Source organism: Olsenella profusa (genome assembly GCF_016900315.1).
Lineage (GTDB): Bacteria > Actinomycetota > Coriobacteriia > Coriobacteriales > Atopobiaceae > Thermophilibacter > Thermophilibacter profusus_A.
In genome coordinates, this window is record NZ_JACSNQ010000006.1 from 1 (window position 1) to 57671 (window position 57671).

A 57671-nucleotide genomic window follows, 5' to 3' on the forward strand; every position below is an offset into this window, starting at 1 on the left:
GGGGCGGGGGCGGACGCCGCGTGGCGCGAGCCGCGCGGGGCGTCGGAGCCGCCGCGGCGCTGCGAGCGGCCCTGCCCGGCAGCCTTCTTCTTGGCGGACTCCTCCGCCTGCTTCTTCAGGACCTCCTCCTGCTGGGCGATCTGGTCCAGCAGCGAGGTGAACGTCGGGAGGCTCTTCGGCGCGTTGTCGCGCACGCGGTTCTTCTCGGCCTCCTCCTTGGCCTTGCGCTCGGCCTCGGCCTTCTCGGCCTCCGCCTTCTTGCGGGCCTCCTCGGCGGCGGCGCGGCGGCGCTCCTCCTCGGCGCGCTCGGCCTCGCGGCGCTGCTCGGCGGCGATGCGCTCCGCCTCGGCCTTCTCGGCGGCGATGCGGGCCTCCTCGGCCTTGGCCTCCTCCTCGGCGCGCTTGGCGGCCTCGATCTCGGCGGCGCGGGCCTCGAGGATCGGCTTGAGCTTCTTGCGAACCATGGAGACGTAGGCGTCCTCGAGCGTCGAGGACGCGGACTTGGCCGGGATCTTCATGTCACGGAGGTGCTCGAGCATCTCCTTGCTCGACATTCCGTACTCCTTAGCAAGGTCGTGAACGCGCGTCTTTGCCATGTGACCTACCTTCCAAGAGAACGGGCGGGCGCCCGCGGGACAGTGCGTGTTGCCTTTCGAGGCGCGGGGCTCACCCGCTAGATGAGCGAGTCGGGGTCGGAGCTCACCTCTGCGGAGGCCATCTGCTCGTGGACGCCGCAGAAGCGCGAGCCCGGGCGCGCCATGTTGCGGCACTGGATGCCATTGGCGCCCACGTACTCGCAGCGGTGCTCACCCTCGTCGAGGTCGTCCTCGTCCTCGGCGGCGTGCGGCAGGTCGCGCAGGACGCCGGCCGCGAGCGACTCGTTCTTGATGTCGATGTGCAGCCCGGTGAGGCGGGCGGCGAGGCGGGCGTTCTGGCCCTCCTTGCCGATGGCCAGGGAGAGCTGGTCATCGGGCACGATCACCGTGGCGTAGTTGGTCTCGGGATCGATAATGACGCGGGACACCTTGGCCGGGGAGAGCGCGGAGGCCACGCAGCGGGCCGGGTCGTCGCTCCAGAGCACCACGTCGACGCGCTCGCCGCGCAGCTCGGAGACGACGGTGCGCACGCGGCTGCCCTTGGGGCCCACGCAGGCGCCCACCGGGTCGAGGCGGTCGTCGTTGGAGGAGACGGCCACCTTGGAGCGGATGCCGGGCTCGCGGGCGATGCTCCTGACCTCGACGACGCCGTCGTAGACCTCCGGCACCTCCAGCTCGAAGAGACGGCGCAGCAGGTCCGGGTGGGTGCGGGAGACCACGATGGGCGGGCGCTGGCGCTCGCCGCGGACCACCGGCTGGGTGGAGTTGGGGTCGCGCACGTCGATGATGATGGCCTTGATGCGCTGGTTGTGGCCGTAGCGCTCTCCGGCGGGGCGCTCGTTGCGCTCCTCGGGGTGGCGGCGCTGGTCGAAGTGGGGCAGCTCGGCCTCCACGCCCTCGCGGATCTTGATGATCGTGAAGTCGGGCGTGGTCTGCAGCACGGTGCCGGTGATGATGTCGCCGATGCGCTGCGAGAACTCCTCGTAGATCTGCTGGCGGGCGGCGTTGCGCACGATGGCCTTGATCTCGGCCTTGGCGTGCTGGGCGGCGATGCGGCTCGTGTCCGGCGGGGTGACGTCCACCTCGTCGAACTCGGAGTACTCGCCGGTCTCCGGGTCCTCCTCGCCCTTGGGGACGAGCTCGTAGACGTAGACCTTGCCGGTGGCGCGGTCGATCGTGACGCGCGCGCCGAAGGGCAGGTGCAGGACGTCGGCGTAGCTCTTGGCGAGGCTCTGCTCAAGGCGGTCGAGCAGGTAGAGCTGGTCGATGTGCTTCTCCTGGCAGAGGAGCTCGAGGGCTTCCATCATCTCAGAGGCCATGGTCTTTCCTTCCTGGTTCTTCTCGCCTACCTCTTGCCGCCCGCGGCGGAGAAGTCCGGCTTGATCTTGCACGTACGGATGTCGGCGAGGGCGAGCCCCACGTGCTCGCCGTCGCAGTCGAGCTCCACGGTCTCTGCGCCGGGCTCGCCCTCGATGCCGAGGAGCGTGCCGGTGAAGCGCCGACGGCCCTCGCCGGCGACAAGGCTCACCTGGACCGTCTGGCCCGCGAAGCGGGAGAAGTCGCGCGGCTTGCGCAGCGGGCGCGCCATGCCGGGGCTGGAGACCTCGAGCGTGAAGCTCGACGGAATGGGGTCGAGCTCGTCGAGAGCGGCCGAGATCCACTCGGTCTCCGCCGTGACCTCGTCGAGCGTGATCGTGGGCGCCGACTCGTCCGCGTGGTCGATCCGCACGCGCACGCACGGCGCCTTGCTCGCGCCGACCACCTCAACGTCCACGACGTCGATACCGCGGGGCGCGGCGAGCGGCTCGAGGGCGTCGATGATCTGCTGCTCGAGACCCTGCTTCGGCATGTACCCTCCTCCTGCATACAGAAAGGAAGCGGGGCGAGAAAATCCACCCCACTTCCTACGATTACAACTGCGTTACGCAGCTAGTTTATGGTGTTTCACGCCCCGCGTCAAGCGCCCCTCCACGAGAGCACCACAAGTGGCATCGGCGGGCGGCGGGGACGGCCCCGGGGCCGGGGCGCGGGGCCGGTCTCCCGCACAGGGTCGGGCCCCCGCGCGGGCGCCTGCCTAGATGGCCACGATGTTCACCAGGCGGCCCTTGATGACGATGACCTTCTTAATCTCTTTGCCGGCGAGCTGCTCGGCCACGGCGGCCTGCGCTGCGGCGGCGACCTCGTCGTCGGTGGCGTCGGCGGCGATCGTCACGTGGCCGCGCACCTTGCCCTTGATCTGAACGGCGATCTCCACCTCGTCGGAGGCGGCGGCGGACTCGTCGAACTCCGGCCACGCGGCGTTGTAGACCGAGCCCTCCTGGTGGAGCGCCGCGGTCCAGAGCTCGTCGGCCCAGTGCGGGCAGATCGGTGAGAGCGTGCGCACGATGGCGCTTGCCACGGCAAAGCTCAGCGTCGGGTCGCGCTGCTCCACGGGAACGTCGTTCACGTACTTGGACGCGGCGTTGGTGATCTCCATCACGGCGGAGATGGCGGTGTTGAACTGGCAGCGGTCGAAGTCGACGGTGCACTTGAGGCCCATCGCGTTGGTCACGCGCCAGAGCTCCTTGCCCGCGGCGTCGAGCGTGCCGGCGTCCACCGCGCCCGCGGCCGCGCCCTGGGAGAGCAGCCACACCACGCGCCAGGCGCGCTTGATGAAGCGGTTGGCGCCGGCGACGGCCTCCTCGTCCCAGTTGAAGTCCTTCTCGGGCGGGGCGATGAAGAGGATGGCCAGGCGCATGGTGTCCGCGCCGTAGGGCTCGATCACCGAGGACGGCGGCACGACGTTGCCCTTGGACTTAGACATGGTGTCGCCGTTGGCGTCCTTGACCATGCCCTGGCAGAGCAGGTTCTCGAAGGGCTCGTCGCAGTCGATCATGCCGAGGTCGCGCAGGACCTTGGTGAAGAAGCGGCTGTAGAGCAGGTGCAGGATGGCGTGCTCGATGCCGCCGATGTAGTTGTCCACCGGCATCCAGCGGTCCACGGCCTCCTTGGAGAAGGGCAGCTCGGTGTTGTGGGGGTCGCAGTAGCGCAGGTAGTACCAGCTGGAGCACGTAAAGGTATCCATGGTGTCGGTGATGCGCTTGGCGGGACGCCCGCACTTGGGGCAGGTGGTCTCGTAGAACGGCGCGTACTCGGCGAGGGTGTCGCCGGCGCCGAGGTCGAGGTTGTCCGGCAGCGTGACGGGCAGGTCCTCGTAGGGCACCGGCACGTCGCCGCAGCAGTCGCAGTGGATCATCGGGATCGGGTTGCCCCAGTAGCGCTGGCGGGAGATCAGCCAGTCGCGCAGGCGGAACTGCACGGTCTTGCGGCCGAGGCCCTTCTCGCCGAGCCACTTGATGATGGCGTCGACGGCCTCGGAGTGCTTGCCGCCCTTCATGCCGGTGAAGGGGCCGGACTGCACGAGGTAGCCCTCGGCCACCATCGCGTGGTCCCAGTCCACCGACGTCACGCGGAGCTCGCGCTCGTCCTTGAGCTCCTCGTAGAGCGGGTCGTCCTTCTCGCAGATGATTGGGGCGATCTCAAGGCCGTACTTCTTGGCGAAGTCGAAGTCGCGCTGGTCGCCGCAGGGCACGCCCATGACGGCGCCGGTGCCGTAGTCCATGAGGACGTAGTCGGCGACCCAGATGGGCGCGGGACGGCCGTTCACCGGGTTGATCACGTAGCGGCCGGTGAAGACGCCGTGCTTCTCGCGCTCCGAGCCCTGGCGGTCCACCGAGGAGACCTTCTCCGCGGCGGCCTTGAGCTCCAGGAAGGCGGGCTCGTACTCGGTGCCGGCCACGAGCTCGGCGGCAAGCGGGCTCTCGGGCGGCAGCAGGAAGAAGCTCACGCCGAAGAGCGTGTCCGGGCGCGTGGTGAAGACGGTGATCTTGGTGTCGGTGGGGGTCACGCCGTCGACGTCGGCGAGCGTGAAGTCGATCTCGGCGCCCTCGGAGCGGCCGATCCAGTTGGACTGCATCGCACGGACGCGCTCGGGCCACTTGCCCTCGAGCAGCTTGAGGTCGTCGAGGAGCTCCTGGGCGTAGTCGGTGATCTTGAAGTACCACTGGGAGAGCGGGCGCTTCTCGGGGATCGAGCCGCAGCGCCAGCACTTGCCGTCCACGACCTGCTCGTTGGCGAGGACGGTCTGGCAGCCGGGGCACCAGTTGACCGGCGAGGTGTCGCGGTAGACGAGGCCCTTCTCCCACATCTTGAGGAAGATCCACTGGCCCCACTTGTAGTACTCGGGGTCGCAGGTGTTGAACATGCGGTCGTAGTCGTAGGAGAAGCCCATGCGGTGCATGGTCTTGACGGCCTGCTCGATGTTCTTGTGCGTCCAGACGCTCGCCTGCGTGTTGTGCTTGATGGCGGCGTTCTCCGCGGGCAGGCCGAAGGCGTCGAAGCCGATGGGGTGCAGCACGTCGAAGCCGCGCATGCGGGCCTGGCGGGCCATCGCGTCACCGATGGTGTAGTTGCGCGCGTGGCCCATGTGCAGGTCGCCCGAGGGGTACGGGAACATCTCGAGCACGTACTTCTTGGGCTTGCTCGGGTCCTCGTCGGTCTTGTAGAGCTCCTCGGCCTCCCAGCGGGCCTGCCACTTGGTCTCGATGGCCTCGGCGTCGTAGGCCGGGACCTCGAAGGCATCAGTCTTCTTTGCGTCGTCGCACATCTGCGCTGCTCCTTCGTCGTGCGATTGTGAACCGAGCTATTGTAGCAGGACGCGCGGCCGCCGGGCGGACCGAGGCGCGGCCTGGCGTCCCCGGACGCGCCGTGCGCGCCGGGGCGGGGTTCTACGACGCGGGCTCTTCTCGGTGCGGGCCTTCCGGGCGCGGGTCCTTCCTGGCAGCCACCCTTCTCGGCGACCGCCCCTCTCGACGACCGTCCCTCTCGACGCTTAGAAAACCGCGGACGATGCACCGTTTGGCTTCGCAGGCGCTTTCAAAATGGGGACTGTTGCGTCGCCCGAACTGAGCGCGCTTTAGAAATCGAGGTCGTTTCGCCGCCTGCAGCCGGAAGCGCTTTGAAACTCGCGGCCATCCCGCCTGGCGAGAAGAACCAGGCGCAACGGTCGGCAGTTTCAAAGCAGCTTTTGGTGCGTCGGCCGCAACAACTCGGATTTCGTAAGCAGGGACCGCACCGCAGGCCGCATCAGGCCGCATTTCGTAAGCACACGCCGCGCCCAAGGGCGCAAAACAGGGCCGTCCGGCGAGAAGAACCTGCGGCGGCGCCAGGCTGCCCCGGGTACGGGGCGCTTCGTCAGGAGCTGCGCCGCCCGCTGCGCCAGGTGCACTCCCGAGCGTCTCCGTGTCAGGTGCACTCCTCAGGTGCACTCCCAGACGGGTGCACTTGATGCGAAAAGGGCGTTTCTCGGTGCACCTGAGCCTGTTTTTCGGGAGTGGAGAGTGCACCTGAGGGGTACACCTACGAACAGCGTGCACCTGAGGGGGCACACGTCTGCCGAAGCGTCACCTGAGTACACCTGAGGGGGGCACACGTCTGCCGAAGCGTCACCCGAGGGGTGCACCTGACGTGCCCACCCACCCAACGTACCCGCAGGACGCGCGCGGACCGCACCGCAAGCGGCAGCCCGCACCGCAAACGCCGCGACCCCGGCACCACGGGGCGTCGGGGTCGCGGAAACAGGTTCTTCTCGCCGGACGGGTTGGCGGGGCCGCGCGTGGCGGCCACCTCCCCTAGCGGTAGCTCACCGAGTGCTGGGAGTCCTTCACCACGACGTCGTGCGCGCCGCCCTCGACGATCGAGGTGGAAGAGACGAGCGTGAGGCGGGCCTTCTGCTGCAGCTCCTTGATCGTGAGCGCGCCGCAGTTGCACATCGTGGACTTGATCTTGTAGACGGTCTGGCGCACGCCCTCCTTGAGCGAGCCCGCGTAGGGCACGTAGGAGTCGACGCCCTCGACGAAGCCGAGCTTCTGGGCGCCGCCCTGGTCGTAGCGCTGCCAGTTGCGGGCGCGCGCGGAGCCCTCGCCCCAGTACTCCTTCATGTACTGGCCGTTCACGTTGACGCGCTCGGTGGGGCTCTCGTCGAAGCGGGCGAAGTAGCGGCCGAGCATCATGAAGTCGGCGCCCATGGCCAGCGCGAGCGTCATGTGGTAGTCGTAGACGATGCCGCCGTCGGAGCACACCGGCACGTAGACGCCCGTCTCCTCGAAGTACTCGTCGCGCGCACGGCACACGTCGATGACCGCGGAGGCCTGGCCGCGGCCGATGCCCTTGGTCTCGCGCGTGATGCAGATCGAGCCGCCGCCGATGCCCACCTTGACGAAGTCAGCGCCGCAGTCGGCGAGGAAGCGGAAGCCGTCGGCGTCCACCACGTTGCCGGCGCCCACCTTGACCGAGTCGCCGTAGTTGGCGCGAATCCAGTCCAGGGTGCGCTTCTGCCACTCGGAGAAGCCCTCGGAGGAGTCGATGCAGAGCACGTCGGCGCCGGCCTCCACCAGCAGCGGCACGCGCTCGGCGTAGTCGCGCGTGTTGATGCCCGCGCCCACCATGTAGCGCTTGTTGGCGTCAAGCAGCTCGTCGGGGTTGGACTTGTGCTGGTCGTAGTCCTTGCGGAAGACGATGCCCACCAGGTGGTCGTTCTCGTCCACGACGGGCAGGGCGTTGAGCTTGTTGTCCCAGATGACGTCGTTGGCGCGCTTGAGGGTGATGTCCTTGTCGCCCACGATGAGCCGCTCGCGCGGGGTCATGAAGTCGCGGACCTTCTTCTGGTGGTCGTCACGGGTGGGGCGGTAGTCACGGGAGGTCACGATGCCCAGCAGCCTGCCGTGGGGGGAGCCGTCCTCAGTCACGGGCATGGTCGAGTGGCCGGTGCGGGCCTTGAGCTCCATGACCTCCTCCATCGTCATGTCCGGCGTGAGGGTGGAGTCGGACTCCACGAAGCCCGCCTTGTGGTCCTTGACGGCCTTGACCATGGCCGCCTCCTGGGCCGGCGTCTGGTTGCCGTAGATGAAGGCCAGGCCGCCCTCGATGGCAAGGGCCACGCCCATGTCGACGCCGGAGACGGACTGCATGATGGCCGAGACCATGGGGATGTTGAGGCTGAGCGAGGGCTCCTCGCCACGGCGGAACTTCACGAGCGGGGTCTTGAGCGACACGTTGGCGGGGATGTTCTCCGCCGAGGAGTATCCAGGTACGAGTAGATACTCAGAAAAGGTGTGGGACTCCCCCTCGAAGAACGTTGCCATTCAGTGGCTCCTCTCCCCGCCCGCGGCGGTCCTGGCACGGCCAAATTTGAGCCATTGTAGCATCCGCTTACGGGTTTTCAGGCGCCGCTTGCCGAGAAGCACGTCATATGCGCCGGCAGGCGGGGCCCGCGGGCGAGCGGCTCGCTCGACGTCACGTTTTCGCAGCCCAAAGCATAACTTTGCGCGAGGCGGCGGGCACGCCCCGGGCGCGCCGCTACAATGGGGCGAGAAGGACGGTGATGTACGTGGACGGCAAGCGCGTGATGACGGCGGTGCGCCAGATCATGGACGAGACCGAGCGGCGCGGGGCGCCGCGCGGGCACGGCGTGGCCATGCTCGCATGGTTCGTGGATGAGCGCGGCGGCGACGTCAGCGGCACCGACGAGCTCGACATCGTCTCTGCAAGCATCACGCTTGCGGAACTTGCGGGAGACGCCGCCGGCGATGACGCAGAGCGCAAGGTCATGCTCACCGTCTTTGTCCCGAGCAAGCTCCTCGTCCAGGGGCTCACGCAGCTCGCCGCGCCCGGCACCGACGTCTTCCGCGTGCTCACGACCACCGCAACCAGGCGCCACGCCCCAATCTACGTCGAGGCGCCCGAGCCGGATCGCGACCTCATGTGCGACCTCTACGCGAACGCCGCCGTAGCCTACGCGGAGCGGCGGCCCGGCTGGGAGCAGGTGGTGGAGGCGCTGGCGCTCGCCCTCGTGGCGGCGACCTCGCCTTTGGTCCCCGAGGCCGAGCCAGGGTCTGCCGACGACGCGCTCGCGCTGATCCTGTCCGAGGTGGCCGCGCGGCCGGAGAGCGTCACGCTCGGCGAGCTCGCGGCGCGCTACTCCTACAGCCAGAGCTACCTCTCCGAGCTCATCCACGAGCGCTGCGGCAAGACCTTCGGCGAGCTCGTGCGCGAGAGGCGCATGGAGCGCGCGGCGATGCTGCTGCGCGCGACCAACCTGCCCGTGGCCGAGGTCGCCCGACGCGTGGGCTACTCCGGCACGAGCAACTTCCACCGGGCGTTTCGGGAGCAGTTCGGCTGCTCGCCGGCCGAGCTGCGCGCCAAGGGGCGGTAGCGGGCGGCGGGCTCTTCTCGCCGGGACAACGCCGTCCCTCTTGCCGGCCGTCCTAAGACGCACGGATTTGTGGCACACGCACCGCCGGGTGCTAGCGCACGCGGCGCAGCACGCCGTCCTCGATGCGCAGGATCTGGTCTGCCGCGGCGTCGAGGTCGTCGGAGTGCATGATGGCCACAACGGTCCTGCGACCGCGAAGCCCAGCCAGATAGTCGCAGAGCCGCGCGCTCGTGGCAGCATCGAGGTTGGTAAGCGGCTCGTCCAGCAGCACCACCGGCTCCGGGCGCGAAAGCGCGCGCAGCAGCCCCAGCTTCTGGCGCTCGCCGAGCGAGAGGTTAACCGTTGAGCCATCGATTTGCTTGCCCGCAAAGCCGCTCACGTCAAGCACACGCGCCACCTCGGGGTCGGCCGTGCCGCCGAGCAGGTTGTATGCAAGGTCGCCCGTCACCACGGGCACCGGGTAGGTGAGGTAGGCGGCATGCGCGAGCTCAGGGGCCAACTCGGCCGTGCCGTCAAGGTCGTCCGGGTCGGAGAGGCCGCGCAGGAAGTCGAGCAGCATCGACTTGCCTGACCCGTTGGCGCCGAGCAGCACCACGAGCTCGCCGCGACGGATCGTGAGGTCGTGGGTCTCCCATAGGCGACGTCCCCCCTCCCCGCGCTCGGGCGTGGCCCAGAGCGTGCCGTCGATGCGGACGACGACGTCCGCGCCATCGTCCTTCTCGCCGCCGTCTCCGCCCGCCCCGCGAAGCCCCTCGAACCCCGACGGCTCCTCGGACGCCGCGGCCAGCTCGGCCAGCCGCTCGGCGTGCACGCGATTGCCACGCACGTTGGCAAGCTTGGAGAGCAGCGTGGAGAGCGGGCCCTGCGCAAGCTGCGCGATCTGGTAGGCCACGAAGACCTGCCCCGCACCGGCAAGCCCCGCCGAGGCGCGCCACACCTCCGCGGCCATCATCGCCGCCGCGAGCACGCAGGAGAGCACCGTCGGCAGCTCGTCTATCAGGGCCGCGTTGAACCGGTAGCGCGTGATAAAGGCGAGGTACCCCGCCGAGCGCTCGCGGTAGCGCGCGGAGAAGAAGCCCTCGGAGGCACTCGCGTTGATCGAGCGCTTCTCCTCCACGATGCGCTTGGACTCGCCGAGCCAGGCATCCTGCGCGGGGATGCCCTCGCCCTGCAGGCGCGCGAGGCGGCGGGCCGGCAGGCGCAACGCCAAGGCGAAGACGGGCACGTAGACCAAAAGCATCGCGGCGAGAAGGACGTCCTGGGCCGCGGCTACGGCCACGAGCGCCGCAAGTGCCAGGCCGGATCCGAGCACGGAGACGTTGAGGTCGGCGTACATGGCGCCGTAGGTCTCCGTGGAGCCGGTGAGGGCATTGACGTAGTAGCCCTTGTCGTGCCGGGCAACGGCGCGGCTCGGGGCCGAAAGCAGCTGGCGGACCGCGCTCACGGCCGCGCCCATGGCGCGCGAGACGCCGGCCCAGCGCGGCACCCACGCGCCGAGAAGGACCGTGGCAGCCGCAGCCAGCATGGCGACGGCGAGTGAGGCGGCAAGGCGGAGCGTGACGTCCTCGCCGGCGGCGAGCGCGTCGATGATGGAGCCGACGGCGAGGCTCGCGGCAGCAGAGGCAACGGTGGCAAGCGCCACGCCGAGAGCGCGGGCGAGGTTTTTGGGCGTGAGGTCGAGGACGGGGTAGGCGGCGGACGCGCGACGGGTTGCGGCGGGCGCGGTTGCGGCGGCATCGGCGGTGACGCTAGGCATGGCAGGCTCCTTCGGTTACGGGTGACAGGGTCGTAGGCGCGGCGGCGCTTGCCGCGCGGTCGCGCTTCCCGGAAGACGCGCCGTGGGAGGTCCTTCTCAGGCGCTCGAAGCCGGAGGGCTCGGCGGCCTCGCGCTCGAGCGCGCGCAGCAGGTCAATGTTCACGCGATTGGCGGCGTAGATGCTCTGGGCCTGGCAGAGGTAGCTCATCGGCAGGGCGAGCAGCCCCGCGAGCTGCCAGGCCACCACGAGCGTGCCGGCGCCCGCACCGCCAGCCACGAGCGCGCAGACCACGACGGCGAGCGCCTGCACGAGCAGTCCGGAGGCGTACGGAAGCTCGTTGGAGAGCGTGTCCGCCAGCAGGTAGCCGCGGCGGAAGCGCCGGTACTTCTCGGTGCGCTCCTGATAGCGGTGCTCGTAGAAGCCCTCGGCCCCGGCCGCCACGGCGGCGCGGCGCTCCTCCACCACGCGACGGCCCTCGTCGAGCCAGGCCTCGCGCGGCGGCATCATCTGCGTCTGGAGCCGGTTGGCCACGTGCGACGGCGCCCACACGATGATCACGTAGGCCGGCGCGCAGGCCGCGAGCACCACAGCGAGCGCCGGGTCCTCGAGCGCGGCCATCGCAAGCAGCACCGCGAGCGAGAGCACCGCGCCTGGCACGTACGCACTCATGGCCACGACGATGGCACCGTGCGCGAAGGAGGCTAGGTTCACGAGGTTGAGGTAGTGACCGGCGTCGTGGCGGGCAAAGGCACGCTGCGGCATGGCGAGTACGAGCTCGATGGCGCGCGCGGAGGAGTCCACCTCCCGGCGCAGGTTGGCGCGCTCGGGCAGCCAGCCGGCGAGCGCAAAGGTGGCGAGCTGCGCGGAGAGCGAGAGCGCCAGGTAGGCGAGAAGCACGGGCGCCGCCGCGGCCGCATCAAGCTCTCCGGAGGCAACGTCGCTCACAAGCGAGCCGGCGACGAGCGCGGAGGCGGCGGAGAGCAGCGTGCCCAGACTGGCGCCGAGCGCGAGCGCCAGATAGGCGCCCCTCAGCTCGAAGACGGGAAACTGCGTGCGGTGTCTCATGGGCCACTCCTTTCGACGGGGAAGCCGCGCCCTCGTGGGAGGAGCGGGCTCGACGGCCCCATCGTAGGGGTACGCCAACGCGCCGCAGCTCACGAGCACCATCCGTCCGAAGCGCCATGCCCATCCGACCGAAATTCCGGCGCATTGCCCCGCGCCGCCGCTTCGGAGGGCCCTTCTCGCCTGGTGCCGAAATCGCCGCCTTTGGACGCTGCGCCGAAATCGCCAGGAGTGTGCGTTTCCGGCGCCAGAATCGGCGCCTCCGTGCGTAAGCCCGCGCACACCTCCGGCGATTTTGGCGCACCAAACGCACACTCCCCCGGATTCCGGCACGGCGCACACTCCCGCCCAATCAGGCACCACGTTGGCTCCGGCAACCGCCCGGCGCACGCCGCAGCCGCTCGAAACCGGAGGGCTCGGCGGCGTCGCGCTCGAGCGTGCGCAGCAGGCGAAGGCTCTCGAGGTTGGAGAGCAAAAACCCGACGAAGCTCACGCAGTCGGCAAGCGGCGCGCACGCCAGCGAGAAGATCTGAAGGGCCGCCACCGCCCCACCGACCCCGAGCGACCCCTCTGCCACGAGCCCCGCCGCAACCACAAGCGCAGCAACCTGCATCACCGGCCCGAGAGCTCCCGGAAGCGAGCTCGTCAGGGTGTCTGCAAAGAGGTAGCCCCACCGGGCACGACGGTGCTCTGCCGTGCGCTCGGCAAAGCGCTCACCGAAGAACGCCCCGGCATCGGCTGCGCAAATGCTGCGACGCTCCCCCACGACGCGGCGCGCCTCGTCAAGCCAGGCCTCGCGCCGCGGGAGCCAGCGTGCCTGCAGAAGGCGCGCTCGCAGCGCCGGCAGCCAGTCCGCCACAGCCACGGCTGCCACGCACGCCACGAACACGCTCGCAAGGGCGGGGCTCTCCAGCGTCAGCACCGCGACCAGCGCGCCGACGGCAAGCGCCGCGCCTACCACGGACACGCTGAGGTAGGTGTAGGCCGAGCCGGAGACGCCTGCCACCATGGTCACGAGGTTGAGATAGTAGCCGGCGTCGTGCCGCACAAAGGCACGCTGCGACATGGCAAGCACGAGGTCTATCGCGTGCTCGGAGGCGCGCGTTTCCCGGCGCAGATCCAGGCGCGTCGGCAGCCAATTCACCAGGTAGAAGTTAGCAACTGCCGCCGCAAGCGAGACGCCCAGGTACGCAAGCAGGCCCCCCACGGCCGCACTGCCCGAAAGCGCGCCTACCGCCGCTCCGTCCACAAGGGCGCCGAGCACAAGCGCGGACGCAACCGAGAGCAACGTCCCCGCCAGTCGCGCAAGCGCAAGCCCCAGGTTGCGCACGCTCGGCTCAAAGACCGGAAACGAGCTGCGCTCCCCCACCGCTCTTCTCGCCATGTGACTCCCCTCCTCGAAACATAGAGGAATCGTAGGCCGCCGGCACAATCGGGTGCCAAGCGTGCCGGGCCATGCCCAACGAAACGACGCGGTATCCTAAAAATCAGACACTCGATGAGGGAGACCCATGAACGACGACCGCTTTCTCCGCTCACTTGATGAGCTCATAGCGCAAAGCAGCACATGCTCCAGCGAGAAGGACCTCTACCTCGCAGCCGAGCGCGTGGGCGGCCGCTCGCTCGCGCCGGCGGCAGACGGCTACTTCGCGCTCACCTCCACCTTCCGCGGCACCGAGCTCGTGAGCGCCGTCCCGGTCCCCGCCCTCGTGCGTGACGGGCGCTTCCCGGACGGGGCGCTGCTGCAGACCAGGCCGGCAGACGTCATCGTCACCATACTCGTGCGCGAGCCCCACCTCGACCGCCTCTTGCTCGGCCTTGCCGCGCCGCACGCCGCCACGCTGAGAAACCACCTCTTACGCTATGGGGCCGACACCGGCACCTGGAAGGTCTCCGACCGGCGTGACGTCGAGGTCTGCACAGACATCCTGAAGCTCATGGTAGTCACTTACACCAAGGCGGCCGAGGACTGGCAAACCACGCTCGACGCGCTCGTGGTGGCCTATCTGAGCCAGATGGTCCCGCGTACGCCCGCGACGAGGCCGCAGTCCCCGGAGCAGGCCGTCGAGCTCGTGCGCGCGGCCGTAGCAGCGCACCCCGAGGAGGTGACGCTTGCGGGGCTCGCCGAGCTTCTCTCGCTCAACGCGAGCTATCTCTCCACGCTGGTGCACGAGCGCTGCGGCGAGTCCTTCTCCGAGCTCGTGGCCGAGGCGCGCATGAGGCGGGCAGCAGAGCTGCTGCGGAGCACGGACCTGCCCGTGGCCGAGATCGCCCGGAGCGTAGGGTATGCGGGAACGAGCCGCTTCCACCGCCTCTTCCGGGAGCGCTTCGGCCGCACGCCGGCCGCATGGCGCAAAAGCGAGCGAGAGGGCCGAGTGCCAGGCTGCGCCGACTAACCCCACGAGCAGCAGGCCCTTCTCGCCTGGCGCCGAAATCAGCGGGGATGTGCGTCTGCGGTGCCAAAATTACCCGCAATGCGCGCGGGCGCCGCCAAAAAACGAGGGCCTGTGCACCGCTACGCGCACAGGCCCCGCAAATCAGGCGCTCAGAACGCACACACCCGGCGATTCAGCCGGCGATTCAGACACCGCTGCCGACTACGGCCGCCCCGCTAGACGTCGCCCCCGACGATCTGGTCAACGTTGACGGCGATGTCGTGCTTGGTGGGCACCCACTCGACCTTCTTGAACAGGGCGGCCACCGTGATGGGGATGTAGGTCATCATGAAGAGCGGGAACGTGAAGAGGTTGGTCACGATGCGCCACTTCTTCTTGGCGTGGATCCGCTTGCGCTCGGAGACCGTGGTAATGATGGCGAGGATGAAGAAGACCACGTACATGGACGCGAAGGTCATGATCAGCGACCCCACGCACATGTTGAGCTCGCCCTGGGTGGCGATGAAGCCGTGGGAGAGCGAGCCCACGATCAGGTAGGTGGCGTTCACGAAGAACGACAGCAGCGTCAAGATCATGCCCGGCGCCACCGTCATGAGCATGTCGTAGCTTGCGAACTGCCCCTTGGAGATGCCCTTCACAAGGTCGCGCCCGTAGCTGAAGAACACCTGGTAGAAGCCCTTGGTCCAGCGCATGCGCTGCGTCCAGGAGGCCTTGAAGGTCACGGGCTGCTCGTCGAAGAACTCCGCCGGCGCGTAGCCGATCTGCACGTTGTTGGCGCAGCAGAAGGTGGAGAACTGGATGTCCTCGGTCAGGGTGTGGAAGTCCCAGCCGTGCATGCCGCGCACGATGCGCTCGGAGACCATCCAGCCCGAGCCCGAGATCGCGCAGCTCGTGCCGACCATCATGCGGGCGTTGTTGAGGAACTTGGCCTCGCGCATGAACCACAGGGCGTAGGCCGAGCTCACCCAGCTGGAGTCGAAGTTCTTGGAGTTGCGGTAGCCCGTGCAGACGAGGTATCCCGCGTCGAAGGCCTGGTTCATCACCGAGATGAAGTCGCGGGAGACGAGGTTGTCGGCGTCGAGCACCACGAAGGCCTCGTACTTGTCGCCGTACTCGTTCAGGATGCGGTCGAAGCCGTAGTCGAGCGCCCAGCTCTTGCCGCGGCGTGCGAGGTCGTTTCTGTCCCAGACGATGGCGCCGGCGCGCTCGGCCTCCTCGTGGGTGTTATCCGTGCAGGCGTCGCACACCACGAAGACGTCCATGAGCTCGCGCGGGTAGTCCTGCGCCAGGATCGAGCGCACGAGGTTGCCGATGACGACCTCCTCGTTGTGCGCGGAGATGAAGAACGCGTAGCGGTGCTGCTTCTTGGCCTTGGGCAGCCGCACCGTGCCGCGCGCGATGACGCGCAGGATGTAGACAATCTGGTAGAAGTAGGCCAGGGTGAAGAACAGCCAAATGATCATGTTGAAGATGACGATCGGCGTGAGGCCGAGCCTGTTGAACTCCATGAGCGGCATGTCGGGACCCCCAGGACTCGTCGGTTACCAGGTGACGCCCAGCTCCGGGCAGATCCTCTCCCCCGCCGCGGTGCGCCCCATCGAGCTTTCCTTCAGTGATTCTAGTACATCGAGCAGGTCCTGCGGCAGCCGGTCAGCGAGCTCTACGGTCCGTCCCGTGACCGGGTGGTCGAAGCGGATGTGCCAGGAGTGCAGGAACTGGCGAGAAAGACCTCGATTCAGCCGCTCGTCCCCGCGCCCGTAGAGCGGGTCGCCCACGAGCGGGTGGCCGATGTGGCGCATGTGCACGCGGATCTGGTGGGTGCGCCCGGTGTAGAGGTGACACTCCATGAGCGTGTAGCCGTCGTCGCGCCGGCCGGCCTCGAAGCGCTCGAGCACGCGGAAGGTTGTGATGGCCTCGCGCGCCCCGGGCGCGTCGGAGACCGCCATGCGGATGCGGTCGCGCGTGGAGCGAGCGATGCCTGTCTCGACGGTGCCCTCGTCGTGGGCCACGTAGCCGTGCACGAGCGTCACGTAGCGGCGGTCGAGCACGCGCAGGCGGATGAGGTCCTGGAGCGCCTTCTGCGTGGCGTCGTCCTTGGCGGCCACCATGAGGCCGGAGGTGTCCATGTCGAGGCGGTGCACGATGCCGGGGCGCTCCTCGCCCTGGAGCATGCCGAGGTGCTCGTAGCCGCAGTGGGCCACGAGCGCGTTGGCGAGCGTGTCGTCCACGTGCCCCGGGCTCGGGTGGCAGACGAGCCCGGCCTGCTTGGAGAGCACGATCAGGTGCTCGTCCTCGAAGCGGATGTCGAGCGGGATGTAGGGGTTGGGGGCAAGCGGTCCGGCTGCTGGCTCCGGGTCCTCGACGAGCGCGCGGACGCGGTCGCCCAGGAGGACCCTCTCGGACTTTGAGGTGGCCGGCGTCTCGTTGATGGTGACCGATCCGGCCTCCACGAGGCGTGCGCAGGCCGAGCGGCTCGGCATGCCCTCCCCCGCGGCGAGAAACGCGTCGAGCCGCATACCGTCGGACTCCGGTCCCACGAGCAGGTTGACGACGCGCTGGGACATGGGGCTCCTCTCGGACGGGCGGGGTGCGGGCGGCAGGCGCCGGCGGACGGCGGGCGCCGGCAGGCCGCGTCCGGGCGGGCCCGCCGGCAGGCTATCGTATCATGCGCCGCCGCGTCCTGGCGCGCGGGCTCAGCGAGGGGCGGCGCGCCAGAGGGACGCACGGCGAGGCAGGGCGGCACGCCGGCCCCGCGGCCGCCCTACAGCGAGAAGAGCGCGAGGTCGAGCAGGCAGGCCACTACCTCGACGCCGGCCCCGGCCACGATGAGGGCCACGCGCCAGTCGAGCCCGAGCGGGCGGGGGCTCCCCTCTCTGGGCTCGGAGCGCACGACCATGCCGATGGCGCCCACGAAGAGGCCGACAGCCCCGAGGGCGAGCAGCACCCGGCGGGCCGCGTCGCCCGCCGCGAGCGCGTCCCCGGTCACGAGGAGCGCCACGAGGAACGCGGCCGCGCCCACGCACACGGCGGCGAGGGCGCCTACGAGAAGCGCCCTCGCCGCGGCGGCAAGCACTCTGGCGACGCGCCTACCCATTGAGGTGGCAGGCGCAGAGGTGCCCCGGGGACACCTCGCGGAGCTGCGGGGTCTCGGTGTGGCAGCGCTCGGTAGCGAGCGGGCAGCGGCTGCAGAAGCGACATCCCGCCGGCGGATCCACGGGGCTCGTGACCTCGCCAGTGAGCTTCACGCCGCCCGCGACGCGCGCCGCCTCGGCCTTGGGGTCCGGGATGGGCACCGAGGCCAGGAGGGCCCGCGTGTAGGGATGGGCGGGGTGCTCGCAGAGCTCCTCGGAGGGGCCGATCTCCACGAGCACGCCGAGGTACATGACCGCGATGCGGTCGGAGATGTAGCGCAGCATGGAGAGGTCGTGGCTGATGAAGAGCATCGCGAGGTCGCGCTCGCGGCGGAGCTTCACCAGCAGGTTCACGACCTGCGCCTGGATGGAGACGTCGAGCGCGGAGATGGGCTCGTCGAGCACCAGAAACGACGGGTCGACCGCCATGGCGCGGGCGATGCCGACGCGCTGGCGCTGGCCGCCGGAGAACTCGTGCGGGAAGCGGCTCGCCTGCTCCTCGTTGAGGCCGACCATGCGCAGGTAGGAGTAGACCATCTTGGTGCGCTCCTCGTGGCTCTTGGCCAGGTGGTGCACGTCGATGCCCTCCCCCACGATGTCGGCGACCGTCATGCGCGGGTCGAGGCTCGCAAACGGGTCCTGGAAGACCATCTGCGCCTCGCGGCGGAAGCTCGCGAGCTCGGAGTGCGAGAGCTTGGTGATGTCGCGCCCGCGGAAGAGCACCTCGCCGGAGGTGGGCTGGTAGAGGCCGAGCACGCAGCGGCCGCAGGTGGACTTCCCGCAGCCCGACTCTCCGGCCAGGCCCAAGGACTCGCCGGGCATGATGTCAAAGGAGACGTCGTCGACGGCCTTGAGCTGGGAACCGTGACCCATCGGGAAGAACTTGCTCAGGTGCCTCACCGAGAGGATCGGGTCGGCCGTGGGATCACTCATGGGTGCCCCCTTCCTGCGTCGGGGCCTGGATCGTGTCGTCGACGTGCGGCGCGCGCTCGTCGTGCAGCCAGCACGCCGCGCGGTGCCCGCCGCCGAAGTCGGTCTCGGGCGGCATGAGGCGGTCGCAGACGTCCATGCGATACGGGCAGCGGGTGCAGAAGGGGCAGCCGGCCGGAGGGTTGATGAGGTCCGGGGGCGTGCCCTGGATCGCAAAGAGCTCGTCGGAGCGGGACTGGTCCACGCGGGGCACCGCGGCGAGGAGCGCCTTGGCGTAGGGGTGGCGCGGGTGCTCGAAGATGTCGGCGACTGACCCGCGCTCCACGATGAGGCCCGAGTACATGACCACCATGTCGCGCGCGATGTCGGCGACGACGCCCATGTCATGCGTGATCATGATGACGGCCGTGCCGTAGCGACGCTGCATCTCGCGGATCTCGGAGAGGATCTGGTCCTGGATCGTGACGTCGAGCGCCGTGGTGGGCTCGTCGCAGATGAGCAGCTCGGGCTTGCAGGCAAACGCGATGGAGATCATGACGCGCTGGCGCATGCCGCCGGAGAGCTCGTGCGGGAACTGCCTGAAGCGCCGCTCGGGCTCGGGGATGCCCACCTCGTGGAGCAGCTCGACGGCGCGCTTCTCGGCCTCGGCCTTGCTCACCTTCTCGTGGGCCAGTATCGCCTCGGTGATCTGCCTGCCCACGCGCATGGTGGGGTCGAGCGCGGAGAGCGCCTCCTGGAAGATCATCGCGGCCGAGCCGCCCTTGTAGCGGCGCCAGTCCTCCTTGGTGAAGGTGGAGGTGTCGCGCCCCTTGAAGACGATGTGGCTCTGGGGGTCGATGACGCCCGGGTCCTTGACGAGGCCCATGACCGCCTTCGCCGAGACCGACTTGCCGCACCCCGACTCGCCCACGATGGCGAGCGTGCCACCGGGGGCCAGCGAGAAGGACACGCCGCGCACGGACTGGACCACTCCGGCGTAGGTGTGGTAGGAGACCTTGAGGTCGCGGACGTCGAGAAGGGCGTCCGGTGCGGGCGCGGCCTGCTCGGCGACGCCCGGCGTCTGGTTCTTCTCGTCCATGGGCTTACTTCCTCATCCTCGGGTCGAGCGCGTCGCGCAGGCCGTCACCGAAGAGGTTGAACGCGAGCACGATGAGGCACAGGACGAGCGCGGGATAGAACAGCTGGAACGGGTAGATCTGAAGGAGCGACTGTCCGTCGGAGATAAGCGTGCCGAGGGAGATCTCGGGGGCCTTGAGGCCCATGCCCAGGAAGGAGAGGGACGCCTCCGAGAAGATGTAGCTCGGGATGCTCATGAACAGGTCGAGCAGCAGGATGGAGAGCGTGTTGGGGATCAGGTGGCGCACGATGATCTTGAGCGGCGAGGCGCCCAGGCAGCGCGCCGCGGCCACGTAGTCGCTCTCGCGCAGGCCCTTGACGAGGCCTCGGACCTGACGGGCGGTGTCCATCCAGCTCGTGATGCACATGGCGAGCAGCAGCGCCCCCATGTTGTTGCCGGCCACCATCATGATGATCAGCGAGATGAGCAGGCTCGGCACGGAGCTCATGAGCTCGATGACGCGCATGAGCACCTCGTCGACGGTGCCGCCGAAGTAGGCCATCGCGGCCCCGCAGAGCGAGCCCACCACGATTTGCACGAACGCGCAGGCGATGGCGACGATAAGCGAGACGCGGGCGCCCACCCACACGCGGGTCCACAGGTCGCGGCCGAGGGCGTCGGTCCCGAACCAGAAGGCCGAGGACGGTTCCTGGTTGACGACGGTGGCGTCCATGGCGTAGGCGTCGTGGCCGGAGGTCAGCGGGGCGAAGATTACGAGCAGCGCAAAGACCACGAGCACGGCCAGGGCTACCATCGCGAGCGGGTTGCGGCGGAAGCGCCGCCAGGCGTCGGACCAGTAGGAGACCAGCGGGCGCATGTTGCCCTCAAGGTCGGACTCCCTGATGCCGCGCGTGACGAAGTCCTCGGGGACGAGGGAGAGGTCCTGCGGGACGTGCCCGGTGGGGTCGATCACGGCGCGGGCGGCCCGCTTGAGCGTATCGGTCATGTCTCTCCCCTCCCTAGCGCGCCTGGTCGCCGGCAAGGCGGATGCGCGGGTCGACGACGTGGTAGAGGATGTCGGTCAGGAAGATGACCACCATGTACATGGCGGCGATGATCACCGTGAAGCCCATCACCATCGTGACGTCGCGGCCGGAGATGGCCTGGATGTAGTAGCGGCCCAGGCCGGGGATCGCGAAGATCGTCTCGATGTAGAACGAGCCGGTGAGGCACATGGCAATCGTCATCGGGAGCTTGGTCACGATGGGGACGGCGGCGTTGCGAATCATGTGGCGCCGCACGATCTGGCCGCCCGAGAGGCCGCGCGCCTCGGCGGCCAGGATGTAGTCCTGGCCGAGGACGTCGGACATCGAGGCCTTGAGCAGGCGGGCGTACATGGCCATGTAGCTGAAGCTGCCGGCCAGGGTGGGCAGGATGGTGTACTCCCACCCGCCGAACATGAGGTCGCTCCCCGTGGGCCATCCGATGACCGGGAAGAGCCCCAGCTCGCCGGCAAACACCTGTTGCAGCAGCAGGCCGAAGACGAGCGTCGGGACGCTCACCATGAGTATCGAGAACGCGATGACGGTGTAGTCGACCCAGGTGTTCTTGCGTATCGTGGCAAGGACGCCCAGGACCAGCCCCACGCCCACGCCCAGGACCACCTGCTGCACGCCGAGGCGCAGCGAGATCGGGCCCTTCTCGGCGATGACGCTCTGGACGGTCTGGCCCGGGAAGACGATCGACTCGCCGAAGTCGCCGACCACGAGGCCCTTCATGGTGATGGCGTAGCGCTCCATCACCGGCTTGTCGAGGCCGTAGCGGGCGTAGACGCGCGCCGCGACGTCCTCCGGGAGGCGGGCCGTGCGCTCGGTGAGCGCGTCACCGGGAACGGCCGCCAGCATGAAGAAGGTGGCGCTCGCCACGATGAACAGCATGACGATCATCGTGACGAGGCGCTTGAGTGCGTACTTTGCCATGGGCTAGGCTTCCTTGCCAGAAATGTAGGAACGGGAGACCTCGAGGCCGTTGCCAAACTGCGGGAGAGAGAGGTCCATGACGTAGGGCTGCGTGAAGTTGTGACGGACAGTGTAGTAGACGGGCGCGATGCCGGCGTTCTCGATGATGTTCTGCTCCATCTTCTGGTAGACGGCGGTGCGCTCCTCGGAGTCGGCCATGGTCTTGAGGGACTCGTACATCTCGTCGTACTCTGCATTGGAGTAGCCACCCATGAACTTGGCGTAGCCCGAGCCGGTGGCGAAGAGGTCGAAGTAGGAGATCGGGTCGGAGAAGTCGGCGTTCCAGCCCATGAGGTAGAAGTCGTAGTTGTTGCTGTCACGCTCGGTCACGAAGTTGGCCGCCTCGGACTGGGCGTTGATGTTGACGGTCACGCCCACGCCCGCGCCGATCTGCTGGGCGAGCCACTCGGTGGTGTTCTTGGCCTGGGTGTTGGTCTGCTGGGTGAGGATGGTCAGGGTCACGCCGGAGACGTCGTCGGAGCCGGTGACCTCCTTGACACCCTCGCGGAAGAGCTCCTGGCACTTCTCGGGGGTGTCGTACTGCTCCAGAAGGGCCTTGAGCGGCTCGTCGTAGGTGGAGCGGTACTCAACGTCGCCGGAGAGGATGCCAAACGGGATGAGGCCGTAGGCAGGCAGGTTGAGACCGGAGAGCGCCGTGTTGTTGAAGTCCTCGCGGTTGAAGCAGCAGGAGATGGCCAGGCAGCACTTGGCGTTGTTCATGAGGCCGGAGGGGCCGCCGGTGTGGTGGTTGAAGACGAGGTAGTCAGAGCCCACGTCGGTCTTCTGGTTGTAAACGAGCTGGCCCTGGTCGGCAAGCTCCTTCCACTGGTTCACGTACTCGGAGGTGCAGTCGACGGAGTCGAGTGCGCGGGACGTCAGCAGCTGCGTGCGGGTGGCGTCCTCGGTGACGATGGTGTAGGTCAGCTTCTTGAGCTTAACGTTGTCCTTGTCCCAGTAGTTCTCGTTGGGCTCGAGGACGATCGAGTTCTCAAGGGTGCGAGAGGTGATCTTGAACGGACCGCTGTAGACCTGCTTCTCCCAGTCATTGGACATGGTGTCAGCGTACTCGTTGATGAGGTCCATGCGCACTGGGTCAAAGCAGACATTGGAAAGCTTGGCCAGGAAGAACGGAATGGGGTTGGCGAGACGAATCTCGAGGGTCTTGTCGTCGAGAGCCGCAACGGCGATGTCCTCGGCGGCGCCCTCGCCGTTCATGTACGCGGCGGCACCGGCAATGTCCTCGGCGAGGAAGGCATAGGAGAAGCCGTTGTCCGGGTTGCAGAGCCGAAGAATCGAGTCCACGTAGTGCTGCGCCACGACGGGCTGGCCGTCGGACCATCCGTTATCGCGCAGGTGGAAGGTATAGGTGAGACCATCTTCGGAGACCTCGTAGTCCTCGCAGCCGGCGCATTCGACGTCATCGATGCCGTTCTCGTCCGTGAAAGTACGGAACAGGCCCTCGTTGAGCTCGGAGAGAACCTCGAACTCGTTCTCGTTGCGGATGTCGTTGACATCAAGCGTCTGGAGGTCATTCAGCTCGACGAGGTTCATCTCCTGGGTGGCGTCGGGCGTGCCGTCACCGGCGGCCGCCGCGGGCGCGGAGGCGTCGTCGGAGCCGCTGTTGCCGCAGGCGGCGAGGCCGGCGAGCGAGGCGAGGCCGGCGGCGCTGGCGAGAAGACCGCGACGGGTGACAGAGGGGTTGCTACGGATCATGTGGGCTCCTCCCATGTTTTCCTTTGCCCCAGACGGCAGGCCGAGCCACCTGCGGGGCCATTTACCGGTAGGTATTTTCCCGGCCGGGGGTTACAGGGAGGTTTCCGCGGAATAAACGGTCACGTAAAGGAAATCTACCGGGCTACCGGAACGCCTCGTCGCCGGCCTGCGCCCGCTCGTCCGGGCTACCGGGCTACCGGCGCGCCGTCGTCGGCCTGCGCCCGCTCGCGCTCGAGGCGGGCGTCCCAGCGCCACCAAAGCGCCACGGCGAGAAACACCCCACAGGTCACGAAGATGTCCGCGACGTTGAAGACGGCGAAGTCGAAGAGCGTGGTGTCGAAGAAGTCCGTCACGGCTCCGGCGGCCACGCGGTCGATGGCGTTGCCGATGCCGCCGCCCGCCACGGCCGCCACCGTGAGCACCAGCGAGAGCGGGGCGTCGGTACGTCTGAGCGCAAGCCACGCGCCGCCGGCCGCGATGACCGCAGCGATGGCCACGAAGACGGGGCCCGCGCCCTCACCGAGCGAGAAGGCAGCGCCCGTGTTGTAGACGAGGGTGAGGTCCATGACGCCCGGGACGAGCGTCACGGGCTCGCCCGGGACGAGCGCGGCGCGCGCCGCGGCCTTGGTCAGCTGGTCGAGAAGGACCACCAGGACGGCGGCCAGGCAGAAGAGGGCGAGCCGCGCCGCCGGGCGGGCGCCGGAGGCGGCACCAGGGTCGGCGACGGGGCCGGCGCACTGTTTCTGGACGTTCTTCTCGCCAGAACCGTCCGGGGACGGTGCGCCCGGGGTGACGTCAGGGCCGGCGCACCGTTTCCGGTCGGAATTGAACCCCAAACCGTCCGAAGACGGTGCACCGGAGGCGGTACCCGAGGCGGCACACCGTTTCTGGACGTTCTTATCGCCAGAATCGTCCGGTGACGGTGCGCGTGGGGTGGCGTCAAGGCCACCACCGGGGGCGACGCACCGCTTCCGGTCGGAACTGGATCCCAAACCGTCCGAAAGCGGTGCGCCAGAGACAGCGCCCTGAGCAGAGCCCTGGGCGCCGCCCGACCCCGCGCGTGTGTCGTGAAGAGGGGCCACGCCTACTCCGCGTCCCCGAGCGTCGCCACCGCGTCGTGACAGCGCGGGCAGAGCCCGTCGTCGCCGAGCTCGCGGAAGTTCCAGCAGCGCGGGCACTTCTCGCCGTGGGCGGGTGCGACGGCGCAGGAGAGCTCGTCGCCCTCAGCGAGCTCCACCTCGGAGCAGACGAAGGGCTCGGCGAGGTCGCAGCCGCGCTCGCCGGCCAGCAGAGCGTAGAGCTCGGCGGGCGCCGTCAGCGTGGCGCGGGCGGCCTGCGTGGTCTTCTCGGCAAGCGTGCCGTCGGCCACGGCGGTCTCGTAGGCCTTGGTGAAGGCGGCGCGGGCCTCGACGACGGCCTCGTAGGTGGCCAGGTACGGCTCGTACTGCTCGGCCGTCCAGGGGGCCTGGTACCAGTCGAGAAGGGCCGCGAACTCCTGGCCGTCGCGCAGGGAGGCGGGCAGGTAGCCCATGACCTCGTCGGTGGTGTAGACCAGGATGGGCTGCAGGTCGTGCACGAGCATCGAGAGGATCTGGGCCCAGACCGTGAGGGCGCTGCAGCGCTCGAAGGAGTTCTTCTCGCCGCAGTAGACGCGGTCCTTGGTGGCGTTGAGGTAGCCGTTGGAGAGGTCGCCGATCACGTAGTCGTAGAGGGTGCGGTAGACCACGTTGAAGCGGTAGGACTCGTAGGCGGCGCTCACCTGGTCGTGGACCTGGCAGAGGCGCGCCAGGGTCAGCTTGTCGTAGGGAAGCAGCTCGTCGTAGGCCACGGCGTCGGTGGACGGGTCGAACTGGCCCTCGATCTCGCCGAGCAGGAACCGCAGCGTGTTGCGGAAGCGGCGGTAGGCCTCGCCCACGTGGTCGAGGATCTGGTCGTCGCAGGGGACATCGGTGGAGGTATCCACCGAGGCCACCCACAGGCGGACGATGTCGGCGCCGCGCGTGTCGCACTCCTTGTTGGGGTCGATCACGTTGCCGAGGGACTTGGACATCTTGCGGCCCTGGCCGTCGAGCGTGAAGCCCTGGGACACCACGGACTTGTACGGGGCCACGCCGTAGGCGCCCACCGACGTCATGAGCGAGCTCATGAACCAGCCGCGGTGCTGGTCGGAGCCCTCGAGGTACATGTCGGCCGGGAACTTGAGGTAGTCGCGATGGCGGCAGACGGCGGTGTGGGAGACGCCGGAGTCCCACCACACGTCGAGGATGTCGCGGTTGGCCTTGAGATGGTGCCCGCCGCACTTGGGGCAGACGCAGGCGTCACCGAGATAGCTCGCCGGGTCATCGGTGAACCAGGCGTCGGAGCCCTTGGCGCGGAAGAGCGCGATCACGGCGTCGAGCGTGTCGTCGTTCATGACGGTCTCGCCGCAGTCCTGGCAGGTGAAGGCAGGGATGGGCACGCCCCAGTTGCGCTGGCGGCTGATGCACCAGTCCGGGCGGCCCTCCACCATCGAGCCGATGCGCTTGACCGCGTGCGCCGGGTAGAAACGGACGCGCTCGAGCTCCTCAAGGGCCTTCTGGCGCAGGCTCGCGCCGCCGCGCATGGGCTTGTCCATTGAGACGAACCACTGGCTCGTGGCGCGGAAGATGACCGGCTCCTTGCACCTCCAGCAGTGCGGGTAGCTGTGGTTGATGTCCTCGTGCAGGATGAGCGTGCCGCGCTCGCGCAGCCACTCGATGATCTTGGGGTTGGCCTCGTTGACGTCCATGCCGGACCACGGGCCACCCGTGCCCATGCCGTCGCCCACGAAGAAGCGGCCGTCGTCGTCGACGGGCATGACCGTGGGGATGCCGAACCTCTGTCCGGCCAGGTAGTCGTCGACGCCGTGGCCGGGCGCGCAGTGGACGATGCCGGTGCCGTCGTCGAGCGTCACGTAGTCGGCGTAGATGAACTCGCCCGTCTCGCCCTGGTCGCCGAAGATCGGCTGCTTGTAGCGGTTGTGCGCGAGCTCGGCGCCGGTGGCGCGCCAGGGCTGCCCGTCGGCGCCGGCAACGAGCCTCGCCTCGCCGTAGCCGAACTTCTCGGCGCAGCGCACGGCGAGCGCCTCGGCCACGATCTCGGCGCGGCCGTCCACCTCGAGCGCCACGTAGGTGGCCTCGGGGTGGCAGATGACGGCGTCGTCCGCCGGCAGCGTCCAGGGCGTCGTGGTCCAGATGTCCACCCACAGGCGCCCCTCCCAGGCCTCCAGGCCCGCCGGGGTCGTGGTCATCTCAAAGCGCACGAAGATGGCCGGGCTGACCTCGTCGCCGTACTCGATCTCCGCCTCGGCGAGGGCCGTGTGGCAGTGGGTGCACCAGTGCACGGGCTTGGAGCCCTGCGTGATGATGCCGGCGTCGAAGATCTCCTTGAAGATCTCGATGTCGGTGGCGTCGTAGTCGTGGACGTAGGTGAGGTAGGGGTTGTCCCACTCGCCCAGCACGCCGAGGCGCTTGAAGCCCTGGCGCTGGGTGTCCACCTGCTCGACGGCCATCTTACGGCAGAGCTCGCGGACCTTCTCGGTGGGAAGCTCGTTGAACTTCTCCGTGCCGAGCATGGTCTCCACCTTGTGCTCGATGGGCTGACCGTGGCAGTCCCAGCCGGGGACGTACGGCGTCTGGTAGCCGCGCATGGACCAGTAGCGGTTGATGATGTCCTTGGAGATCTTGTTCTGCGCGTGGCCCAGGTGGATCGGGCCGTTGGCGTACGGGGGGCCGTCGTGCAGCACGAACTTGTCGTGCCCCTCGTTCTTCTTGAGGAGCTGCCCGTAGACGTCGTTCTCCTCCCAGGCCGCGAGCCGCCTGGGCTCGTTGGCGGCCAGGTTCGCGCGCATGGGAAAGCCCGTGCTCGGGAGGTTGGTCGTCTTCTTGTACTCGTTTTTCGCCACGCCTCGTCCTTTCGTCTCCCCGGAACGCAGGAAAGCGCCCCGTCCCACATGCTGGGACGAAGCGCTCTCACACGGCACTTCGCTTGTGAACCACCCAGCGAGCGGATCTCCGCCTTACTCGGCTGGCCTGTCTCGGCGGCCACTCCGGCGACGCCTACTTGCGGGGTGCGCCGGCGAGAAGGACCTCCCGCCCGGACTCCCCGCTTTGGGGCCGCGGCTCGGGGGTGATCTTCGCACGGACGCGGCCGCGGGCTCCCACCGTCCCCGCTCTCTCTGGGCCGCGCGACCCGGGCTACTCTCCCCGTCATCGCCTGTGTTGAGGATGGTAGCACGTCCGCGCGCGACGGTCACGCGAGAGCGCGGCGCTCCCGAGGTTCTTCTCGCCGGCCGGGGCGGCCGCTCGCGGCCCCGATGAGGTGGATTCTTTGTGCCGGGAGTGCGACGCGGTAATCTTGGGTATCAAAGACCCATGGGTTCGCGCCGGGCGGTCGCTCGCCGGCACGAGCCGGCCCCCGACAGGACGACACGAAGGGCAACGGAACACGATGGACATGAACGAGAACAAGCGTCGGCGCTCGATGCTGCTCTACATCCTGATCGCAATCGTCGCGTACCTCGCGATCAGCCAGGCGCTCGGCAACGGCCTCACCGCCAGCCGGGTCGAGCACGTCGACTACAGCCAGTTCGTCGACATGGTCGAGAACAACGAGGTCACGCAGGTCGAGTCGATCTACGGCAACCCAGAGGTCACCTTCTCCACCGGCGAGGGCGACTCCCAGAAGCTCTACTCGACGGTGCTGTTCAACGGCACCGAGGAGTCGACCGCCCAGCTGCTCAACGAGCATAAAGTCGACATGGTCTCCAACATCCAGGACACCTCGAACGACTTCCTGCTCCTGATGCTCGTCTCCTACGGCCTGCCGATCCTCATCTTCCTGGGCATCGGCTGGTGGCTCAACCGCCGCATGAAGAAGGCCATGGGGGACGACGGCCCCTCGATGAACTTCGGCGGGGGCGGCGGCTTCGGCATGGGCGGCGGCCTGGGCAAGTCCAACGCCAAGGAGATCAAGGGCGAGGACACCGGCGTCACCTTCAAGGACGTGGCCGGCCAGGACGAGGCCAAGGAGTCGCTCGAGGAGATCGTGAGCTTCCTCAAGAACCCCGAGAAGTACAACGAGATCGGCGCGCGCTGCCCGCGCGGCGCGCTCTTGGTGGGCCCTCCGGGCACGGGCAAGACGCTGCTGGCCAAGGCCGTGGCCGGCGAGGCGGGCGTCACGTTCTTCCAGATCGCGGGCTCGGCCTTCGTCGAGATGTTCGTGGGCCGCGGCGCCGCCAAGGTGCGCGACCTCTTCAAGCAGGCCTCCGAGAAGGCGCCCTGCATCGTCTTCATCGACGAGATCGACGCCGTGGGCAAGCGCCGCGACACCTCGCTCTCCTCCAACGACGAGCGCGAGCAGACCCTGAACCAGCTGCTCTCCGAGATGGACGGCTTCGACAACCACAAGGGCATCGTTGTGCTCGCGGCCACCAACCGCCCCGAGTCGCTCGACCCCGCCCTGCTGCGCCCGGGCCGCTTCGACCGCCGCATCCCGGTGGAGCTGCCCGACCTCACGGGCCGCGAGGCCATCCTCAAGATCCACGCCAACGACGTGAAGATGGAGCCGGGCATCGACCTGGGCGTCGTGGCGCGCTCCACGCCGGGCGCCTCGGGCGCCGACCTCGCCAACATCATCAACGAGGCCGCCCTGCGCGCCGTGCGCTACGGGCGCCGCCGCGTGACGCAGGAGGACCTGCTCGAGTCCGTCGACGTGGTCATCGCCGGCGAGAAGAAGAAGTCCACCGTCCTCTCCCAGCACGAGAAGGAGGTTGTCTCCTACCACGAGACCGGCCACGCCATCGTGGCGGCCACGCAGAAGGGCTCGGCGCCCGTCTCCAAGATCACGATCGTCCCGCGCACCTCGGGCGCGCTCGGCTTCACGATGCAGGTCGAGGAGGACGAGCACTTCCTCACCACGCGCCAGGAGGCCAAGGACAAGATCGCGGTGCTCTGCGGCGGCCGCGCGGCCGAGGAGCTCATCTTCGGCGAGATGACCACCGGTGCCTCCAACGACATCGAGAAGGCCACGCAGCTCGCGCGCGCCATGGTCACCCAGTACGGCATGTCCGACAAGTTCGGCATGGTGCAGCTGGGCCAGCCCGCGAGCCGCTACCTGGGCGGCGGCCAGCAGCTCACCTGCTCCGAGGGCACCGCGCAGGAGATCGACGCCGAGGTGCAGGCCCTCGTGGAGGAGGGGCACCAGACGGCGCTGCGCACCCTCCAGGAGAACCGCTTCAAGCTGCACGAGATCGCCCACTACCTCCAGAAGAAGGAGACCATCACGGGCGAGGAGTTCATGAACATCCTCACCCACGACGACGGCTTCGCGCCCAAGATGCCCAAGCCGGCCGAGTAGCCCTCTCGGCCCCGAAACGTGGAAGGCCCTCCCTCACTGCTCACTGCTTCGCAGAAATCGCGTGAGGGAGGGTCTTCCACGTTTCGGGGCGTGCTGAGGCCGTCGGCGGTGCGGGCGGCTTGGGCGCGAGGGCGTCGCGCGCCGCTCGGGGCCGCGGGAGTTTGGGCTGAGGGGGGTGGCGCAGCGCGTGTGGCCGCCTAGCGGAAGAGCTGCCAGAAGGCGACGGCGGAGCTGGCGGCAACGTTGAGGGAGTCGACGCCGCGCCCCATGGGGATGATGACGCTGCGGTCGCATGCGTCGAGCGTCCTTCTCGCCAGGCCGGTGCCCTCCGTACCAAAGACGAGCGCACGCCGTTCGCCGGCACGCAGCGACGGGTCGTCAAGGGGCACCGCGCCCTCCGTCAGCGCGAGCGCCAGCACCGTGAAGCCCTGCGCGCGCAGGCCATCGAGCGTGGCCTCGGGCCACTCCCCCGCCGTCGCGCGCGCCCAGGGCAGCTTGAGGACGCAGCCCATGGAGACGCGCAGGGCCCGACGGCAGAGCGGGTCCGCGCAGCGCGGTGAGAGCACCACCGCGTCGGCCCCGAGCGCCGCGGCGCTGCGGAAGAGCGCGCCGACGTTGGCCACGTCCACGAGGTCCTCGAGGACGGCCACCCGGCGCGCCCCGGAGACGACCTCCCCCACCGTGCGCTCGGACGGGCGGTGCAGCGCGCACATGAGCCCGCGCGTCATCCTGAAGCCGGTGAGGCGGGAGACCTCCTCGTGCGGGAGGACGTAGGCGTCCACGTCGTCGCCCGCTCGTGCGAGCACGTCCGCGCTCGACGCGAGGTCGCGCTCGTCCACGAGAAACGAGCGCGGGCGGGCCCCGCACTCGAGCGCCACCTCGACCACCAGGCGCGACTCCGCGATGACCGTCGCCTCCCCGGGCTCGAGACGGTTTCTGAGCTGATGTTCGGTCAGGCGCGCGTAGACGTCGAGGCGGCGGTCGTCCAGAGAACTGACACGTATGACCCTTGCCACGGGGACTCCCTCTCCTGTCGGTGTATCATCACACGTACATATGCTATGACAACTCGCCGGCGCGCTCGCGCCGGCGGGCAGGAACACGCTACGAGGTAGACAGATGCCCAGTCACATGCAGCAGACAAGCAAGAAGGCCAGCCCCGCCCGCAGGCGTCGGCGGCGCCTCTGGATCATCCCCGTCGTCATCCTGGCCCTTCTCGCCGTGGCGTACGCGGGGGGCGTCGTGACCTTCAGCTCCTTCGTCTTCATGCCCGGCACCACGCTCGACAGCTCCGACGTCTCCTGGCGCACCGTCGACGACGTGGCCGCCGAGAAGAGCGCCTCGCTCGGAGACTTTGAGTCCCGCGTCACCGGGGACGGCATCGACCTCAACGTCAAGGGCTCCGAGGTGGGGCTGGCCTGCGACGGGGAGAGCTACGCACGCTCCGCCATCGCGCAGGTCAACGCCTGGGCCTGGCCCTACGAGCTCACCCAGCGGCGCACGATCTCGGCCGAGGCGGGCGTCTCTCTTGACGAGGACGCGCTCTCCACGCTCGTCCAGCAGGCGGTCGACGCCGTCAAGCAGGCCAACGCTGACGCCGGCTCGGGCATCTCCTACGACGCCGAGCAGGCCCAGTTCGTGCTCGACAAGGGGGCCATCGCCAACCACCTCGACGCCGCGGCCGTAACCGAGCACGTCTCCGAGGGGCTCAGGCAGCGCCAGGAGAGCATCGAACTCGGCGACGAGTGCCTCGACGTGGCCGACTCCCTGACCAGCGCTCTCGACACCGCCAACTCCTACCTGGCGGGCACCGTCACCCTCAACCTCGGCGGGCAGCACGCCTACGACGTCACCGCCGAGCAGATCGCCGGGTGGGTCACCATCGGCGACGACTTCTCCGTCTCCCTGGACACCGCCGCGATCGACGACTGGGGCCACGGCGAGCTCTCCCAGATGTTCGATACCGTGGGCACCGAGCGCACCTACACCCGCCCCGACGGCGCCACCTTCACCGTGAACGACGGCGACGCCCAGTACGGCCGCAGCACCTACGGCTGGATCATCGACGGCGGGGCGGCGGCGCAGCAGGTCGCGGCCGCCATCCAGACCGGGCAGCCCTCCACGATCGAGATTCCCACGCTCCAGACGGCCGCGCAGGTGCCCACCGACGGCGGGCAGGACTGGGGCGCGCGCTACATCGACGTCGACCTCACCGCCCAGCACGCAATCATGTACGACGAGAACGGCGCCGTCATCTGGCAGGCCGACATCACCACGGGCCAGCCCAGCCTCGGCAACGCCACGCCCACCGGCGTCTGGGCCATCACCAACCGCAAGTCGCGTGCCGTGGACGGCGACATCAACCTCAAGGGGCCCATCGACCCGGCGACCGGCGAGCCCGAGTGGGACAGCCACGTGGACTTCTGGCTCGGCGTGGTGGGCAACCTCATCGGGTTCCACAACGCGCCGTGGCAGTCGGTCTTCGGCGGGCAGATCTACACCTGGAACGGCAGCCACGGCTGCATCAGGATGAGCTACGCGGACGGCCAGGCGCTCTACGACGTCGCCCGCGTGGGCGACACCGTCGTCATTCACAACTAGGGGGGTCGGTCCCCCCAGGTGCACGTCAGGCGCGCCCTGACGGTCCCTGCCGCAGGCGCACTCGTTAGGTGTGCGCCCCCCGGCCCAGGTGCACCCGTCAAGTGCACCCACATCCCAGGTGCACCCCTCAAGTGCACCCATACCTCGGTACACTTGACGAGAAAAACGTTCTTCTCGGTGCACTTAACGCGTTTTGAGCGGGTTTGTCAGTGCACTTGACGAGTGCACCTGAGAAATGCAGGAGTTCTCCCGAAGAGGGAGTGCACTTGAGAAGTGCACCTAAAAGGCGCGGAAGTGAGCCCTCCCAACCGCGCAAAAAAGGCGCACCCACAGATCAAGAGCCTGTGGGTGCGCCATCCAGAACGTCTATGCGACGCTCCGCAGCGCTAGGAAGCCTCCCTGGCCGTCGCTAGACTCTGCGGCCGCCGCTAGAACGGCATCTTGCCGCCGCCCATGTTGCCCATGTTGCGCATCATCTGTTGCATCGCGCGCCGGCCCTTGCGGCCTCCCTTGCCGCCCATCTGCTGGGCCATGCCGCGCATCTTGCCCATCATCTTGTTCATCTCGGACCACTGCTTGATGAGCTGGTTGACCTCCTGGACGCTCCTCCCGGAGCCCTGGGCGATGCGCTTGCGACGCTGGCCGTTGATGATCTTGGGACGCGCACGCTCCTCGCGCGTCATGGAGCGGATGATCGACTCGATGCGGGTGAGCTGGGAGTCGTCCATGCCGGCCGCGGGCACCTGCGAGAGCGCGCGCTCCATGCCCGGGATCATGCCGATGATCTTCTGCAGGCCGCCCATCTTACGGATCTGCTGCATCTGGGAGAGCAGGTCGTCCATCGTGAAGCCCTCGCGCAGCATGCGCTCGGCGTCCTCGATCTGCTGCTCGTCGGCGACCTTCTGGGCCTGCTCGATGATGCCCACCACGTCGCCCATGCCCAGGATGCGCTTGGCCATGCGGTCGGGGTGGAAGACCTCGAGCGAGTCGGGCTTCTCGCCCATCGAGACGAACTTGATCGGCTTGCCGGTGACCTCGCGCACGGAGAGCGCACCGCCGCCACGGGCGTCGCCGTCGAGCTTGGACATGATGACGCCGTCGAAGTCCACGCGGTTGGCGAACTCCGTGACCACGTTGACGATGTCCTGGCCGGTCATCGCGTCCACGACCATGAGGATCTGGTCCGGGCGGACGGCCTGCTTGATGGCCACGGCCTCCTGCATCATCTCCTCGTCAATCTGCAGGCGGCCCGCGGTGTCTACGATCACGATGTCGTTCAGGTGGTCGACGGCCTCCTGGATGGCGCCGGAGGCAACCGCCACCGCGTCGACGCCGTCCCCGCGGAAGACCGGCACGCCGATCTCCGCGCCGAGCGTGGCGAGCTGGTCGGCCGCGGCGGGGCGGTGCGTGTCGCAGGCGGCCAGAAGCGGGCTGTGGCCCTGCCCCTTGAGGAGGTAGGCAAGCTTGGCCGCCGCGGTGGTCTTGCCCGAGCCCTGCAGGCCCACGAGCATGATCACGTTGGGCGTGCGGTTCTGGGCGAGCGTCAGCTTGGACTCCGTGGAGCCGAGCAGCGCCGTCAGCTCGTCGAGCACGATGCGCACGACGTTTTGCGCCGGCGTGAGGGAGTCGAGCACCTCGGCCGTGAGGCACTTCTCCTTGCAGCGGGCCACGAAGCTCTTGACCACGCGGTAGTTGACGTCGGCCTCGAGCAGGGCCATCCGGATCTCGCGCATGGCGAGGTTGATGTCGTCCTCGGTGAGGCGACCCTTGCCGCGGAGCTTGTCGAAGGTGTCCTGGAGGCGGTCGGAGAGGGAGTTGAACATGGCTACATCCCTTCGCCCACGAGCGCGCGGCAGAAGTCGAGCGCGTCGAAGGTCTGGAGGTCGTCGAGGGCCTCGCCCACGCCGATGCGGTAGATGGGCAGGCTCAGCTGGCTGGATATGGCAAGCGCGATACCGCCCTTGGCGGTGCCGTCGAGCTTGGTCACGATGAGGCCGTCGAGCTCGAGAGCGTCGTTGAACTCGTGCGCCTGGTTGAGGCCGTTCTGGCCGGTGGTGGCGTCGATCACGAGGACCACGCTCACCGGCATCGACTGGCAGCGCTTGCGCGTGACGTTCACCACCTTGGCGAGCTCGCGCATGAGGTCGGAGGAGGTGTGCAGGCGCCCGGCGGTGTCGATGAGCACGAGCCTCGAGCCGCGGCGCTCGGCCTCCTCCACCACGTCGTAGCAGACGCTCGCGGGGTCGGCGCCGCGGTCGCGCGTGATGACGTCCACGCTCGCACGCTGGCCCCAGACCTCGAGCTGCTCGATCGCGGCGGCGCGGAAGGTGTCCGCCCCGCCGATCACGCAGGGGATCCCGGCCTCGCGGGCGCGCCCGGCGAGCTTGCCCACCGTGGTCGTCTTGCCCGCCCCGTTGATGCCCACGAAGAGCACACAGGAGGGTAGGTCGGTGAACGGGTCGCGCCCCGCTGCGGGGAACTCCGCCGCCAGGCGACGCGCCAGGGCGTCGCGCAGCTGGTCGGCACGGGTGAGGTTCTCGCGGGCGGCCTGCTCGCGCAGGTCGTCGGTCACGCGCATGGCGACCTCGGCACCCATGTCGCCCATCACGAGCGTGTCCTCGAGGTCCTCCCAGAAGTCCTCGTCAACCTCGCCGCCCATGTAGAAGATCTCGTTGATGGCCTCGCGCGAGCGCTTGAGGCCGGCCTTCAGGCTGTCGAGAAGACCCATCTTAGGCATCAACCACCTTTCCGGTTGCACGGTCGAGCCGCTGCGAGACCACGCGGCTCACGCCGTCGGCCTGCATCGACACGCCGTAGAGGACGTCCGCCTGCTCCATCGTGCGCCGCTGGTGCGAGATCACGATGAGCTGCGTGGTCTGCTTGAGCCGCTCGATCGCGTCGAGCAGCTTGGAGAGGTTGGAGTCGTCGAGGGCGGCCTCAACCTCGTCAAAGACGTAGAACGGCACCGTACGGACCTTGTAGACCGCAAAGAGCAGCGCGAGGGCCGTGAGGGACTTCTCGCCGCCGCTCATGAGCATCATCTTGGAGAGCCGCTTGCCGCGCGGCTGGGCCACGATCTCGATACCGGTGTCCGCGGGGTTGTCCGGGTCGGTCATCTCGATGTGGGCGCGCCCGCCCGGGAACAGCAGCGAGAAGATCTCGGAGAAGTTCTCGTTGACCTTGGAGAAGACCGTGAGGAAGCGGTTCCTCATCTTGCGGTCGATGGCCGCGGTGATCTTCTTCAGGGAGGCGCGGGCGCTCTCGAGGTCGGCCACCTGCTCGTTGATGTAGTCGGCGCGCTGCTTGAGCCTGAGGTACTCGTCCATGGCCACGGCGTTGACCGGACCGATGGACTCGATCTGCGCCTTCAGGGAGGCCACGCGGCGCTCGGCGGCGTCGCGGTCCTCGGGCTCGGGCAGCTCGAGCGCCTCGTCGAGCACCGCTCCGGTGGCCACGATCGCGTTGATCGCGCCCTCCACCTGCACCTCGAGCTTGCCGAGGTCGACCTTGACGTCGGAGGCGGCGGAGCGCGCGGCGTCGAGCTCGGCGGAGGCGGCGCTCACGGCCTCGCGCGCGCCTCCGATGGTGCGCTTGAGGGAGTCCGAGTCCGCCTCGGCGAGCGAGGCGCGGTCCTTGAGGCGCGCGGCCCACTCGAGGGCGCGCTCGCGGATGGCGTCGTAGCGGTCGTGGAGCGGGTCCACGCGCAGGCGCACGACCTCGAGGGCGCGCGAGGAGCGCTCGGTGGAGACGATCAGCTCGTCGAGCTCCCCCACCCGGGCGGCGAGCTCCGCCACGCGGGACTCGAGGTTGCCGCGGCGCTCCGTGACCATGGCGAGCTCGAGACGGGCATCGGAGAGCGCACGGCTCGCCTTGCCCTGCTCGGCGATGGCCTCCTGGTGGTCGTCGCTGCGCTCGGAGAGGGTGGCGGCGAGCTCGTCTGCCAGCTCGCGCGCCTCGCGCGCGGCGGCGCGGTGCCCCTCGATCTGCCCGCGGGCGTCGGCCGCCTTCTCCGCCGCGGCCTCGCGGCGCTTGGCAACCTGGGCGCGCTCCGAGCGGGAGCTCGCAAGCTGGGCCTCCAGGCGCCCGCGCTCGGAGGTCGCCGAGGAGAGCTCGGCGGTGAGGCGCGCCACCTCGCCCTTGGCGGAGGCGGCCTCGTCGCGGGCCTCGGCGAGGGCGAGCTCGGCGTCGCGGGCCTCGGCGGAGGAGAGCCTCTCGGCGCGCTCGAGCTCGGCCATGCCCCCCTCGAGCTCGCGGATGCGGCGCTTGCGCTCGAGGGCGCCCGCCTCGCTCGTGCGGGCGGCGCCCACGCGGACGCGCCCGTCGGGTAGCACCGTCGCGCCGTCGAAAGTCACGTAGGTGCAGGAGGGAGCGGCGGCGTGGGCCGCCACGGCAGCTGCGGCGTCCTCGACGAGACGGACCCCGCCGAAGAGGGCGCTCAGGAGCGGGCGGGCCTCGTCGGACACGCGCAGGCGGTCGACGAGCGGGGTGCCCGGGGCGTCTGCGGCCGGGACTGGGCCGGAGCCCGCGCGCGCCACGATGGCGGCGCGGCCCTCGGTGCCCGCCAGCGCGAGCGCGCGCTCGGCAAGGGCGGTCGCCGCGTCGGCGTCGGCCACCACGAGCGCAGCGAGGTCGTCGCCGAGCAGCTGCTCCACGAGCGTCTCCACCGATGCGTCGGCGTCGACGAGGTCGGCGAGGCGGCACTCCACGCGGTCGGCCTCGCCCTCGGCAAGCGCCGCCACGAGCGGGCTCGCCTTCTCCACGTCCGCGTCCACGGAGCGCAGCGCGTCGAGGGTCGCCGTGGCCGAGGAGAGCGCCGTGCGCGCCTGAGCCTCCGCCGTGCGGGCGCGCTCGAGCTCGGCGGTGGCGTCCCTGATCTCGGCGGCCAGCTCGTCGGCGCGCCCGCGCGCGGCGGCAAGCTCGCCCTCGAGGGCGTCCGCGCGCTCGGAGCGCTCGGCGAGCGCCTCCTCGGCGGTGCTCACGGCGTCTTCGAGCTGGTCGAGGCGCGAGGCGAACATCTGGTCCTCGACCTCGGCGTTGGAGATCTGGTCCTCGAGCTTGGCGTAGGCGAGCGTCTCGCGGTCCGCCTCGGAGCGGGCGGCACGCTCCTGCGCCGTGATGCGCGAGATCTCGTCGTCGAGCGCGCGGCGGCGCTGGACGGCCTTGTGGGAGGCCTCGGAGAGCGCGGCCACCGACGCCTTGAGGTCCTTCTCGCGAACCCCGAGGTCCGAGAGCTCGCTTGCCACCCGCTCGTGCTCCGAGGCGGCGTCGGCGCGCTGCTTCTGGGAGGCGGAGAGCTGCATGCGCATGTCGGAGAGGCGCGAGACCATGTTCTTGCCCTTCTCCTCGAGCAGGCGCATGTCGGAGTCCATGCGGCCGAGGAGGTCCTGCATGCGGCGGCGCTGCTCGCCGAGGTCGCCCACAAAGAGGCCCTTCTGCTCCAGCAGCGACTGGAGCTTCTCGAGCTCGCGGCTCTTCTCGTCATAGCGGTACTGGGCGAGCTCGATGGCGGCGTCGGCCTCCTTGCCGCGCGCCTGGAGCCTCCCGTAGCTCTCCTGGAGGCGGCGCAGGTCGTCCACGGCCAGCTGGACCTCGAGGCCCTTGAGCTCGTCCTCAAGCGCGCGGGCGCGCTGGGCCTTGTCGACCTGGCGCTCGAGGGGCTTGAGCTGGCGGGAGATCTCGCGCGAGAGCACCTTGGCGCGGGCGAGGTTGTCGTCCATCGAGACGAGCTTGCGCTGGCTGCGCTCCTTGCGGCGGCGGTGCTTGGAGATGTCGGCCGCCTCCTCGATGAGGGAGCGGCGCTCCTCGGGGCGGCTCGAGAGGATGGAGTCGAGCTTGCCCTGGGAGATGATCGAGTGGGTGTCCTTGCCGAGGCCCGAGTCGTGCAGGATGTCCTGGACGTCCATGAGGCGGCTCGGCGCCCCGTTGATGAGGTACTCGGACTCGCCGGAACGGTACATCCGGCGCGTGATGCCCACCTCGTTGAAGTCGATGGGGAGGGTGTGGTCGGAGTTGTCCAGCACGAGGGTGACCTCGGCCACGCCCACCGCGCCGCGCGCCGAGGAGCCCGAGAAGATCACGTCCTCCATGGCCTGGCCGCGCAGCTGCTTGGCGCTCTGCTCGCCAAGGACCCACAGGATCGCGTCGGAGACGTTGGACTTGCCCGACCCGTTGGGCCCCACCACCACGGTGAGGCCGGGATCGAAGGCCATCTGGGTGCGGTCGGCGAACGACTTGAACCCCTTGAGTGTGAGCGACTTCAGGTACACGCGGAGCCTCTCCTGCCTCTTGCCTGCGCTAGTTGGTGGTCCCGGCGCCCTCAAAGTCCCCCTGCTCGGCGTAGCCGAGGCGCACGAGCGCGTCGATCGCCGCCGCACTCTCCGAGGACTTCTTGGACGAGCCCACGCCGCGCCCCACGCGCCGCCCCTCCACGAGGACGACCGAGGTGAAGGTGGGGTCGTGGGCCGGACCCTCCTCCGAGACGAGCCTGTACTCCGGGCCGCAGTGCAGGTCGCGCTGGGTGACCTCCTGCAGGCGGGACTTGGGGCTGATGGGCTTGCGCGCGAGCGCCGGGGACACCTCCGGGCCGAGCGTCTCCATGACGAAGGCGTGCGTGGCGCCGTACCCCGCGTCCAGGTAGAGGGCGCCCACGAGCGCCTCGTAGACGTTCTCCAGGGCGGAGTGCATGCCGCGCGAGCCGGTGCCGCGCTCGGACTCCCCCATCACGATGAGCGGCGCCACGCCGAGGCGGCCGGCCACGCTCGAGAGCATCTTGCCCGAGACGAGGCTGATCTTGGCCTGCGTGAGCGCACCCTCATCCATATCCGGGAAGCGCTCGAAGAGGTCGGTGGCCACGATGGCCCCGAGGATGGAGTCACCGAGGAACTCGAGGCGCTCGTAGGAGGCCGAGACGGGCCGCCCCTCCACGGCCGAGGGGTGCGTAAGCGCCGCGACGATGAGGTCCTGGTTGTCGAAGTGGTGGCCGCAGATCTTCTCGGCCGCGGCCACCCGCTCGCACATCTTCAACGAACGGGCCCCCTACTGCTGGGCCCGCTGGATGGCGTCGACGACCGCACCCACGGTGGGGATCTGGTTCACCGCGTCGTCGGAGAAGGTGACGGAGAACTCGTCCTCGAGCGAGGTCACGAGCTCGAGCAGGTCGAAGGAGTCGGCGCCGAGCTCCTTCAGGTTGGTGTCCTCGGTGAGCGTGACGTCGTCGCCGAGGGAGAGCGTATCCTCGGTGACCTCGATGACCTTGGCGAGAATTGCGTCGCGGTCCATGGCTGTCCTCCTTGCGTTCGGGGCGCGCGGCCCCGCCTGTGGCCGGGCCCTCCGGCCCGGCGGCTTCCATCAGATTCTACCCCGTCTCCGGCGCCCGCGCGGGGCGCGGGCCGGCGGGCGGGCCGGGGCGTGGGCGCTCCCGGGTGCGGCGGGCCGGGGCGTGGGCGCCATCAAATGCGGCGGCCCGTCGGCCGCGGGGCCGCCCTATGACGAGAGCTCGCAGGCCTCGGCGATGCGCTCGGACAGGTGCGCGCGGACGGCGCGCGCGGCGGCGTGGGTGCCCATGCGCACAGCCTGGGCGCTCGTGGCGCCGTGGCCCTTGACCACCGGGGCGCGCAGACCCAGCAGGATGGCGCCACCGTACTCGTCGCCGGTCATCTCGGCGGCGAGGGCCTTGAGCGACTTGGCCAGGAGCGCCATGCCGATCTTGTTGGTGAGCGACTCCTCCATCGCGGCCTTGAGGCGCTTGATCACGAACTTGCCCGTACCCTCGATGGACTTGAGCGCCACGTTGCCGGTGAAGCCGTCGGCCACGATCACGTCGAACGTGCCGGCGAGCAGGTCCGTGCCCTCGGCGTTGCCCGCGAACCCGCAGTTGCCCTCCGCGAGCGCCGCGTGGTAGGCAAGCGCCATCTCGGAGCCCTTGGTGTCCTCCGAGCCGTTGCAGAGCAGCCCCACGCGCGGGTCCTCCACGCCGAGCACCTCGCGCGAGTAGGCGCGGCCCATGTGCGCGAACTGTACCATGACCTCGGGCTTGACGTCGGCGTTGGCGCCCATGTCCAGAAAGACCGTCGGCCGCCCGGAGATGCCGGGGAACGGCAGGCAGAGGCCGGGGCGCTTGACGCCCTTGATGCGCCCCACGCCGAAGGTGGCCGCCGTGAGCACGGCGCCGGTGGAGCCGGCCGAGAAGAGGCCGTCGGCGTCGCCGGCGCGCACCGCGGCGGCGGCGCGCACGATGCTCGCGTCCTTCTTCTGGCGCACGGCGTTGGCCGGGTGCTCGGACATCGTGATGACCTGGGTGGTCACGAGGGCTCGCGCGCGGTCGTGGGAGGCCGCGAACGGCTCCACCACCTCGGCGTCGCCGGCGACGAGCACCTCGAGCTCGGGGTCGTCGGCAAGCGCCTGGGCCACGCCCTCCAGCAGGACGGCGGGCTCCTTGTCCGCGCCCATCACGTCAACGCAGATCGTGGTCATGCTTCCTCCTTAGTGGCCGCGCCGCCCCGACGACCGCGCAGCCCTCGCACATGCCCATTCATTATGACGCAATGGGCGGACGCGCGTCCTTCTCGCCGTCCTTCTCGCCGTCCTTCTCGCCGTCCTTCTCGCCAGCGTCACGGCCGCAGCCAGCGTCACGACCCGGCCTGCGCATCACGGCAAGCCGCCGTTAGGAATTGGCGCTCCTTAGTTCGTTTGGCCCCCATTTGGTTAGCTTTTGCCGCACCTTTTGCCCGCGCGGACTAAACATGCCGCGGTTCTTAACGCAGGCGTTGGCCGCCCCGCTCCCGCGGACCAAACATGCCGCTATTCTTAACGCAGACGTTGATCACCCTATTCCCGCGAACCAAACATGCCGCGATTCCTAACGGAGGCAGACCGGACGGGCAGCGCCGTCGAGAAGGACCTCAAGAAGGCCCGCGACACAGCAAAGCGGCCGACCCCGAGGGGCCGGCCGCGGCTTCAGCGCTTGTCCCGAGGACTACTCGGTGACGATAACCTCGCGGTCCTTGTAGTAGCCGCAGTTGGGGCACACGTGGTGCGGGAGCTTGGGGGCGCCGCACTGCGGGCAGACGGAACGCGCCGGGGCCGCGAGCTTGCTGTTGGCCGAACGACGGGTGTGGGTGGCGCTGCGGCCCTTCTTTTGCTTGGGTACTGCCATGGTCAAACCTCTCTTGTCACGAACCTACGCCCACGCTCGCGGCGGGGTGCGCATCTATCGCCAGAATCATGCAAGGCGATACTATAGCACGCCTCCCGGCAAAGTGCACGCAATCAGCAATTCTTCACTCACGCGCAGGCCGCTGCCCCGGCGAGAAGGACTTCGGGCCCCGCCTACTCCTCCGTGGAGCCGCCGGCCGCTTCGTCGTCCTTACCAGTCGCGTCGTCGGCGTCGTCCCCGGAGCCGGAGAGGTCGAGCGCCGCCAGCGCCGCAAACGGCGACGCCTCCATGCGGTCGCGCTCCCGCTCGGCCTCGATCTGGGCGGCGTGGCCGCAGTCCACCTCGTTGAGGTTGGCGCCGCAGACCGGGCAGAGGCCGCGGCAGTCCTCGCGGCACAGCACCACGAACGGCGTCTCCATCACCAGGGCGGCGAGAAGCGCCCCGGAGAGGTCGATCGTGCGGTCCGCGGAGACGAGCTCGTAGTCGGCCTCGTCCTCGTCGTCCGCCACGTCGACGGGCTCCTCGAAGAGGTAGTACTCGTCCACCTCGGCGGCGACGTCGAAGGTCGCCTCCTCGAGGCAGCGGTCGCAGGTGCCCACCACGTGGGCGCGCAGGAGCCCCGTCGCGAGGATTCCCTCGCCGGCGTTGGTGAGCACCACGTCGTAGTCCATGCCGTCAGGCAGGGAGAAGTCGTGGTCGCCGAGGGAGTAGCCCTTCTCGTCGAGGTGGCCGGCAACCGACCACGTGTCGCCGGGGTTGGCGAGGCGGTCGTCGATGGCAATGATGATCGGGTCCATCGCAGACGCTACCAGGGCACGTTGTTGGTGGTGTTACGCGGGCCGGAGTTCTCGTCGAGCGTCTGGCGCACGCGCGTGACCGAGCTCGTGAGGCTCTTGAGGTTCTCCTCGAGGTGCGCGAGCACGGTGTCGGCGTACTCCTCGGCGTTGTAGCGGGTGTCGCGCTCATACTGGGCGGCCTGGTCGCGGATGCCCTCGGCCTGCTGCTGGGCGATGCGCACGATCTCCTGGTCGCCCGCGAGGATCACGGCCTGCTGCTGGGCGTCGGCGATGATGGAGTTGGCCTGCTGCTGGGCGCGGTCGAGCGTCTCCTGCTCCTCCTTGAGGATGCGGCGGGCGTCCGCGAACTCCTGCGGGAAGACGCGGCGAATCTCGTCGAGGATCTCATAGACGTCCTGGGCGTCGATAATCTTCTTGGTGCCGTTGTCCATGATGGGGGACTTGGCCTCGTTCACAATCTGCTCGAGCTCGTCGACCAAGCTCTCGATTTCCTCACCTGGCTGCATGTAAGGTTCCTTTCGCGTGACTCATCGGGAGCAGACTCCCCTGGCCCATTCCCTAGCATGGTAGCAGATTGCAGGACATATCACGAAACGGCTCGGTGAGTCAACGATTACGCACACGTCTCCCCGCTGCCGGTCGGTGCCAGTCGCTGCCGGCGCGCGGGATTTCGCGGGGTTGCGTGCCTCGGGGTGGGCGCGCGGGATTTCGCGGGGTTGCGTGCCTCGGGGTGGGCGCGCGGGATTCCGCGGGGTTGCGTGCCTCGGGGTGGGCGCGCGGGATTCCGCGGGGTTGCGTGCCTCGGGGTGGGCGCGCGGGATTCCGCGGGAGTGTGTACTTTGGGTGCGAGAAGAACGGCGTCTGTGCGCGGCGCCGCGCACAACCCATGCGATTCAGGCGGCGCGAACGCACAACCCCAGCGATTCCGGCGCAAGGGGCTCGGACGCGGGGCGCGAACGCACAACCCCGGCGATTCCGGCGCAAGGGGCGCGCGGCACGGGGCGCGGCTCGGGCACAGGGCACGGGTCACAGGCGCGCGAGGGCGCGCGAGGCGCTGAGCGGGTGTCGGACGCGAACGCGCCGCGGGGCGCGCGGCGCCGCGCGCCCGCGCTACGAGCGGTAGTGCTCGCGCAGGCGCTCGGCCACGTTGGCGGTCACGAGGATGCTCACGTCGGAGCCCATCGAGGCGATCTCGCGCACGATCGAGGAGGAGACGTAGCCGTACTCCGGGCTCGACATGACGAAGACCGACTCGATCTCCGGCGAGAGGTGGCTGTTGAGGTCGGCCTGCTGCAGCTCGTACTCGAAGTCGGTCATGGCGCGCAGGCCCTTGACCACCCCGCCGGCCCCGATCTGGGAGCAGAAGCTGACGAGAAGCCCGGTGAAGGGCTGGACGTCGATGTCGTCGGGCAGGCCCTCGAGCGCGAGGGCCTCGCGGATCATCTCCACGCGCTCGTCGAGCGTGAAGGTGGTGCCCCGCCCGTTCTTGTTGGCCGAGGCCGCCACGGCCACGGTCACGCGCGGGAAGAGCCGGCGCGTGCGGCGGATGACGTCGATGTGTCCAAGCGTCACCGGGTCGAAGGTCCCCGGAACGACGACGTGCGTAATGGTGTCGGCGCTCACGCGCGCTCCCTTCCGCCCCGTGCGACCAGCAGGTCCACGGCGCTGATCCCATGTGTCTTGGTCCTCACCGGCTCGAGGCATGCGCACACGAGCCCGTCCGCCCTGGCGGAGCGCTCGTAGACCACGACGGCCCCCTCGGCGAGCTGGCCCGTCTTTTCGAGCGCGTCCACGAGCGCGGAGACCCGGGCGGCCTCGACGGCGTACGGCGGGTCGAGAAAGACGACGTCGAAGGGCGCGCCCGCAAGGCCGCGCGCGGCGAGCGAGAAGACGTCGCCGGCAACCACGCGCACCTCGTCCCGTGCGGCCCCGAGCGCGGCGGCGCTGCGGCGGATGCGCGCGACGGCCGGGCGGTCGTGGTCGACGAACGTGGCCCGCGCGGCCCCGCGCGAGAGCAGCTCCAGGCCCATCGCGCCCGAGCCCGCGAAGGCGTCGAGCACGCTCGCCCCCGTGAGGTCGAGCCCGCGCGCGGAGAGCACCATCGAGGCGATCTGCTCGCGCGTGCGGTCCGTGGTGGGCCGCGTGGTCCCGCGCCCCTCCGGCGCCTCGATGGCGCGCCCGCGCCACCGTCCCCCGACGATCCTCATGCGTCCCTCCTCATGCCCGTTCCAGCTCGTCAAAGTAGGCGCCGAAGCGGTCGCGCACCTCGAGCGCCATCGCCCGGTGGGCGGGCGCGGCGAGGCGCGGGTCCTGCCCGGCGAGCTCCCGGGCGTCGGCGTGGGCCGCCTCCACGAGGTCGCGGTCCGCGTCCAGGTCAGAGATCTCTAGCGAGACCCCGCCGCTCTGGCGGTACCCCAGCACCTCGCCCTCGTGGCGCAGCCTCAGGTCCAGCTCGGCGAGCTCGAAGCCGTCCGAGGTGGCCTCGAGGGCGGCCAGGCGCTCGCGCGCGCGGCTGTCGCGCCTTGCCGCGCAGCAGAGGTAGACCGTGCCAGGCACGTCCCCGCGGCCCACGCGCCCGCGCAGCTGGTGGAGGGTCGCCAGGCCGAAGCGGTCCGCGTCGAGAACGACCATCGCCGTGGCGTTGGGCACGTCCACGCCCACCTCCACCACCGTGGTGGCAACGAGCACCTGCGTCTTGCCGGCACGGAAGCGCTCCATCGCGAGGTCCTTCTCGGCGGCTGACATCCTACCGGTGAGCAGGTCGGAGCTCACGTCCGGCATGATCTGGCCGCGCAGCTCCTCCAGCATGGAGACGGCCGAGCGGACGCGCGAGCCCCCGGAGCGCAGCGACTCGGGAACGTCCTCGAGCTCCGAGCCGTCGTCGGCGTCGTCCACGAGCGCGCAGATGACGTAGGCCTGGTGCCCCGCCGCCACGGCGTCGCGGACCGCGCCCCAGGCGAGGTCGAGGCTGCCCGGCGCGATCACGTGGGTGGTGACGCCGGCGCCGGCGCGCGGGCGGCGGCGGATGCGGGAGAGCTCGACGTCCCCGTAGAGGGAGAGCGCGAGCGTGCGCGGGATCGGCGTGGCCGTCATGGCCAGGAGGTCGGCGCCGGCACCCTTGCGGCGCAGGGCGGCACGCTGGTCCACGCCAAAGCGGTGCTGCTCGTCGATGACCACGAGGGTGAGCGCGGCGAACTCGACGCCCTCGGAGAGAAGCGCCGTGGTGCCGAAGGCCACGGTGGTCTCCCCGCGGGCGAGCGACCCCTCGGCGAGGGCGCGCTCGTCGGCGGGCGTGGCGCCCGTCACGAGAGCCCAGCTCACGTGCGCCGCGTCGAGCACCGGGCCGAGCTTCTCGGCGTACTGGCGGGCGAGCACGGAGGTCGGCGCCATGACGGCAGCCTGGGTGCCGGCGTCCGCCACGGCGGCCAGCGCCACCGCGGCCACGGCGGTCTTGCCGGTGCCGACGTCGCCCAGGAGCAGCCGGTTCATCACGTGCGGGGCCGCCATGTCGGCCAGGATCTCGTCTGCGGCCGTGCGCTGCTCGTCGGTGAGCTCAAAGGGCAGCGCGGCGAGAAGGGCGCGCTGGTGGGGGCCGTCCGGCACGTGGCAGGTGGGCTCCACGCCGGAGAGCTCGATCTGCCGGCGCGTGAGGAGCGCGAGCTGCAGGCAGAGCAGCTCGTCGTAGGCGAGCCGACGCCGCGCCTGGCCGGCCGCCTCCATCGAGGACGGGAAGTGCACCTCGCGCAGGGCGCGCGCGAGCGTCATGAGGCCGTGGCCCGCGGCCAGGCGCGCGGGCAGCCAGTCGGCCACGTCGCCCACGTCGGCCAGGGCGGCCGCCACGATTCGACGCATCCAGGAGGCGGTGACGCCCTCCCCCACCGGGTGCACCGGCAGCACGCGCGCGTACTTCTCGCCGGGCGATGCCTGAGCGGGCCGGAGTGGACGACCCCCGTCCTCAGACAGCTTCGCCGGGGCGAGGGACACGCCCCGGCTGCAGAACTGCGGGCGGGGGTCGTCCCCTCCGGCCTCAGACGGCGCGACGGCGGACGCCGCACGCTCGACCACCTCGTAGAAGGGGGCCTTCATCTGGCGAAAGCCGTAGGCGAAGGTGACCTTGCCCGAGAGCGCCACGCGGTCGCCGACCCTGACCTGCTCGGCGATCCAGGGCTGGCGGAAGAACGTGGCCATGAGCACGCCCGTCTCGTCGACCACGGAGAGCTCCACGATCTGCATGCGCGGCTTGGGGCGCTTGAGGTTCACGCGGTCCACGATGGCCACCACCGTGGCCTCGGAGCCCACGTCGGCGTAGGCGATCTTGGTCACGTGGGTGAAGTCGAGGTAGCGGTGGGGTATGTGGAGCAGCAGGTCACGCACGCGGCGGATGCCGAGGCGCTCGAGCGCGGCCTCGCGCGCGCCGGAGACGTAGCGCAGCCTCGACACAGAGTCAGAGAGGGCGCAGGTTCGCTGCGCCCTCTCCGCTGCCGCTGGTATGGCGAGGCGCTCCCCCACGCGCCTACTCGATCGAGAAAATCACGGGGTAGAGGGGCTGCTCGCCGCGGTGCGGGTCGACCTCGAGGTCCGGCTGGGCCTCCTCGATGGCCGCCACGAGCCGGTCGAACGACTCGTCGTCCATGTCCTGGCCGGCGAGGATGGTGAGCGAGTCGCCCTCCTCCTCGTCCTGCATGCGGTTGATGAGCTCGAGGGTGACCTCCTCGACGGAGCTGCCCACCACCTCGATGGAGTCGTCCTGGATGCCCATGACGTCACCGGCGTGGATGGGGCTGCCGTCTGCGGCCTGGGAGTCGCGCACGGCGGTGGTGACCTCGCCGCCGCGGACGTCGGCGATGGCCTCGGTCATCGCGGCCGCGTTGTCCTCCAGGGAGGCCTCCGGGTCCACGGCGAACATGGCCGAGAAGCCCTGGAGCACGGTCTTGGTGGGGACCACCGCGACCTTGCAGTCCTCGCAGGCCGAGGCCGCGGCCTCGGCGGCCATGCGGATGTTGCCGTTGCCGGGCAGCACGATGACGTTGTCGGCGTTGGCCTGCTCGATGGCGGAGAGGATGTCGGCGGTGGAGGGGTTCATCGTCTGGCCGCCGGAGACCACCACGTCCACGCCGAGCGAGCGCAGAATCTCCTCCTCGCCCGATCCGGCGGCCACCGCCACGAAGCCGAGTGCCTTGCGCGGGCCCGCGTCCTTCTCGCCGGCACCGGCCGCGGCGGCCTGGTCCGCGGCGATCTTTGCGGTGCGGTCGTGGGACTCCATGTCCATGTTGTGGATGAAGACCTCGTAGACCTGGCCGAACTGGAGCATGTACTCGAGCACGCGGTTGGGCTCGTTGGAGTGGACGTGCACCTTGAAGTCGGGGTAGGAGCCCACGATGAGCTCGCAGTCGCCGAGGGTGGCCAGGTGGGCCAGGGCCTCGTCCACGTCGAAGGGCTTCTCGGCCTTGAAGAGGAACTCGTTGCAGTAGCGGAACTCCGAGCCCTCCCAGTCGTCGTTGAGCTCGATGGCCACCTTGGCGGAGACGTCGGCCTTGGCGTCGACGGTGGTCTTGAAGTCGGTGAGCTCGCCGGACTTGCCCTCGGCGGCGTTCACGAAGGCCTCGAGGAAAACGGCGAAGCCGAAGGCGCCCGAGTCCACCACGCCGTTCTCCTTGAGGACGGGCAGCAGGTCGGGCGTGCGGGCGACGGACTCGTAGGCCTCCACCACCAGGGCGTCGAGCATGTCGTGGACGTCGAGCCCCTTGGTCTTCTCGAGCTGGTCGGCCTTGGCTGAGACGTCACGCAGGACGGTGAGGATGGTGCCCTCGACGGGCTTGCGGACGGCCTTGAAGGCCACCTTGACGCCGCGGCGCCAGGCGTGGGCGATGTCGGAGGGCGTGGGGTGGTCCTGGTTCTTGGCCTCGACGAGCCCCTCGGCGATGCCGCGCAGGATCTGGCTCGTGATGACACCGGAGTTGCCGCGCGCGCCCATGAGCGAGCCATGGGTGATCGCCTTGGCGATGTCCTCCATCGAGGCGTCGGCCGGCAGGGCCTCGACCTCCTTGACCACGGTACCGAGCGTGAGGGACATGTTGGTGCCGGTGTCCCCGTCGGGCACGGGGAAGACGTTGAGTTTGTTGATTTCCTCGGCGCGGTCAGCGACGACCTTCGCTGCCACCGGGAAGCACGTGCGGATGGTGGTGGATATCATCTTCGGAACCTCTATCTTGTCCGTTGTCCGCGGGTGCCTAGCGCGCGTTGCGCAGGCCCTCGATGTGCACGTGTACGTCGACGTTGTCCAGCTCGGCGATCTGCTTGAGCAGGAACTTCACGGAGCTCGAGAGGTTGCCGACGACGGAGGACATGTTCACGCCCTGCTCCACGATCACGTGGAGGTCCACGCTCACGCGGCCGCCCGACGCGGCCACGTCGATGCCCTTCCGCAGCCTGAAGGACGGCAGCAGGCGCGCGACGCCGGCCTGCTCGTCGATCTCGGCCATGCCGACGACGCCGTAGCACTCAAGCGCGGCGTAGCCCGCAAGGTCCGCGATGCAGTCGTTGGACACCCTCAGCGTTCCTGGTACGGCACCAGACATGTGGTCTCCTCTCGCTGGCAGTGGCAGTAGGCAATCTGTCAGAATCCAACTGATTATAGCCCATGCTCGGCTGCCGGGGCCGGCGGCGGGGCGCGGCACCGCTTCCGCAAGCCCCGGCGGCAACGGAGGCGCGGCGGGCGCTAGAGCTGGCGCAGGGCGTCCACGAGGCCGGTCTTGGAGTCGGTCTTCACGTCGCGCTGCTTGATCACGCGCGCGGGGCACCCCGCCACCACGGCGCGCGGCGGCACGTCCTCCACACAGACGGCGCCGGCTGCCACCACGGCGCCCTCCCCCACGTGCACGCCCTCGATGACCACGGCGTTTGCGCCGATCAGCACGTCGTCCTCCACGATGACGGGCGTCGCGCTCGCCGGCTCCACCACGCCCGCGAGCACCGCGCCGGCTCCCACGTGGCAGCGCGCACCCACGATGGCGCGCCCGCCGAGCACGGCCCCCATGTCGATCATGGTGCCGGGGCCCACCACGGCGCCGATGTTGATGACGGCGCCCATCATGATCACGGCGTTGTCGCCGATCTCCACCTGGTCGCGGATGATCGCGCCCGGCTCGATGCGCGCGTTCACGCCCCTGAGGTCGAGCAGCGGCACCGCGGAGTTGCGCCGGTCGCACTCGACGTCGGCGTACTCTATCTGGTCCGCGTTGGCGAGAAGCACGGGCTCGAGCCGCGCCCAGTCGCCAAAGACGACGCGCCCCTCGGGCCCGCCGTAGACGTGGGCGTCGCCCCAGTCCAGGCGCGCGCCGTCCTTCTCGCGCACGTAGAGCTTGACCGGGGTGGTCTTCTCCGCGTTGGCGATGAAGTTGATGATCTCCTGTGCGTTCATGTGCACTCCCCTTTGCTGTCGCGGCCGCAGAGCGCGCCCCTAGCCGAACATCAGCGTGTCGAAGTCGTAGAAGCCGGCCGGGCGCGCGAGCAGGCGGCCCGCGGCCGTCACCGCGCCGGAGACGAAGATCTGGCGGCTCGCGGCGCGGTGCGTGAGGCAGACCTCCTCGTCGGTGCCGAAGAAGTGCACCTCGTGCGTGCCGGCCACGGTGCCGCCGCGCAGCGCGTGCATGCCGATCTCCCCGGGCGTGCGGGCACCGACGACGCCCTCCCGGCCGCTCACCACCGGACGCTCCCCCGTCGGGTCGACCTCGGCGAGAAGGGCCTTGGCGGTCCCGGAGGGAGCGTCGACCTTGCGGTTGTGGTGGGTCTCCACGATCTCCACGTCCCAGCCGGGCAGCGCCTCGGCCACGAGACGTGTGGCGTGGCGCAGGGCCGCGACGCCCAGCGAGTAGTTGGACGACCACACCACGCGGGACGCCTCCCCGAGGGAGCGCAGCTCGTCGAGCTGCTCCGCCGTGTAGCCCGTGGCGCCGCTCACGAGCGCCGCGCCGGTCCTTCGCACGTAGGCTGCCACGTGCGGCAGGGCCGCCGGGGCGGAGAAGTCCACGACGAGGTCGGCCGCGGGGGCCTCCATGTCGAGCTCGGCGATGTTGTCGACGTCGTAGGAGCCCGCAAGCTCGAAGCCCCGCGCGGCGAGCTCGGCGCGCACGAGGGTCCCCATGCGGCCGCTGCCGCCCACCACGATCGCGCGCACGGCGCAAGACTCGCTAGCCAAGGAGCCCCACCTCCCTCAGGGCGGCGGTGAGCCGTGCACGGCCGGCGTCGGAAATCGGGCAGAGCGGCAGGCGGTAGACCTCCTCGATCATACCCATCTCGGCGAGCGCGCACTTGACCGGAATCGGGTTGACCTCGCAGAACAGGGCGTGGACGAGCTCGAGGTTGTCGAGCTGGGCGGCACGGGCGGCCGCCACGTCGCCGGCGAGGAAGTCGGCGCACATCTTGTGCACCGTGGCGGGCGCGACGTCGGCCCACACCGAGATCACGCCGCGCGCGCCGAGCGACATGAGCGGCACCACGATGTCGTCGTTGCCGGAGAACATGCGGAAGTCGTCGGAGAGGTAGCGCGCCGCCATCGTCGCGTACTCGATCGAGCCCGAGGCCTCCTTGAGGCCCCACGCGTTGGGGTGGCGAGAAAGACGCGCGAGGTTCTTCTCGCTGATGGAGCAGCCGGTGCGGCCGGGGATGTTGTAGAGGATGCACGGCACGTCGACCTGGTCCATGACGGTCGTGAAGTGCTGGTAGATCCCCTCCTCGTTGGACTTGTTGTAGTACGGCGTGATGAGCAGCAGGCCGTCCACGCCCAGGTCGACGAGGGCCTTGGCCTTGCGCTCGGATTCGAAGGTGGCGTTGGAGCCCGCGCCGCCGATCACCGGCACGCGGCCCGCGACGCGCTCCACCACGCAGCGGGCCACCTCGAGGTCCTCCGCGTCGGTCATCGTGGAGGACTCGCCGGTGGTGCCGAGCACGAGGATGCCGTCGGTGCCGTTCTCCAACTGGAAGTCCACGAGCTGCTCGAGGGCGGCGAAGTCGATCGACCCGTCGGGGGCAAACGGCGTCACCAGCGCGACGATTGATCCGGAGAGGTTGGTCATGTCCATGTTCTTCTCGCTTTCGCTTGGGTCGCCTGTTTTGCGTGGGGTTTCGGGGGCGGGCGGCGCGGGGCCCGGAGTCGTGCGAGACCGGCGGCGCGCGCTGCGCGTCAGGGTTTTCGCCGCGGCCGCGCCAGGGCAAAGAAGCGCGGGTCGTCGTCGAAGGTGGCGAAGTAGTCGGCCGGCGTCTCTGCGCGGCGGATCTGCTGGACGCTCCCGTCGCAGCGCAGCAGCAGCTCGGCCGAGCGCAGCGACCCGTTGTAGTTGTAGCCCATCGAGAAGCCGTGGGCGCCCGCGTCGTGAATGAAGAGCAGGTCACCGATGCCGCACGGCGGCAGCAGGCGGTCGCGGGCAAACTGGTCGTTGTTCTCGCAGAGCCGTCCGACCACGTTGTAGCGGCGCGTGGCCGGCACGTCCTCGGAGCCCATCACGGTGATGTGGTGGTAGGCGTCGTAGACGGCCGGCCGCATGAGGTTGGCCGCGCACGCGTCCACGCCCAGGTAGTCGCGGTAGGTCACCTTCTCGTGGATCACGCGCGTCACCAGGGCGCCGGCCGGCGCGAGCATCCAGCGCCCGAGCTCGGTGAAGATCGCCACGTCCCCCATGCCCGCCGGCACGAGCACCTCCTCAAAGGCCTGCCGCACGCCCTCGCCAATGACGGCCAGGTCGCAGGGGGTGTCCTCGGGGCGGTACGCCACCCCGATCCCGCCGGAGAGGTCGACGAAGCCCACGTGGACCCCCAGCTCGCGCGAGAGGCGGACCGCCATCTCGAAGAGCAGGCGCGCAAGGCGTGGGTAGTAGTCGTTGACCTGGGTGTTGCTGGCGAGAAACGCGTGGATGCCGAACTCTTGCACCCCCAGCGCGGAAAGGCGCCGGAAGCTCTCCTCGAGCTGGGGCTCGGTCATGCCGAACTTGGAGTCCTCCGGGCTGCCGATGATGCCGTTCGAGGCCTCGAAGCTGCCGCCGGGGTTCACGCGGCAGCAGACCGTGCGCGGGACGCGGCCGCCGAGCGCGCGCACGAGGCAGTCGACCATGTCCGCCCCGTCGAGGTTGATGATCGCGCCCAGCTCGTCGGCAGCACGGAAGTCCTCGTCGGGCGTGTCGTTGGAGGAGAGCATCACGTTGCGGCCGGTGACGCCCGCCGCCTCGGCGAGCATGAGCTCCGTCCCGGTGGCGCAGTCGCAGCCGCAGCCGCACTCCGCCAGGATCGAGACAATCCACGGGTTGGGCGTGGCCTTGACGGCAAAGTACTCCTTGAAGCCGGGGTTCCACGAGAAGGCGGCCGCAAGCTCCGCCGCGCGGCGGCGAATCTCGGCCTCGTCGTAGAGGTAGAAGGGGGTGGGGTGCTCGGCGGCGATGGCCTCGAGCTGGTCCTTGGTGACAAACGGACGCTTCTGCGGCGTCGGGCGGCTGATGCGCTCCATTCACGGCTCCCTGATAGCGCTCCTGCGGGTTCTTCGCAGACAGTCCTGCGGGTCTTTCCCGCAGGCCCACCCGACGACCGCGCCCGGCCGCCGAGTTCGGCGGGCTCGCCTCCCCGCGGGATCTGCGCCTGCCGGCTCCCCCGCGGGCCTTCTCGCCCGCGCCTCTATCGAGTGAGGACACTCTATCACAGCGGGGCGCCGCCGGGCGCCGAGCCGTCCCACGTTGATATACTCGAAACGATTTTTCCGGGAGGGAGGCCCCATGGGCAGAAGCGACCGCGCAGGCGAGAAGAACCTTACGGGTGAGGGCGTCGCGGCGGGCGCGGCCGGGGCGGCGGTTGACGCGGGCGCGGCGACGGGCGTGGCAGCTGACACGTGCGCGCGCGGCGCGGCCGGGGCAGACGCGGCCGGGACGGCCGAGCTCGCCGCACTCACGCGCTGGCGCCGCGACCTGCACCGCATTCCCGAGCTGGATGACGATCTGCCGGAGACGATCTCCTATGTACACGGAGTCCTCGAGGGGCTTGCTTGCGAGGTGCTCGAGCCGTGCCCCGGCGCGCTTGCCGCCTGGTTCGACCTCGGGCGGCCGACAACCGTGGCCCTGCGCGCGGACATGGACGCCCTGCCTGTGGCCGAGCGGACGGGCGCGCCCTACGCGAGCGTGCATCCGGGCCGCATGCACGCCTGCGGCCACGACGGCCACATGGCCATGGCCCTCGGCGCGGCGCGCTGGGTGAGCGACGTGGTGCGCGGCCGTGCGGACGGCCTCACCGCCGACGACCTGCCGCGCAACGTGCTCGTGGTGTTCCAGCCCGCCGAGGAGACCACCGGCGGCGCGGCGCGCGTCTGCGCAAGCGGCCTCTTCGAGCGCACGCGCACCGAGCGCATCTTCGGCTTCCATCTCTGGCCGGAGCTGCCCGCGGGCGTCGTGGCGTCGCGGGCCGGCGCCCTTCTCGCCCGCTCGAGCGAGGTCACGGCGGAGTTCACCGGACGCTCGAGCCACATCGCGCGCTGGCAGGAGGGCCGCGACGCCCTTGCCGCCGCGGCGCGCTTCGTGCCGTCGGCCGAGGCTATGTGCGGGAAGCTTGACGAGGAGGCCGACGAGCCCTGCCTGCTGCGCTTCGGCCGGCTCGAGGCGGGCACGGTGAGAAACGCCATCGCGGGCGAGGCACGGGCCGAGGGAAGTCTGCGCGTGTTCTCCGATGCGATGTTCGACCGGGCGCGCGAGGCCGTGGGCGGGCTGGCGCGGGCGGCCGCGGCCGCCGAGGGCTGCGAGGTCAGGCTCGGCTTCTCCGAGGGCTACCCTCCCGTCGTGAACGACGAGGCGCTCTTCGCGCAGGTAGAGCAGGCACTCCCGGAGCTCTCGCACGTGGGGGAGCCGCTGCTCATAGCCGAGGACTTCGCGTTCTACCAGCGCCACCTGCCGGGAGTGTTCCTGCTGCTCGGCACCGGGACGGGCATCCCGCTCCACGCGGACACGTTCAACTTCGACGAGCGGGTTCTTCTCGCCGGCGTGGACACGTACCGCCGCCTCGTGCAGATGCCGTAGGAGCGGATCCGCCGCTCGGGCGCGGGTGCCCCCCTACGGCGCTTCCCCGCCACGCCCTCGGCAGGGCACGTACACCCTCCCCTAGGGTACGTACACTGCCGCGGCGTCGACGTCCTTCTCGCCACCTCAACTACCTGCGGAAACGTCGGGCGGCCCGGCGAGAAGGGCGGTAGGAAGTGTACGTACCCTGCCGGGTGGTGTACGTACCCTGCCGGGGGCGTGACGGGAAGTGTACGTACCCTTCCGGAGGGCGCGGCGGGGTGTACGTACCCTAAAGCGTGGCGCCCGTAGGATACGGGGAAGCCGGAAGGCTGTTCTCAAAAGCTGCCTGCGCTAGGGAATCTGCATGAGCTGGGAAATGAGCTCGCCCTGAAGCCGGCGAAAGCTCGGGTCATCCGGGAGAGAGCGACCCGCCTTGGCCATGACCTTGCCGACGAGCTCGGTTCGCATGGCCTCCCTCTTGAGCATGCCAAACGTAATCGATCGCACCATCCAGCCAAGGTCCCGAAGCCCCTCGTTGCGAACCGCGTCGGAGTCAACCTGGGAGGGCGTGGAGTGGAACTCGTAGCTGTCGTACTCAAAGATGATGCCAAACTCCGGCCAGCAGAGGTCGACGACAAGATACGGCTTGCCCAGCGCCCTCTGCAGCGAGGGAGGGATCTCCACCCTGGCGTTAAGTAGGGGACGCGGAAGCCCACATCCGCCCAGCTCAACCGGGAGGATGAAGAAGAGGACCAGCACGGTCTCCATCGGCGAGCGGGAGCCGTCCACGACGTACACAAGTGCCTCTCTCGCCCGCCTTGCCCCGTATCCGTGGTTATCTGCAAAGAGGTCGGTGAGCTCGGCGACCGTCACAAGCGGCGGACGCCCGAAGAAGCCACGGCATGCCAGCGGGGAGCGCGTGTAGCGGCCGCAGATCTCCATTCCAATGCTGGCGGTTCGCGCAAGGCTCGACCGCGCCGCCATCTGCTGGAGGCAGAACCCCGGCGAGGCCAGGAGCACGTCATCGGTCAGACGGCAGAGTGCCCCTTCCGGCAGAGGCGTCGACCAGATGTGGCTTCTGATGCGTCGAGAGCGAACCCGCGCCGCCTCTCCCGAAACAAGGATGTGAAGCGGATGCTCCTCGGTCGCCTCAAGACGTGCGGCGGAGAGGTCAATCGTGCCAAGCTCGCTGACGCCCGCGAGGGACCAGTCGAGGTTGGCAGGCAGCTGCGCCAGACGTTCAATACGTCCGGGCAGGCCCGTCTCTCCCCATCGGGCAAGTGCGGATATGTCGCAAACGGCAATCATGGTCTGCACATTGTCCCGAAAGGGGCTTCCGGCTTGCCGACAACAGGCTGACGGTTAGCTTTCCTTAGTCATTCTCCCCGCTCCAGCGAAGGACAGCCACGCAGCTAGGACTCTTTGACCGATTTGTCCTTCAGCCACTGCGGCAAAGGGGAGCCCGTACGCCTACACAGAACGCACAAGAGGCGCCTTGAGGGTACGTGCACCCCCTGCCACTCTCCCCAAGGTTACGTACACCCTCCCCCAGGGTACGTACACTGCCGCGGCGCCGACGTTCTTCTCGCCACCTCAACTACCTGCGGAAACGTCGGACGGCCCGGCGAGAAGGACGCCGAGAAGTGTACGTACCCTAAAGCGGGGTGTACGTACCCTTTCGGGGGCGTGGCTAGAAGTGTACGTACCCTGCGGGGGGCGCAATGGGGGTGTACGTACCCTGCCCGAAAGCGCGCCTAAAGCGCGCGGCGCCCGAAGCCAGCCGCAACAAAAAAAGAGGCCGCCCGAGGACGGCCTCCAGCCAAATCCGTTGTGCGCAGAACTAGCTGTCAGGCTAGCTGCGGGCGATCTTGCCGGACTTGAGGCAGCGGGAGCAGACGTTGGCCTTGCGACGGTGACCGTCAACGACCACGGTGACGCGCTGGATGTTCGGCTTGAACGTGCGGTTCACCACACGGTGGGAGTGGCTGATGGAATGACCGGCAACGGCGTGCTTGCCGCAGAACTCACAGACCTTGGACATGCTCGTACCTCCTCGGGGGCGCGGCGCTCTTCTCGCGCCCGCAACTTTCACAGCTCGCCAACTATAGCACATGCTCCACCAGCCGCAACGAGAAACCCCAAGATATTGTGTCGTTTCTCTGGTGGCGCGGGGGCACGCAGGCGCAGGGGCACGCAGGTGTGGCGGCGGGACGGCAACGGCCACGACGGCCGCCACGACCAGAGGGCCTCGCGGGGCGCCCGACCCGCCGGCCCCCTACCGCAGCAGGAACGCCGCCACAGCACCGGAGCGGCACGCGACCTCGGCGTCGGGGCTCGTCACCACGTTGGAGATCCCCAGGTCGTCGAGAAGCCCCATCGGCTTGTCCTCAAGCTCCCACCGCATGCCGCGCTCGTCGACGCGCGTGTCCGGCGCCACGGCCACCGCGGAGAACGTGCGGCCCACGGCGTCCGCGCCAAGCCGCCAGGCCCGCTCGCCGGCCGCCGAGACGATCCTCATCTCGTAGCCGTCCTCCACGAGCTGCGCCGACGCCGTCCCCGCGCCCGCGAGCTGCCCCACCACCGCAAGCGCGTGGTCGGGACGGCCACCGGAGGCGCACGTGAGCGTCACGGCGAGCGGCGCGCCGCGGCGGGCGGCCTCGTGCCGGGCGCAGTCGAGCGCGAGCGCGAGGTCCGTGGCGTATTTCTCCGAGGGGAAGCTCACGCAGGTGCGCGCCGCCGCCCGCGCCCAGGCAGCGGCCTCCCCCGAGGCGGAGTCGGAGTCCCCGCAGAAGACGTCCGGGGCCACGCCCGCCGCCCGGCACACGTCGGCCCCACCGTCGGCGCAGACCACGTAGTCGGCCTCGTCGGCAAGCGACGCCACCAGCGCGGGCGAGCTCGGCTCGGGCGAGCCTGCCACCACGAGCGCGCGCAGCGGCTCCCCAGCCGCGGGCGCCGGGCGCGCGTAGTCGCGCAGCAGCGGGAGGGAGAGCTCGGCGAACCCGTGGACGAAGACGTCACACCACGGGCGGACGTCCTCCTCGCGCCGGCCGTCGTGGTCGTTCATGAGGCCGACCACGTAGAAGCCGGCCCGACGCGCCGTCCGCACGCCGAAGGGCGCGTCCTCGAAGACCCACGTGCCCTCCCGCGACGTGCCCAGCCGGCGCAGCGCCTCCAGGTAGACGTCGGGGAACTCCTTGTCGCGCCCGCCGACCTCCTCGGTGCTCACCACGTCCGTGAAGAAGCCGTCGAGGCCGTGCGCCCTCAGGCAGAAGAGCAGCTCGCGACGGGGCGTCGACGACGCCACGATCATCGGCACGCCCGCGGCGGAGAGCTCCTCCAGAAACGCGCGCGCCCCGGGCATGAGCGCCACGTCGTGCTCGTAACCGTCACGGACGTGGGCGCAGAGCGTCTCGTAGACCTCCTCGGTCGACGAGCCCATGCCGTACTTGTCATGGAAGAGCCGGCAGGCCTCGGCCAGCGCCATCGGCTCCACCTCGTCGATCGGCGCGCCCGGCGAGTCGTAGTGCCGGTAGAGCCACTCGTAGGCGTGCGACCACATGCCCATCGAGTCCACGAGCGTGCCGTCGCAGTCAAAGATCGCTCCCGTGACGTCCATCTGTCCCCCGTCGTTCTTCTCGCCTGACCTGTCCCGCCTGGGTCCGCCGTGCTGGGCCGGCCCGTCGGCCACGTCTTACCCCGGGCCAGGTGCCTTTCCCACCGCGCAGATATGATGATATACGCGCCTGGCGACAAAAACCTCGCGTTCGCCGATGCGCTGGTTGGGTAAAGTATCCTGCGGTTTGAGTG

The 57671-nt window shown here is 69.4% G+C and carries 45 protein-coding genes and 1 riboswitch; of the genes, 5 read left to right on the forward strand and 40 right to left on the reverse strand.

Annotated features, from left to right (window positions below; genetic code table 11):
- The 5 genes from H9X80_RS04245 to H9X80_RS04265 form a co-directional block, all read right to left on the reverse strand.
- Nucleotides 1–596: translation initiation factor IF-2 N-terminal domain-containing protein (locus tag H9X80_RS04245; RefSeq protein WP_204793102.1), on the reverse strand; the 596-nt coding region annotated here is incomplete at its 3' end.
- 77 nt (nucleotides 597–673) lie between these two features.
- Nucleotides 674–1915, reverse strand: coding sequence for a transcription termination factor NusA (gene nusA / locus H9X80_RS04250; RefSeq protein ID WP_204793103.1), 1242 nt, complete (start codon nucleotides 1913–1915; stop codon nucleotides 674–676).
- A gap of 26 nt (nucleotides 1916–1941) precedes the next feature.
- On the reverse strand, nucleotides 1942–2445 hold the full coding sequence (gene rimP, locus H9X80_RS04255) for a ribosome maturation factor RimP (RefSeq protein ID WP_204793104.1): 504 nt from the start codon (nucleotides 2443–2445) through the stop codon (nucleotides 1942–1944).
- Between the two features lie 225 nt (nucleotides 2446–2670).
- Nucleotides 2671–5241 (reverse strand): leucine--tRNA ligase, encoded by a 2571-nt coding sequence (gene leuS / locus H9X80_RS04260; protein WP_204793105.1) that lies wholly within the window; start codon nucleotides 5239–5241, stop codon nucleotides 2671–2673.
- A gap of 1024 nt (nucleotides 5242–6265) precedes the next feature.
- The gene (locus H9X80_RS04265; protein WP_204793106.1) at nucleotides 6266–7777 is read right to left on the reverse strand and encodes an IMP dehydrogenase; all 1512 of its coding nucleotides are present in this window, start codon (nucleotides 7775–7777) and stop codon (nucleotides 6266–6268) included.
- 239 nt (nucleotides 7778–8016) lie between these two features.
- Between H9X80_RS04265 and H9X80_RS04270 the strand changes: the two genes are divergently transcribed.
- On the forward strand, nucleotides 8017–8847 hold the full coding sequence (locus tag H9X80_RS04270) for a helix-turn-helix transcriptional regulator (RefSeq protein ID WP_239471615.1): 831 nt from the start codon (nucleotides 8017–8019) through the stop codon (nucleotides 8845–8847).
- A 91-nt stretch (nucleotides 8848–8938) separates the two neighbouring features.
- Here the strand turns inward: H9X80_RS04270 and H9X80_RS04275 are convergent, their stop codons facing one another.
- From H9X80_RS04275 to H9X80_RS04285, 3 genes are all read right to left on the reverse strand, one after another.
- Nucleotides 8939–10603, reverse strand: a complete 1665-nt coding sequence (locus tag H9X80_RS04275; RefSeq protein ID WP_204793108.1) for an ABC transporter ATP-binding protein — start codon at nucleotides 10601–10603, stop codon at nucleotides 8939–8941.
- Nucleotides 10596–11669: an ABC transporter transmembrane domain-containing protein gene (locus H9X80_RS04280; RefSeq protein ID WP_204793109.1), complete on the reverse strand. Its 1074-nt coding sequence runs from the start codon at nucleotides 11667–11669 to the stop codon at nucleotides 10596–10598. The genes H9X80_RS04275 and H9X80_RS04280 overlap by 8 nt, the downstream gene beginning before the upstream one ends.
- A gap of 349 nt (nucleotides 11670–12018) precedes the next feature.
- Nucleotides 12019–13050 carry an ABC transporter transmembrane domain-containing protein gene (locus H9X80_RS04285; protein ID WP_204793110.1) on the reverse strand — a complete coding sequence of 344 codons (1032 nt, stop codon included), beginning with the start codon at nucleotides 13048–13050 and terminating at the stop codon, nucleotides 12019–12021.
- 127 nt (nucleotides 13051–13177) lie between these two features.
- On the opposite strand from H9X80_RS04285, the gene H9X80_RS04290 reads away from it, so the two are divergent.
- A complete protein-coding gene (locus tag H9X80_RS04290) occupies nucleotides 13178–14062 on the forward strand; it encodes a helix-turn-helix transcriptional regulator (protein WP_204793111.1) in 885 nt (294 codons plus the stop codon).
- 215 nt (nucleotides 14063–14277) lie between these two features.
- Here H9X80_RS04290 and H9X80_RS04295 read toward each other — a convergent pair whose 3' ends face one another.
- The 10 genes from H9X80_RS04295 to ileS all read right to left on the reverse strand — a co-directional run bounded on the left by H9X80_RS04295 (nucleotide 14278) and on the right by ileS (nucleotide 26779).
- Nucleotides 14278–15570, reverse strand: coding sequence for a glycosyltransferase family 2 protein (locus H9X80_RS04295; protein ID WP_428832968.1), 1293 nt, complete (start codon nucleotides 15568–15570; stop codon nucleotides 14278–14280).
- 33 nt (nucleotides 15571–15603) lie between these two features.
- Complete coding sequence (locus H9X80_RS04300; RefSeq protein WP_204793113.1) at nucleotides 15604–16626, reverse strand: RluA family pseudouridine synthase; 1023 nt, start codon at nucleotides 16624–16626, stop codon at nucleotides 15604–15606.
- Nucleotides 16627–16823: 197 nt separating this feature from the next.
- Nucleotides 16824–17156: a hypothetical protein gene (locus H9X80_RS04305; protein ID WP_204793114.1), complete on the reverse strand. Its 333-nt coding sequence runs from the start codon at nucleotides 17154–17156 to the stop codon at nucleotides 16824–16826.
- The gene (locus H9X80_RS04310) at nucleotides 17149–18126 is read right to left on the reverse strand and encodes an ABC transporter ATP-binding protein (RefSeq protein WP_204793115.1); all 978 of its coding nucleotides are present in this window, start codon (nucleotides 18124–18126) and stop codon (nucleotides 17149–17151) included. Before H9X80_RS04310 ends, H9X80_RS04305 begins: the two co-directional genes overlap by 8 nt.
- The gene (locus H9X80_RS04315; protein WP_204793116.1) at nucleotides 18119–19201 is read right to left on the reverse strand and encodes an ABC transporter ATP-binding protein; all 1083 of its coding nucleotides are present in this window, start codon (nucleotides 19199–19201) and stop codon (nucleotides 18119–18121) included. Before H9X80_RS04315 ends, H9X80_RS04310 begins: the two co-directional genes overlap by 8 nt.
- 4 nt (nucleotides 19202–19205) lie before the next feature.
- Nucleotides 19206–20186, reverse strand: a complete 981-nt coding sequence (locus H9X80_RS04320) for an ABC transporter permease (RefSeq protein WP_204793117.1) — start codon at nucleotides 20184–20186, stop codon at nucleotides 19206–19208.
- Between the two features lie 13 nt (nucleotides 20187–20199).
- Nucleotides 20200–21159 (reverse strand): ABC transporter permease, encoded by a 960-nt coding sequence (locus H9X80_RS04325; RefSeq protein ID WP_204793118.1) that lies wholly within the window; start codon nucleotides 21157–21159, stop codon nucleotides 20200–20202.
- Between the two features lie 3 nt (nucleotides 21160–21162).
- Entirely contained in the window at nucleotides 21163–22911 is a 1749-nt protein-coding gene (locus H9X80_RS04330; protein WP_204793119.1) for a peptide ABC transporter substrate-binding protein, read from the reverse strand.
- Between the two features lie 185 nt (nucleotides 22912–23096).
- On the reverse strand, nucleotides 23097–23747 hold the full coding sequence (gene lspA / locus H9X80_RS04335) for a signal peptidase II (RefSeq protein WP_204793120.1): 651 nt from the start codon (nucleotides 23745–23747) through the stop codon (nucleotides 23097–23099).
- Nucleotides 23748–23995: 248 nt separating this feature from the next.
- Nucleotides 23996–26779: an isoleucine--tRNA ligase gene (gene ileS, locus H9X80_RS04340; protein WP_239471616.1), complete on the reverse strand. Its 2784-nt coding sequence runs from the start codon at nucleotides 26777–26779 to the stop codon at nucleotides 23996–23998.
- A gap of 599 nt (nucleotides 26780–27378) precedes the next feature.
- Here ileS and ftsH point away from each other — a divergent pair.
- Nucleotides 27379–29286 carry an ATP-dependent zinc metalloprotease FtsH gene (gene ftsH / locus H9X80_RS04345; RefSeq protein ID WP_204793122.1) on the forward strand — a complete coding sequence of 636 codons (1908 nt, stop codon included), beginning with the start codon at nucleotides 27379–27381 and terminating at the stop codon, nucleotides 29284–29286.
- Between the two features lie 197 nt (nucleotides 29287–29483).
- Here the strand turns inward: ftsH and H9X80_RS04350 are convergent, their stop codons facing one another.
- Entirely contained in the window at nucleotides 29484–30302 is an 819-nt protein-coding gene (locus H9X80_RS04350; protein WP_204793123.1) for a TrmH family RNA methyltransferase, read from the reverse strand.
- 103 nt (nucleotides 30303–30405) lie between these two features.
- Between H9X80_RS04350 and H9X80_RS04355 the strand changes: the two genes are divergently transcribed.
- On the forward strand, nucleotides 30406–31887 hold the full coding sequence (locus H9X80_RS04355; RefSeq protein WP_204793124.1) for a L,D-transpeptidase: 1482 nt from the start codon (nucleotides 30406–30408) through the stop codon (nucleotides 31885–31887).
- A 428-nt stretch (nucleotides 31888–32315) separates the two neighbouring features.
- Here the strand turns inward: H9X80_RS04355 and ffh are convergent, their stop codons facing one another.
- From ffh to H9X80_RS04445, 18 genes are all read right to left on the reverse strand, one after another.
- Complete coding sequence (ffh, locus tag H9X80_RS04360; RefSeq protein WP_204793125.1) at nucleotides 32316–33710, reverse strand: signal recognition particle protein; 1395 nt, start codon at nucleotides 33708–33710, stop codon at nucleotides 32316–32318.
- Nucleotides 33711–33712: 2 nt separating this feature from the next.
- Nucleotides 33713–34615: a signal recognition particle-docking protein FtsY gene (gene ftsY / locus H9X80_RS04365; protein ID WP_204793169.1), complete on the reverse strand. Its 903-nt coding sequence runs from the start codon at nucleotides 34613–34615 to the stop codon at nucleotides 33713–33715.
- Nucleotide 34616: 1 nt separating this feature from the next.
- Nucleotides 34617–38153, reverse strand: a complete 3537-nt coding sequence (gene smc, locus H9X80_RS04370) for a chromosome segregation protein SMC (RefSeq protein ID WP_204793126.1) — start codon at nucleotides 38151–38153, stop codon at nucleotides 34617–34619.
- A gap of 28 nt (nucleotides 38154–38181) precedes the next feature.
- On the reverse strand, nucleotides 38182–38910 hold the full coding sequence (rnc, locus tag H9X80_RS04375; RefSeq protein WP_204793127.1) for a ribonuclease III: 729 nt from the start codon (nucleotides 38908–38910) through the stop codon (nucleotides 38182–38184).
- Between the two features lie 12 nt (nucleotides 38911–38922).
- Complete coding sequence (locus H9X80_RS04380; protein ID WP_204793128.1) at nucleotides 38923–39165, reverse strand: acyl carrier protein; 243 nt, start codon at nucleotides 39163–39165, stop codon at nucleotides 38923–38925.
- 204 nt (nucleotides 39166–39369) lie between these two features.
- Nucleotides 39370–40359, reverse strand: coding sequence for a phosphate acyltransferase PlsX (gene plsX, locus H9X80_RS04385; RefSeq protein ID WP_204793129.1), 990 nt, complete (start codon nucleotides 40357–40359; stop codon nucleotides 39370–39372).
- A 502-nt stretch (nucleotides 40360–40861) separates the two neighbouring features.
- Nucleotides 40862–41041 (reverse strand): 50S ribosomal protein L32, encoded by a 180-nt coding sequence (gene rpmF / locus H9X80_RS04390; protein WP_204793130.1) that lies wholly within the window; start codon nucleotides 41039–41041, stop codon nucleotides 40862–40864.
- 173 nt (nucleotides 41042–41214) lie between these two features.
- The gene (locus H9X80_RS04395; RefSeq protein WP_204793131.1) at nucleotides 41215–41838 is read right to left on the reverse strand and encodes a YceD family protein; all 624 of its coding nucleotides are present in this window, start codon (nucleotides 41836–41838) and stop codon (nucleotides 41215–41217) included.
- Between the two features lie 8 nt (nucleotides 41839–41846).
- Nucleotides 41847–42344 (reverse strand): ATPase, encoded by a 498-nt coding sequence (locus tag H9X80_RS04400; RefSeq protein ID WP_204793132.1) that lies wholly within the window; start codon nucleotides 42342–42344, stop codon nucleotides 41847–41849.
- Between the two features lie 604 nt (nucleotides 42345–42948).
- Nucleotides 42949–43461, reverse strand: a complete 513-nt coding sequence (gene coaD / locus H9X80_RS04405; RefSeq protein WP_342590865.1) for a pantetheine-phosphate adenylyltransferase — start codon at nucleotides 43459–43461, stop codon at nucleotides 42949–42951.
- Nucleotides 43458–44045 (reverse strand): 16S rRNA (guanine(966)-N(2))-methyltransferase RsmD, encoded by a 588-nt coding sequence (gene rsmD / locus H9X80_RS04410; RefSeq protein WP_204793134.1) that lies wholly within the window; start codon nucleotides 44043–44045, stop codon nucleotides 43458–43460. The genes coaD and rsmD overlap by 4 nt, the downstream gene beginning before the upstream one ends.
- Before the next feature lie 10 nt (nucleotides 44046–44055).
- Nucleotides 44056–46347 (reverse strand): helicase-related protein, encoded by a 2292-nt coding sequence (locus H9X80_RS04415; protein WP_204793135.1) that lies wholly within the window; start codon nucleotides 46345–46347, stop codon nucleotides 44056–44058.
- Nucleotides 46348–46351: 4 nt separating this feature from the next.
- Complete coding sequence (locus H9X80_RS04420; protein ID WP_204793136.1) at nucleotides 46352–48031, reverse strand: DAK2 domain-containing protein; 1680 nt, start codon at nucleotides 48029–48031, stop codon at nucleotides 46352–46354.
- Between the two features lie 37 nt (nucleotides 48032–48068).
- Complete coding sequence (locus H9X80_RS04425; RefSeq protein ID WP_204793137.1) at nucleotides 48069–48416, reverse strand: Asp23/Gls24 family envelope stress response protein; 348 nt, start codon at nucleotides 48414–48416, stop codon at nucleotides 48069–48071.
- 140 nt (nucleotides 48417–48556) lie between these two features.
- The gene (gene dapD / locus H9X80_RS04430) at nucleotides 48557–49258 is read right to left on the reverse strand and encodes a 2,3,4,5-tetrahydropyridine-2,6-dicarboxylate N-acetyltransferase (protein WP_204793138.1); all 702 of its coding nucleotides are present in this window, start codon (nucleotides 49256–49258) and stop codon (nucleotides 48557–48559) included.
- Between the two features lie 39 nt (nucleotides 49259–49297).
- The gene (gene dapB, locus H9X80_RS04435) at nucleotides 49298–50035 is read right to left on the reverse strand and encodes a 4-hydroxy-tetrahydrodipicolinate reductase (protein WP_239471613.1); all 738 of its coding nucleotides are present in this window, start codon (nucleotides 50033–50035) and stop codon (nucleotides 49298–49300) included.
- The gene (dapA, locus tag H9X80_RS04440; RefSeq protein WP_204793139.1) at nucleotides 50028–50918 is read right to left on the reverse strand and encodes a 4-hydroxy-tetrahydrodipicolinate synthase; all 891 of its coding nucleotides are present in this window, start codon (nucleotides 50916–50918) and stop codon (nucleotides 50028–50030) included. Before dapA ends, dapB begins: the two co-directional genes overlap by 8 nt.
- Nucleotides 50919–51019: 101 nt before the next feature.
- A complete protein-coding gene (locus H9X80_RS04445) occupies nucleotides 51020–52333 on the reverse strand; it encodes a diaminopimelate decarboxylase family protein (protein WP_204793140.1) in 1314 nt (437 codons plus the stop codon).
- Between the two features lie 6 nt (nucleotides 52334–52339).
- Nucleotides 52340–52508: riboswitch (Lysine riboswitch) on the reverse strand.
- A gap of 87 nt (nucleotides 52509–52595) precedes the next feature.
- Here H9X80_RS04445 and H9X80_RS04450 point away from each other — a divergent pair.
- A complete protein-coding gene (locus H9X80_RS04450; RefSeq protein WP_204793141.1) occupies nucleotides 52596–53882 on the forward strand; it encodes an amidohydrolase in 1287 nt (428 codons plus the stop codon).
- 333 nt (nucleotides 53883–54215) lie between these two features.
- Here H9X80_RS04450 and H9X80_RS04455 read toward each other — a convergent pair whose 3' ends face one another.
- The 3 genes from H9X80_RS04455 to H9X80_RS04465 form a co-directional block, all read right to left on the reverse strand.
- Entirely contained in the window at nucleotides 54216–55172 is a 957-nt protein-coding gene (locus tag H9X80_RS04455; protein WP_204793142.1) for a hypothetical protein, read from the reverse strand.
- Between the two features lie 544 nt (nucleotides 55173–55716).
- Nucleotides 55717–55905 carry a 50S ribosomal protein L28 gene (gene rpmB / locus H9X80_RS04460; protein WP_072371255.1) on the reverse strand — a complete coding sequence of 63 codons (189 nt, stop codon included), beginning with the start codon at nucleotides 55903–55905 and terminating at the stop codon, nucleotides 55717–55719.
- 234 nt (nucleotides 55906–56139) lie between these two features.
- Nucleotides 56140–57480 (reverse strand): thiamine diphosphokinase, encoded by a 1341-nt coding sequence (locus tag H9X80_RS04465; protein ID WP_204793143.1) that lies wholly within the window; start codon nucleotides 57478–57480, stop codon nucleotides 56140–56142.
- Between the last annotated feature and the right edge of the window lie 191 nt (nucleotides 57481–57671).

Excerpts from the sequence above, each read along its gene's own strand:
- H9X80_RS04310 (WP_204793115.1), bottom strand. The coding sequence starts at position 18,126 with ATGAGTGATCCCACGGCCGACCCGATCCTCTCGGTGAGGCACCTGAGC.
- H9X80_RS04300 (WP_204793113.1), bottom strand. The coding sequence starts at position 16,626 with ATGTCCCAGCGCGTCGTCAACCTGCTCGTGGGACCGGAGTCCGACGGT.
- leuS (WP_204793105.1), bottom strand. The coding sequence starts at position 5,241 with ATGTGCGACGACGCAAAGAAGACTGATGCCTTCGAGGTCCCGGCCTAC.
- H9X80_RS04305 (WP_204793114.1), bottom strand. The coding sequence starts at position 17,156 with ATGGGTAGGCGCGTCGCCAGAGTGCTTGCCGCCGCGGCGAGGGCGCTT.
- H9X80_RS04465 (WP_204793143.1), bottom strand. The coding sequence starts at position 57,480 with ATGGACGTCACGGGAGCGATCTTTGACTGCGACGGCACGCTCGTGGAC.
- rpmB (WP_072371255.1), bottom strand. The coding sequence starts at position 55,905 with ATGTCCAAGGTCTGTGAGTTCTGCGGCAAGCACGCCGTTGCCGGTCAT.
- rimP (WP_204793104.1), bottom strand. The coding sequence starts at position 2,445 with ATGCCGAAGCAGGGTCTCGAGCAGCAGATCATCGACGCCCTCGAGCCG.
- H9X80_RS04455 (WP_204793142.1), bottom strand. The coding sequence starts at position 55,172 with ATGATTGCCGTTTGCGACATATCCGCACTTGCCCGATGGGGAGAGACG.
- rsmD (WP_204793134.1), bottom strand. The coding sequence starts at position 44,045 with ATGAGGATCGTCGGGGGACGGTGGCGCGGGCGCGCCATCGAGGCGCCG.
- H9X80_RS04395 (WP_204793131.1), bottom strand. The coding sequence starts at position 41,838 with ATGGACCCGATCATCATTGCCATCGACGACCGCCTCGCCAACCCCGGC.
- H9X80_RS04400 (WP_204793132.1), bottom strand. The coding sequence starts at position 42,344 with ATGCAGCCAGGTGAGGAAATCGAGAGCTTGGTCGACGAGCTCGAGCAG.
- ftsY (WP_204793169.1), bottom strand. The coding sequence starts at position 34,615 with ATGGGTCTTCTCGACAGCCTGAAGGCCGGCCTCAAGCGCTCGCGCGAG.
- H9X80_RS04270 (WP_239471615.1), top strand. The coding sequence starts at position 8,017 with ATGTACGTGGACGGCAAGCGCGTGATGACGGCGGTGCGCCAGATCATG.
- plsX (WP_204793129.1), bottom strand. The coding sequence starts at position 40,359 with ATGACCACGATCTGCGTTGACGTGATGGGCGCGGACAAGGAGCCCGCC.
- dapA (WP_204793139.1), bottom strand. The coding sequence starts at position 50,918 with ATGGACATGACCAACCTCTCCGGATCAATCGTCGCGCTGGTGACGCCG.
- ftsH (WP_204793122.1), top strand. The coding sequence starts at position 27,379 with ATGGACATGAACGAGAACAAGCGTCGGCGCTCGATGCTGCTCTACATC.
- H9X80_RS04315 (WP_204793116.1), bottom strand. The coding sequence starts at position 19,201 with ATGGACGAGAAGAACCAGACGCCGGGCGTCGCCGAGCAGGCCGCGCCC.
- ffh (WP_204793125.1), bottom strand. The coding sequence starts at position 33,710 with ATGTTCAACTCCCTCTCCGACCGCCTCCAGGACACCTTCGACAAGCTC.
- H9X80_RS04320 (WP_204793117.1), bottom strand. The coding sequence starts at position 20,186 with ATGACCGATACGCTCAAGCGGGCCGCCCGCGCCGTGATCGACCCCACC.
- H9X80_RS04275 (WP_204793108.1), bottom strand. The coding sequence starts at position 10,603 with ATGCCTAGCGTCACCGCCGATGCCGCCGCAACCGCGCCCGCCGCAACC.
- H9X80_RS04285 (WP_204793110.1), bottom strand. The coding sequence starts at position 13,050 with ATGGCGAGAAGAGCGGTGGGGGAGCGCAGCTCGTTTCCGGTCTTTGAG.
- H9X80_RS04425 (WP_204793137.1), bottom strand. The coding sequence starts at position 48,416 with ATGTCTGGTGCCGTACCAGGAACGCTGAGGGTGTCCAACGACTGCATC.
- H9X80_RS04380 (WP_204793128.1), bottom strand. The coding sequence starts at position 39,165 with ATGGACCGCGACGCAATTCTCGCCAAGGTCATCGAGGTCACCGAGGAT.
- H9X80_RS04280 (WP_204793109.1), bottom strand. The coding sequence starts at position 11,669 with ATGAGACACCGCACGCAGTTTCCCGTCTTCGAGCTGAGGGGCGCCTAT.
- H9X80_RS04290 (WP_204793111.1), top strand. The coding sequence starts at position 13,178 with ATGAACGACGACCGCTTTCTCCGCTCACTTGATGAGCTCATAGCGCAA.
- dapD (WP_204793138.1), bottom strand. The coding sequence starts at position 49,258 with ATGAACGCACAGGAGATCATCAACTTCATCGCCAACGCGGAGAAGACC.
- H9X80_RS04355 (WP_204793124.1), top strand. The coding sequence starts at position 30,406 with ATGCCCAGTCACATGCAGCAGACAAGCAAGAAGGCCAGCCCCGCCCGC.
- H9X80_RS04325 (WP_204793118.1), bottom strand. The coding sequence starts at position 21,159 with ATGGCAAAGTACGCACTCAAGCGCCTCGTCACGATGATCGTCATGCTG.
- H9X80_RS04265 (WP_204793106.1), bottom strand. The coding sequence starts at position 7,777 with ATGGCAACGTTCTTCGAGGGGGAGTCCCACACCTTTTCTGAGTATCTA.
- rpmF (WP_204793130.1), bottom strand. The coding sequence starts at position 41,041 with ATGGCAGTACCCAAGCAAAAGAAGGGCCGCAGCGCCACCCACACCCGT.
- H9X80_RS04330 (WP_204793119.1), bottom strand. The coding sequence starts at position 22,911 with ATGATCCGTAGCAACCCCTCTGTCACCCGTCGCGGTCTTCTCGCCAGC.
- H9X80_RS04450 (WP_204793141.1), top strand. The coding sequence starts at position 52,596 with ATGGGCAGAAGCGACCGCGCAGGCGAGAAGAACCTTACGGGTGAGGGC.
- nusA (WP_204793103.1), bottom strand. The coding sequence starts at position 1,915 with ATGGCCTCTGAGATGATGGAAGCCCTCGAGCTCCTCTGCCAGGAGAAG.
- H9X80_RS04445 (WP_204793140.1), bottom strand. The coding sequence starts at position 52,333 with ATGGAGCGCATCAGCCGCCCGACGCCGCAGAAGCGTCCGTTTGTCACC.
- H9X80_RS04295 (WP_428832968.1), bottom strand. The coding sequence starts at position 15,570 with ATGGAGTTCAACAGGCTCGGCCTCACGCCGATCGTCATCTTCAACATG.
- H9X80_RS04420 (WP_204793136.1), bottom strand. The coding sequence starts at position 48,031 with ATGATATCCACCACCATCCGCACGTGCTTCCCGGTGGCAGCGAAGGTC.
- ileS (WP_239471616.1), bottom strand. The coding sequence starts at position 26,779 with ATGCGCGCGAACCTGGCCGCCAACGAGCCCAGGCGGCTCGCGGCCTGG.